At 45.5% G+C, this 57671-nt stretch carries 49 protein-coding genes and 1 tRNA gene (1 of these 50 running past the window's edge); 38 read left to right on the top strand and 12 right to left on the bottom strand.

Annotated features, from left to right (window positions below; all coding sequences use genetic code 11):
* The 3 genes from fadI to JK130_RS12080 form a co-directional block, all read left to right on the top strand.
* Positions 1-835, top strand: the 3' portion of a protein-coding gene (fadI, locus tag JK130_RS12090) for an acetyl-CoA C-acyltransferase FadI (protein WP_218354583.1). 476 nt of this gene lie to the left of the window's left edge; 835 of the gene's 1311 nt are visible here — the last part of the coding sequence; its start codon lies off the left edge, out of view; its stop codon occupies positions 833-835.
* On the top strand, positions 835-2994 hold the full coding sequence (gene fadJ / locus JK130_RS12085) for a fatty acid oxidation complex subunit alpha FadJ (RefSeq protein WP_218354582.1): 2160 nt from the start codon (positions 835-837) through the stop codon (positions 2992-2994). Before fadI ends, fadJ begins: the two co-directional genes overlap by 1 nt.
* A 177-nt stretch (positions 2995-3171) precedes the next feature.
* Entirely contained in the window at positions 3172-3387 is a 216-nt protein-coding gene (locus JK130_RS12080) for a hypothetical protein (RefSeq protein WP_218354581.1), read from the top strand.
* A 48-nt stretch (positions 3388-3435) separates the two neighbouring features.
* Here the strand turns inward: JK130_RS12080 and JK130_RS12075 are convergent, their stop codons facing one another.
* The 3 genes from JK130_RS12075 to JK130_RS12065 all read right to left on the bottom strand — a co-directional run bounded on the left by JK130_RS12075 (position 3436) and on the right by JK130_RS12065 (position 11446).
* A complete protein-coding gene (locus tag JK130_RS12075; RefSeq protein ID WP_218354580.1) occupies positions 3436-3600 on the bottom strand; it encodes a hypothetical protein in 165 nt (54 codons plus the stop codon).
* Between the two features lie 420 nt (positions 3601-4020).
* The gene (locus JK130_RS12070) at positions 4021-8517 is read right to left on the bottom strand and encodes an EAL domain-containing protein (RefSeq protein WP_218354624.1); all 4497 of its coding nucleotides are present in this window, start codon (positions 8515-8517) and stop codon (positions 4021-4023) included.
* A 181-nt stretch (positions 8518-8698) separates the two neighbouring features.
* The gene (locus JK130_RS12065) at positions 8699-11446 is read right to left on the bottom strand and encodes an insulinase family protein (protein WP_246587786.1); all 2748 of its coding nucleotides are present in this window, start codon (positions 11444-11446) and stop codon (positions 8699-8701) included.
* 170 nt (positions 11447-11616) lie between these two features.
* Between JK130_RS12065 and sixA the strand changes: the two genes are divergently transcribed.
* Both sixA and JK130_RS12055 read left to right on the top strand, forming a co-directional pair.
* Positions 11617-12117: a phosphohistidine phosphatase SixA gene (sixA, locus tag JK130_RS12060; protein ID WP_218354579.1), complete on the top strand. Its 501-nt coding sequence runs from the start codon at positions 11617-11619 to the stop codon at positions 12115-12117.
* 143 nt (positions 12118-12260) lie between these two features.
* Complete coding sequence (locus JK130_RS12055; RefSeq protein ID WP_218354578.1) at positions 12261-12446, top strand: hypothetical protein; 186 nt, start codon at positions 12261-12263, stop codon at positions 12444-12446.
* On the opposite strand, the gene JK130_RS12050 is transcribed toward JK130_RS12055, so the two are convergent.
* Positions 12443-13735, bottom strand: coding sequence for an HlyC/CorC family transporter (locus JK130_RS12050; RefSeq protein WP_218354577.1), 1293 nt, complete (start codon positions 13733-13735; stop codon positions 12443-12445). The two genes, JK130_RS12055 and JK130_RS12050, sit on opposite strands and share 4 nt — an antisense overlap.
* Positions 13736-13865: 130 nt before the next feature.
* A complete protein-coding gene (locus tag JK130_RS12045) occupies positions 13866-14660 on the bottom strand; it encodes a cytochrome C assembly family protein (RefSeq protein ID WP_218354576.1) in 795 nt (264 codons plus the stop codon).
* Positions 14661-14964: 304 nt separating this feature from the next.
* On the opposite strand from JK130_RS12045, the gene ffh reads away from it, so the two are divergent.
* From ffh to JK130_RS12020, 5 genes are all read left to right on the top strand, one after another.
* The gene (gene ffh, locus JK130_RS12040; RefSeq protein WP_218354575.1) at positions 14965-16341 is read left to right on the top strand and encodes a signal recognition particle protein; all 1377 of its coding nucleotides are present in this window, start codon (positions 14965-14967) and stop codon (positions 16339-16341) included.
* A 224-nt stretch (positions 16342-16565) separates the two neighbouring features.
* Complete coding sequence (locus JK130_RS12035; RefSeq protein WP_218354574.1) at positions 16566-20252, top strand: ATP-binding protein; 3687 nt, start codon at positions 16566-16568, stop codon at positions 20250-20252.
* Positions 20249-20884 (top strand): condensin complex protein MksE, encoded by a 636-nt coding sequence (locus JK130_RS12030; protein WP_218354573.1) that lies wholly within the window; start codon positions 20249-20251, stop codon positions 20882-20884. Before JK130_RS12035 ends, JK130_RS12030 begins: the two co-directional genes overlap by 4 nt.
* The gene (locus JK130_RS12025; protein WP_218354572.1) at positions 20881-22101 is read left to right on the top strand and encodes a phosphoenolpyruvate carboxylase; all 1221 of its coding nucleotides are present in this window, start codon (positions 20881-20883) and stop codon (positions 22099-22101) included. Before JK130_RS12030 ends, JK130_RS12025 begins: the two co-directional genes overlap by 4 nt.
* Positions 22102-22421: 320 nt before the next feature.
* Positions 22422-22832 carry a tellurite resistance TerB family protein gene (locus JK130_RS12020; RefSeq protein WP_218354571.1) on the top strand — a complete coding sequence of 137 codons (411 nt, stop codon included), beginning with the start codon at positions 22422-22424 and terminating at the stop codon, positions 22830-22832.
* Between the two features lie 539 nt (positions 22833-23371).
* Here JK130_RS12020 and JK130_RS12015 read toward each other — a convergent pair.
* The 3 genes from JK130_RS12015 to JK130_RS12005 form a co-directional block, all read right to left on the bottom strand.
* Positions 23372-26479 carry an efflux RND transporter permease subunit gene (locus JK130_RS12015; protein ID WP_218354570.1) on the bottom strand — a complete coding sequence of 1036 codons (3108 nt, stop codon included), beginning with the start codon at positions 26477-26479 and terminating at the stop codon, positions 23372-23374.
* Positions 26476-27528, bottom strand: a complete 1053-nt coding sequence (locus JK130_RS12010; RefSeq protein WP_218354569.1) for an efflux RND transporter periplasmic adaptor subunit — start codon at positions 27526-27528, stop codon at positions 26476-26478. The genes JK130_RS12015 and JK130_RS12010 overlap by 4 nt, the downstream gene beginning before the upstream one ends.
* Before the next feature lie 135 nt (positions 27529-27663).
* Positions 27664-29403 carry an ABC transporter transmembrane domain-containing protein gene (locus JK130_RS12005; RefSeq protein ID WP_218354568.1) on the bottom strand — a complete coding sequence of 580 codons (1740 nt, stop codon included), beginning with the start codon at positions 29401-29403 and terminating at the stop codon, positions 27664-27666.
* Between the two features lie 270 nt (positions 29404-29673).
* On the opposite strand from JK130_RS12005, the gene rpsP reads away from it, so the two are divergent.
* The 7 genes from rpsP (at position 29674) to tyrA (ending at position 34654) form a co-directional block, all read left to right on the top strand.
* A complete protein-coding gene (rpsP, locus tag JK130_RS12000; RefSeq protein ID WP_195809889.1) occupies positions 29674-29925 on the top strand; it encodes a 30S ribosomal protein S16 in 252 nt (83 codons plus the stop codon).
* Positions 29926-29947: 22 nt separating this feature from the next.
* Positions 29948-30469: a ribosome maturation factor RimM gene (gene rimM, locus JK130_RS11995; RefSeq protein ID WP_218354567.1), complete on the top strand. Its 522-nt coding sequence runs from the start codon at positions 29948-29950 to the stop codon at positions 30467-30469.
* A complete protein-coding gene (gene trmD, locus JK130_RS11990) occupies positions 30470-31231 on the top strand; it encodes a tRNA (guanosine(37)-N1)-methyltransferase TrmD (RefSeq protein ID WP_218354566.1) in 762 nt (253 codons plus the stop codon).
* 18 nt (positions 31232-31249) lie between these two features.
* Positions 31250-31609, top strand: coding sequence for a 50S ribosomal protein L19 (rplS, locus tag JK130_RS11985; RefSeq protein WP_218354622.1), 360 nt, complete (start codon positions 31250-31252; stop codon positions 31607-31609).
* A gap of 78 nt (positions 31610-31687) precedes the next feature.
* A complete protein-coding gene (locus JK130_RS11980) occupies positions 31688-32206 on the top strand; it encodes a maltose acetyltransferase domain-containing protein (RefSeq protein WP_218354565.1) in 519 nt (172 codons plus the stop codon).
* 196 nt (positions 32207-32402) lie between these two features.
* Positions 32403-33491 (top strand): 3-deoxy-7-phosphoheptulonate synthase, encoded by a 1089-nt coding sequence (locus JK130_RS11975; RefSeq protein ID WP_218354564.1) that lies wholly within the window; start codon positions 32403-32405, stop codon positions 33489-33491.
* A gap of 20 nt (positions 33492-33511) precedes the next feature.
* Positions 33512-34654, top strand: a complete 1143-nt coding sequence (gene tyrA / locus JK130_RS11970; RefSeq protein ID WP_218354563.1) for a bifunctional chorismate mutase/prephenate dehydrogenase — start codon at positions 33512-33514, stop codon at positions 34652-34654.
* A 121-nt stretch (positions 34655-34775) separates the two neighbouring features.
* On the opposite strand, the gene pheA is transcribed toward tyrA, so the two are convergent.
* From pheA to yciH, 3 genes are all read right to left on the bottom strand, one after another.
* Complete coding sequence (gene pheA / locus JK130_RS11965; protein WP_218354562.1) at positions 34776-35960, bottom strand: prephenate dehydratase; 1185 nt, start codon at positions 35958-35960, stop codon at positions 34776-34778.
* Between the two features lie 235 nt (positions 35961-36195).
* Positions 36196-36996: a response regulator gene (locus JK130_RS11960; protein WP_218354561.1), complete on the bottom strand. Its 801-nt coding sequence runs from the start codon at positions 36994-36996 to the stop codon at positions 36196-36198.
* A 69-nt stretch (positions 36997-37065) separates the two neighbouring features.
* Positions 37066-37389, bottom strand: a complete 324-nt coding sequence (yciH, locus tag JK130_RS11955) for a stress response translation initiation inhibitor YciH (RefSeq protein ID WP_218354560.1) — start codon at positions 37387-37389, stop codon at positions 37066-37068.
* A gap of 188 nt (positions 37390-37577) precedes the next feature.
* Here yciH and JK130_RS11950 point away from each other — a divergent pair, with 188 nt between their 5' ends.
* From JK130_RS11950 to JK130_RS11915, 8 genes are all read left to right on the top strand, one after another.
* Positions 37578-37883 carry an STAS domain-containing protein gene (locus tag JK130_RS11950; RefSeq protein WP_218354559.1) on the top strand — a complete coding sequence of 102 codons (306 nt, stop codon included), beginning with the start codon at positions 37578-37580 and terminating at the stop codon, positions 37881-37883.
* A 13-nt stretch (positions 37884-37896) separates the two neighbouring features.
* A complete protein-coding gene (locus JK130_RS11945; RefSeq protein ID WP_218354558.1) occupies positions 37897-39549 on the top strand; it encodes a SpoIIE family protein phosphatase in 1653 nt (550 codons plus the stop codon).
* A 73-nt stretch (positions 39550-39622) separates the two neighbouring features.
* Positions 39623-40063, top strand: a complete 441-nt coding sequence (locus tag JK130_RS11940; RefSeq protein ID WP_218354557.1) for a tellurite resistance TerB family protein — start codon at positions 39623-39625, stop codon at positions 40061-40063.
* A 59-nt stretch (positions 40064-40122) separates the two neighbouring features.
* Positions 40123-42279: an EAL domain-containing protein gene (locus tag JK130_RS11935; RefSeq protein WP_218354556.1), complete on the top strand. Its 2157-nt coding sequence runs from the start codon at positions 40123-40125 to the stop codon at positions 42277-42279.
* 211 nt (positions 42280-42490) lie between these two features.
* Positions 42491-42754, top strand: coding sequence for a calcium-binding protein (locus tag JK130_RS11930; protein WP_218354555.1), 264 nt, complete (start codon positions 42491-42493; stop codon positions 42752-42754).
* A 104-nt stretch (positions 42755-42858) separates the two neighbouring features.
* Positions 42859-44253, top strand: coding sequence for an ATP-binding protein (locus JK130_RS11925; RefSeq protein WP_218354554.1), 1395 nt, complete (start codon positions 42859-42861; stop codon positions 44251-44253).
* Positions 44254-44255: 2 nt separating this feature from the next.
* A complete protein-coding gene (locus tag JK130_RS11920) occupies positions 44256-44846 on the top strand; it encodes a hypothetical protein (protein WP_218354553.1) in 591 nt (196 codons plus the stop codon).
* A complete protein-coding gene (locus JK130_RS11915; protein WP_218354552.1) occupies positions 44843-46195 on the top strand; it encodes a sigma 54-interacting transcriptional regulator in 1353 nt (450 codons plus the stop codon). The genes JK130_RS11920 and JK130_RS11915 overlap by 4 nt, the downstream gene beginning before the upstream one ends.
* On the opposite strand, the gene JK130_RS11910 is transcribed toward JK130_RS11915, so the two are convergent.
* Positions 46187-47083 (bottom strand): DUF72 domain-containing protein, encoded by an 897-nt coding sequence (locus tag JK130_RS11910; protein WP_218354551.1) that lies wholly within the window; start codon positions 47081-47083, stop codon positions 46187-46189. The two genes, JK130_RS11915 and JK130_RS11910, sit on opposite strands and share 9 nt — an antisense overlap.
* A 182-nt stretch (positions 47084-47265) precedes the next feature.
* Between JK130_RS11910 and aspS the strand changes: the two genes are divergently transcribed.
* The 13 genes from aspS (at position 47266) to JK130_RS11845 (ending at position 57669) form a co-directional block, all read left to right on the top strand.
* Positions 47266-49026, top strand: coding sequence for an aspartate--tRNA ligase (gene aspS, locus JK130_RS11905; protein ID WP_218354550.1), 1761 nt, complete (start codon positions 47266-47268; stop codon positions 49024-49026).
* A gap of 4 nt (positions 49027-49030) precedes the next feature.
* Positions 49031-49471, top strand: coding sequence for a dihydroneopterin triphosphate diphosphatase (gene nudB / locus JK130_RS11900; RefSeq protein ID WP_218354549.1), 441 nt, complete (start codon positions 49031-49033; stop codon positions 49469-49471).
* Complete coding sequence (gene ruvC / locus JK130_RS11895) at positions 49471-49989, top strand: crossover junction endodeoxyribonuclease RuvC (protein WP_218354548.1); 519 nt, start codon at positions 49471-49473, stop codon at positions 49987-49989. Before nudB ends, ruvC begins: the two co-directional genes overlap by 1 nt.
* A gap of 18 nt (positions 49990-50007) precedes the next feature.
* On the top strand, positions 50008-50628 hold the full coding sequence (gene ruvA, locus JK130_RS11890) for a Holliday junction branch migration protein RuvA (RefSeq protein WP_218354547.1): 621 nt from the start codon (positions 50008-50010) through the stop codon (positions 50626-50628).
* 12 nt (positions 50629-50640) lie between these two features.
* Positions 50641-51645 (top strand): Holliday junction branch migration DNA helicase RuvB, encoded by a 1005-nt coding sequence (gene ruvB, locus JK130_RS11885; protein ID WP_218354546.1) that lies wholly within the window; start codon positions 50641-50643, stop codon positions 51643-51645.
* A gap of 540 nt (positions 51646-52185) precedes the next feature.
* Positions 52186-52584, top strand: coding sequence for a tol-pal system-associated acyl-CoA thioesterase (ybgC, locus tag JK130_RS11880; protein WP_218354545.1), 399 nt, complete (start codon positions 52186-52188; stop codon positions 52582-52584).
* On the top strand, positions 52574-53263 hold the full coding sequence (tolQ, locus tag JK130_RS11875; protein ID WP_218354544.1) for a protein TolQ: 690 nt from the start codon (positions 52574-52576) through the stop codon (positions 53261-53263). The genes ybgC and tolQ overlap by 11 nt, the downstream gene beginning before the upstream one ends.
* Before the next feature lie 20 nt (positions 53264-53283).
* A complete protein-coding gene (gene tolR, locus JK130_RS11870; protein ID WP_218354543.1) occupies positions 53284-53703 on the top strand; it encodes a protein TolR in 420 nt (139 codons plus the stop codon).
* Between the two features lie 7 nt (positions 53704-53710).
* Positions 53711-54535 carry a cell envelope integrity protein TolA gene (tolA, locus tag JK130_RS11865; RefSeq protein ID WP_218354542.1) on the top strand — a complete coding sequence of 275 codons (825 nt, stop codon included), beginning with the start codon at positions 53711-53713 and terminating at the stop codon, positions 54533-54535.
* A gap of 44 nt (positions 54536-54579) precedes the next feature.
* Positions 54580-55896 (top strand): Tol-Pal system beta propeller repeat protein TolB, encoded by a 1317-nt coding sequence (tolB, locus tag JK130_RS11860; protein ID WP_218354621.1) that lies wholly within the window; start codon positions 54580-54582, stop codon positions 55894-55896.
* A 39-nt stretch (positions 55897-55935) separates the two neighbouring features.
* The gene (gene pal / locus JK130_RS11855; RefSeq protein WP_218354541.1) at positions 55936-56502 is read left to right on the top strand and encodes a peptidoglycan-associated lipoprotein Pal; all 567 of its coding nucleotides are present in this window, start codon (positions 55936-55938) and stop codon (positions 56500-56502) included.
* Positions 56502-57296 carry a tol-pal system protein YbgF gene (gene ybgF, locus JK130_RS11850; protein ID WP_218354540.1) on the top strand — a complete coding sequence of 265 codons (795 nt, stop codon included), beginning with the start codon at positions 56502-56504 and terminating at the stop codon, positions 57294-57296. Before pal ends, ybgF begins: the two co-directional genes overlap by 1 nt.
* A 300-nt stretch (positions 57297-57596) precedes the next feature.
* Positions 57597-57669 (top strand) — tRNA-Lys (locus tag JK130_RS11845).
* The last annotated feature ends 2 nt before the right edge of the window (positions 57670-57671 follow it).

Genomic DNA, 57671 nt, shown 5'->3' with positions numbered 1-57671 from the left:
ATTAAAGCGTTTGTCATTCAAAGATCTGATGCCGGTACCCCCGGCAGTAGCAGAATATTCTACCGGACTTTCTATGGGCCAAACTGCTGAGCAAATGGCGAAAACGCATAATATTGCGCGTAAAGACCAGGACAAGCTTGCGCATCGCTCGCATAGTCTGGCTGCCCAAAGCTGGGAAGAAGGAAAGCTTGATAACGAAGTTATGACCGCCTATGCAGAACCCTATAAAGGAGCGCTGGGCCGCGATAACAACATACGGTTTGATTCTAAAGAAGAAAGCTATGCGAAACTTCGCCCCGTATTCGACAAAAAATACGGCTCGGTTACCGCCGCCAATGCAACTCCGCTAACCGACGGCGCATCAGCGGTACTGATGATGACTGAAAGTCGTGCGAAAGAACTGGGCTATACGCCTTTAGGCTTTATCAAGAGCTACGCGTTTTCAGCAATAGACGTATGGGAAGATATGCTGATGGGCCCGTCTTACGCTACGCCTATAGCGTTAGATCGCGCTGGTATGTCACTTAATGACCTTACCCTTATTGAAATGCATGAAGCGTTTGCGGCTCAAACTCTGGCGAATGTTAAAATGTTCGCCAGCGATAAGTTTGCGAAAGAGAAATTGGGCCGTGACAAAGCGACCGGCGAGATAGATATGGACAAATTTAACGTAATGGGCAGCTCTATTGCTTACGGACACCCATTTGCGGCTACCGGTACGCGAATGATTACCCAAATGCTAAATGAACTTCAGCGGCGCGGCGGTGGCACCGGCCTGGTAACAGCGTGTGCTGCTGGCGGATTAGGTGCAGCAATGATTGTGGAGACAGAATAATGACAGAACAAAACTCTAACCCGCAGACTACTGAAGATACCGTGTCCAGCGCCTTCTCATTAGAGAAAAAAGACAATGGCATTGCTATTTTGACGATGGACGTGCCTGGCGAGTCGATGAATACGCTTAAAGCGGAATTTGGCGATCAAATTAATACAATGCTTGATGACATTGAAGCAGATAAAAGCATTAAAGGCGTGGTGTTAACCAGCGGCAAAAAATCGTCTTTTGTGGCCGGCGCTGATATTTCTATGCTGAGCGAGTGCAAAACGGTAGAGGACGCTCAACGCCTTGCCAGCGGTGGACAAGAAGTTTTTAACCGCATTGAAAAGATGCGCCCCACTTTTGTCGCTGCTATTCATGGCCCGGCATTAGGCGGCGGGCTAGAGCTTGCCCTGGCGTGTCATTTCAGAGTATGTACCGACGATAGCGCGACTCAATTAGGGTTGCCAGAGGTTCAGTTAGGATTATTACCAGGTAGCGGTGGAACTCAGCGTTTACCAAGACTTATTGGTATTCAGCAAGCAATGAAAATGATGCTAACCGGCTCACCAGCTCGGGCAAAGCAAGCTAAAAAATACGGTATTGTTGATGAAGTGGTACCGCATAGCGTACTGCTTGACGTTGCTGAAAAATTCGCTTTGAAACGTAAACCTGAACGTCAGGCGCCGCAAAAAGGCATGATGAATAAACTGCTTGAGCAAAACAGCATGGGGCGCGGCATGGTCTTTAAAAAAGCCCGTGAGCAGACGTTCGCTAAAACCAAAGGTAACTATCCAGCGCCGGCTAAAATTATTGATGTCATTGAGACCGGAGCAAATGAGGGAATGGCAGCAGGTTTGCGCGCAGAAGCAAAGGCGTTCGGTGAGTTAGTTATGTCCCCCGAGTCGTTTCAGCTGCGTGAAATATTTTTTGCCACCACTCAAATGAAAAAAGAAAAAGGTGTCTCAGGCGTTTCACCCCACAAGGTGAACAAAGTGGGCGTTTTGGGCGGCGGACTAATGGGGGGCGGTATTGCCTTTGTTACTGCAAGTAAAGCAGGTGTGCCCGCTCGCATCAAAGATATTCGTCCTGAAGGTATTGCCCATGCCATGAAGTATAGCTATGACATCTTGACCGGAAAAGTCAAAAAGCGTCATATTCGTAAATCTGATATGCAAAAACAAATGTCACGATTGACAGGTACGCTTGATTATAAAGGCTATCAGGATGCAGATATGGTTATAGAAGCCGTGTTTGAAGATATTGAGCTTAAACAAAAAATGGTAGCCGATATTGAGCAACATTGTCAGGACTCAACAATTTTTGCTTCAAATACCTCTTCAATTCCTATCGGGCAAATTGCTGCAAAAGCTCAAAGACCTGAAAATGTTATTGGTCTGCATTATTTTTCACCGGTAGATAAAATGCCACTGGCTGAAGTTATTGCACATGAAAAAACCAGCGATGAAACCATTTCGACAACGGTTGAGTTTGCCCGTAAGCAAGGCAAAACCCCCGTGGTGGTTAAAGACGGTGCTGGTTTTTATGTTAACCGAATTTTAGCGCCTTACATGAATGAAGCTGCCAGTTTGTTGTTAGCGGGCGAGCCCATTGAGCATATTGATAAGTCTTTGGTAAAATTTGGCTTTCCGGTAGGTCCAATCAAATTGTTGGACGAAGTTGGTATAGATGTAGGAACAAAAATCATCCCAATTTTGGTAGAGGCTTTTGGCGACCGTTTTACAGCACCCGATGCTTTTGACAAAGTACTGGCTGACAATCGTAAGGGTAAGAAAAACCAAAAAGGTTTTTATCTTTATGAAGGTAAAAATGCCGGTAAAGAGGTAGACGAAAGTATTTACAATCTACTGGGTATTTCACCTTCATCCTCTCGCAGTGAAAAAGAAGTAGCTGAACGCTGCGTACTGATGATGCTAAACGAAGCCGCAAGGTGTTTGGATGAGAACGTAATACGCAGCGCGCGCGACGGCGATATCGGCGCAATATTCGGTATTGGCTTTCCGCCATTTTTAGGCGGGCCTTTCAGATACATGGATTCTCTGGGTATTGATACGGTTGTCGAGAAGCTTGAACGCTATGCCGACAAGGTTTCAGACAAGTTTGCGCCGTGCGATCTTTTAAAACGTATGAACGTTGAAAATCAAACCTTTTATTAATTCATAGCGTTGCAGTTTTAAAGCCGGTAGGGGCAAGCCTCTTATCGGCTTTTTTGTGCCTGGGTATTTTTACGCACACTGCATATTATGAAGAATAGATTGGATCGATTGATATTTGAGCTGTATAATATGCCACCGATTTTGGCTTCAATAACATTATAGACAGGGGCGAGTGTAATGATAATGTTGGTATGGCCAATAGCGCTATTAACCGCGGCAATATTTTTTGGTGGGTATTTTTATGTCGAAGCAACCAAAGCTGGCATGAAAAAAGAACGTTGGGCGTTAGCAGGTTTGGCCCTGGGGCCTATGTTATTTCCCCTGTTTTCTTTTCACCGTTATATTCAGATGAAACGCGATACAGGGTTAAATAATATCTGGATGGCTGCCTGATAAGGCGAGGGCGGAAGAGGCTAAACTGAAGCCTCTTCCGAAATATATTTACCACTTAACGCCGCAAATTTTGCCGCAGTTTGAAGGGCGTACTGCCTGAGTTTGTGTTGATGATTCAACTTTCTTTTCTAGTGGACGAACACTTTCCTGTGTATTAACTGATGCCTGAGCGCTGGTCGATAGTACAAGTGCAACTGCGTATGCTTTCAACATGGTTTTTTTCCTTGTGTATTTATTTGGTTTTATTTTTTTATATAACCGTTAAAGTTATGTGCGGTTATATAAAAGATAAAGCGAATACCGTGCCAGAATGAAAGGGTAAAATAAAACGTTTGTATTTCAGTTACTTACACCCAGTTGTCAAGATTCTGTCAGTTGACATAGCCGAATTAAAACTCACCCTATATCACTAGTAAAATAGTGTCACTTTTTTGACGGGTTACCAATAAAGGTGCAGGTTCTGAAGATAAGAGAGCGCTTTTTACCAGGGTTATGAAAATAGAAAATCATAATAGTGGCGAGTAGTGGGTAAAATACAAACATAAAAGGCGTAAAACGCAGTATAAAAGTAGTGTTTAATATCAGCGAACAATAAAAATCACACTACCTTTTTAATACATAGCACTGGGGAGGCTAGGAAGGGTTATTGTGGCTTATCAGGTGGTGAAGCTGCTGGTTCTGGCGTAACAACGTTTCGAAACGCTCTGCATTAATAGGGCGGCTATACAAAAAGCCTTGTAGCATTTCGCATTCGTAGCGGCGAAGTATGGTTAACTGGCTTTCTTTTTCAACGCCCTCGGCTACCACTTTAAGTCCCAGATTATGCGCAATATTGATAATAGCCGCGGCCATGTGCCTATCGACACTGCTTTTATCAATATCATCAATAAAGGCTTTATCAATTTTGAGCGTGTTTAACGGAAAACGTTTTAAATACGCTAACGAGGAATAGCCGGTGCCAAAATCGTCCAGCGCCAGATGTATGCCTTTTTCGCGAAGACGTTCCATCATGCGTAACCCTTCGTCAGGGTTTTCCATAAGCGTACCTTCGGTAATTTCACACTCCAGATGTAACGGCGACAGTCCTACTTCTTTAAGTATGCGAATAATACGGTCATCTAAGTCGGGTAATTCAAATTGTTTGGCTGATATATTTACCGCCACCCGGCCACTAAAGATGCCTTCGCTAACCCAGCGTTTGGTGTCGGTTAATGCCTTGCGCAGTACCTGCTCGCCAATTTCGATGATTTGGCCTGTCTGCTCTGCCAGCGGTATAAATTGCCCCGGGCTAACAATGCCTTTATGGGGGTGTTCAAAGCGAACTAACGCCTCCATGCTTACAAGTTTGCCTGAATTTATATCAACCTTGGGCTGATAAAAAACGCTGAACAAATCATCTTTAATTCCCTGGCGAATCAGGTTTTCAATTTGTAGCTGGCGAACAGCATTCTGATTCATCTCGCCGCTGAAGAACTTATAGCTATTCCCGCCATTATTTTTAGCAAAATACATAGCGGTATCGGCATTTTTAAGCATTTCCTGCGAACTGCTACCATCTTCAGGATAAAACGCAATACCAATACTGGCACCTAATACAAATTCTTGTTTGTTAATAATAAACGGGCGTGCAAGAGTGTCCAGTAAGCCCTGGGCGTAATGAGTAATAGTATGAATATCAGATTTATCTTCAAGCAAAATACTAAACTCATCGCCACCTAACCTATAACAGGTCGCCGTTTTGCCGGTGGTGCGCAAAATACGTTTAGCAATCTGTTTTATCAGAACATCCCCTGTTTGATGGCCCAAAGAGTCGTTAATCTTCTTAAAGTTGTCCATGTCTAAACACAGCAATGCATGTTTTTCAGTACGCCGTACCAGATTTTGATGACTTGCCTGAAAAAACGAACGGTTAGGCAGGTCGGTTAGTGGGTCGGTATTGGCTAACTTCAGCAATTCTTTTTCAGTATTCTTGCGCGACGTAATATCTGAAAATACCCCTACAAAATGGCTGATTCTGCCTTCTTCATTGTGAACAGCATCAAGGTTTAGCTCCATTTCAAACTTTTCACCATTAATGCGGGCCGATTCTACTTCGCCAAACCAGTTGCCTTTTGCCCGTAGAGTTTTTTTAATCTCTTCGGTAAAGGGTTCGGGATACTGATGAAAATACAAATACGAAGCAAGCGCCTGGTCACGGGTTTCGCCGGTGTACTGGCAATACGCATTATTAACAGAAATAAATTTAAAGTTGGTATCGGTTATAAACACCCCTTCAGAAATATTTTCAATAGAGCGTTTAAATAGATTCAGCTGTTCTTCGGCTTCTTTAAGATGATGAATATTCTTTAAAGTACCTGTCATCCTGACGGGTTGGTCATTGTGATCGCGGGTAACTACCTTGCCCCGGTCTAAAATCCATATCCATTGATTATTGAAGGTTTTAGCCCGATAAGTCAGTTCATAGTATTCGGTTTTATTACCCAGATGCGCTTTTAATGCTTCTTGTACTCTTAACAGGTCGTTAGGGTGAATATTGGCATCGTAAGCGGTAGAGGTACGAATATTGTCCTGAGGAAAATCCAGCGTACCCCAGGTATTCGACCTATATACCTGGCCTTTGTACACATCCCAGTCCCATAGTTCATCGCCGCTGCTCCATAATGTCAGCTTTAAACGTTCTTCAGATTCACGGATAGCTAACTGGGTTTGTTTACGTGACTGATATTGTTTGAACATTAACAGTAAAATACTCACAAAAATCAGTGCGTAAAGTGCGAGAGCACCGGTATGAAGCCAGGGGGGGCGGCCTACCCTAATATCCAGTGTTGATGTGTCAGACCAACTTTTACCAGCTTCTTTTGCCTGCACTTCGAAGGTATAACTGCCAAACGGAATATTGTTAAACTGCGCATTACGGCCACCTTCAGAGTCCATCCAGTTACCATCGGCGCCCTGAAGACGATAGCGGTATACAACCAAATCAGGAAATAATGGATTAACAAGCTCAAACATAATACTGAAGCGAGATTCATCGTATTCAAGTTCAATATTACTATGCTTGGCGCTTATTATTTTTTGTTCTAATCCGCTTTTACCATCGGTATTGTACCCAAATATTTTAGTGGTCAAAATTATTGGTTTTTGGGTAGGGCGTTCTGACGACGACCTGATTTCTGGCCGGTTGAGCTTGATACGGTTAAAGCCTGTGCTTCCTGCAAAAACAATATGTTCATTTGATGTTTTCAAAGCAACCCCTTCGTTGAAGCTATTATAGCCCAACTGCCCTAAATCAAATGATTCAACTTTTTTAGATGTTGATAGGTCGTAGCCATATATACTGTTATTAGTTGCTACCCACAAAATTTCTTGATGGGGTATCGCCGACATAGGCCCATTACGCTCACCGTCAATAATTTTTTGGTTAACAATCTCTAGACTGACTTTATTTATTTGTAATAAAGTATTTTTACTGGTTAAAGCCCAGTAAGAGTCGCGCCAGGGAAAAATAGTTACCGTTCTGAATTCACTGGGATTCTCAAGGATAATAGTCTTAATTTTTTTTGCTGTATCAGGGTTATAAATAAATAACGACTTTGGATTTGTTATCCACAATCTACCTAATTTATCCTTATGTTGAATCGCTGAAGCTACATCTATGCCCGGTATAATATATTTTTCAATTATTGAAACAGAAGTAGTTGAGGTGAGGAAGTCATTTAAAAGCGCAGAATCTATAGAAAATACAACATTTTTTTCTTCTACTAGCCAAATTTTGTTATCGCTTTTAAAAATTGAGTCAACGAATACACCTTCTAAAAAATGTGCTACCTGAGTGAATGTACTTTTTTCTCGCCGAAAAACTTTAATACCGTTTGATGTAGCAATCCAGAAGTAACCTTTATCATCAATTACTAAATCCCAAAAGGTTTCCTCTCGGTCGGTTAAGTAGTAGGAAATTTTTCCGGATTCAAAGCTAAAGCGGCCTAGACCTTCGCTTTGAGTAACAAACCATAGTATATCGTCTTTATCCTGCTTAATACCCCAGATAGAGTTGCCATCTTTTTTCTCTTGAAAACTCTTCTTGTTTGAGTACACACGGGTATGGCTCTCTTCTGAATTGTATTTAAATAAGCCTTGATAAGATCCAATCCAGATATTGTTATTGCTGTCTCTATGATAGGTAAGTAAATAGCGCTGAGATAAACCAGTAAGCCCTGCTGTATCAGGGCCGATAGATAAAAACTTTTCTGTGTTCAGGTCGTAAATGTCTAGACTAATATCAGTACCTATCCAAAGCTGCTCTTTGTTTTTAAACGCGAAGAAAACAAAAGGAGCTTCTTCAGAGAAACCTTTTTTATCGTATAGTTCCTGAGTAGTTCCATTGGCCTGAATTTCTATCAAACCAGTTTCAGTGGCAATCCAATACATGCCTTCAATCACATTAATATGATTAATTACTTTAGCGGAAATATAGATAGACCACGGATTTGCCTCTAATGCAGAATAGAGAGTCTCTGTTGTTTTATCAAAAATAAATAAACCTGCATCTATAGTACCTATCCAGATACGGTTTTTTTCATTGTAAAGAGACATAATTTCTGAGCTGATATTTAAGTTTTCGTTGTACCTAACCAAAGATGCTGTTTGCTCATCCCACCGGTAAAGACTATTGCCTGCAGATACAATCATACCTTCTTCGGCGGTACCGATAATTTTCCCGATTGGACCTAGAGGGTTTGTGGGATCTTGGGAAGAAACTGTATGAAACTGATCAGTCTTCTTGTCAAAACGAGTTAGCCCATCCGGAGTGCCTACCCATAAAACGCTGTTTGAGTCTACAAACAGAGCAGTAATTTTAGCTGAAGGAATAGAGAATGGGTCGCTTTCTGATGGCAAATATTGCTTTATGTCGTACCCAGAATAGCGGTTTAGCCCGTTTAGCGTAGCTACCCAGATATACCCGTCATGATCTTCGGCAATGTCCAGAATGGTTAAGTCTGATAATCCATCGCGTAGGGTAAGTTCTTTAAAATAAATATCTGTTATCGAAACCGCGTGGCTTGGTATAGAAACCAGGCTTCCACACAGGATCATCAGACATAATGTCAAACGAGCGATGGTCGAGCGCACCAAAAAAACACCTTTATATGGCTTGAAGCCTTATCGTTATTAGTTAATGTTATTATTATCGGCTGTGACTCAAAGAACCGAAGTAATAATATGCCGAATTCGATCAGGCTCTACAAGATATTTTTATGGGAATACAACGACTAGCACAAAGATTGAACAATTAGTTGTAGTTTATAACCCTTTAGTTAAAACAGGGGGTGAGTGCTTTAAATTCTGCGATATCGTCAACGCGTTTAGCCTGTTCATCAGCTAATTCACCAAATTGGCCGTTTGCAAACAGGACCAGTTCACCAAACAATTTGCGGTCGGCGAGTTTGCGCGCGTAAGTTCGTATTTCGTCAAAGGTCAGCTCTGCCACGCATTCAGCCAGCTGGCTGTTACGGTTAAACTCATAATCTGATGTGCCCAGGCTAATCCATAGGCGCTGAGATTTCATCGATAAAGACAAATCGCGTTCATCAAGCTGCTTTAATAAGTTCTGTTGAATGGTAGTCCAGTATTCCTCGTAACTATCGATGTTCTGCGCTTGCTCGAACAAAAAGTTCGTTATTTCGGTTAAAATATGGTTTGCAGAATAGTTGGGACTTTGAATATAAAATGCCATGCCAGGATGATGATTGTGGGGAACGTAGCCGGTGCCAACTACATACCCTAATTGCTTTTGCGTGCGCAGCGCACTGAAAAAGGGTGCAGCCAGTATTTGTTCCAGGACCAGACACATGGCAGTGTCTTCTAATCCTGCGCTAGGCGCTTGTAAATAAAGCACCACAGCACTGTCGTCGTGTTCACACGGAACCTGGTGGTGTAACGTGGTGCCAATGGGCAACTTTGAAACCTGTCGCGGCAAGGCTATGCCAGTGGCGTTGGGATTAAGCTCAACCACCTTATCTGCAAAGCTTTTAGCGTCAGAGCCTGACCAGTTTCCATGCATAAAGGTTTCAAGATAATAATTGTCGAGTGCGCGTCGTGAATATTGCAACATATCTTCATAGCGACACTTTTCTAATGCCTTTATTAAATCCACAGGCGCCTGAGTATTACGCTGAATAAGCACACTGAGTCGCGAAAACAAACGGTTTGTCGGCTTATTAAGCAAAGCATTTTGCAATCCTTGTAACTGCATGGCTTTTCGCTGTTCAAATTGCGCCTGGGTGGGTATCTCAGACTGAATGGCTTCAAGCAATTGAGTTGCCAGCAACGTTTGTTGATTGGTAAATCCTCGGGTGTGTAAGCTGAAGCCAGCCTGATGGCCATACAAACGATAATGCAAGCCGGCAATTTCAGCCCGATAATACTTTGCCTGCAGGTTATCGTTCAGACACGCCAGCCAAATTCGCTTAGCTGCGACTGCCTCTAAAGACTCGGTAAAGGCTTTGGTGTCAAAAGAAAAATAGATATCACCTTTGGGGCTGTGAAACTGCTGATCCTGAGCAAACCAACAGGTTACCCCCGTGCTTTTAATTAATGCAGTAGGCCTTTCATAACCAGCCTCATGCAGTGTAAGCGAATACTCACTTCCCATATAAGGGTTTGCAGGGGGCAAAAATATCTCATCTATAACCGCTGGTCTATTAAGCAGTTTAAGTAAGTCTTCATCTAATTTGCTGACGCTGTATTTCGCATCATAATATTGACACTGACGGTCAGTCGATAAGCCTTTGGCAATAAGCTTCACCCGTAAATTATCCGGCGTGAAGTATGTTAAAGCCTGTTCTAGTGAAGGTCTGTCGAAGCAGTCGATAGTATTTCTGAACTGACGTATTTGGTCGTCCTTAAATACAAACATCTGTTGGGCATAATCACATGCCACCGGCATTAGTTTAGGATTTTCTTCGTACTGGTAGGCGAGGCTGTGTAAACGGGCTTTTTCCTGAAAACGCCATGGTTCGTTAAGCGAATTACGAATAATTTCAATATAAGCGAACAAAGCTTCTAAAACCTCATGATGCTGTGTCAGTCCGCTGTCAGTAAGTTGTAAGTTAACATTAAAGTCTTTGTAGTCGTCGCCTTCAATACCACTGCCGGCAATAAGGTTGGTTACCCAGTTTTTAGACTTCAGATAAGCCAGTAATGACCCTTCGCCTTCATCACCGAGCAAATGACTAATATAATTTAAAGGCTTTACTTCAATATTATTGTGTAAAGCGGGCATAGGAAAGGTAACAATCATGCGTCGCGCTGATTGCAGGGGCTCAATATTTATTTGAATACCTTTTTGCTGATCAAGGTAAAGCGGTGGCCAGGATGCCGGGGCCGGTTTGCCAGCGGGTAGGTCTTCAAACATTTGTGTTAATGCGGCAAAAAGATCTTCGGTGGGCACCGCAGAAAATACGCACAAAGCCATATTGCTGGCACAATAATATTGTTGGTGATGAGCGTGTAACAATTCTTTTAAAGACGTAATGTCACGCTGTCCGAATATTTGGGCGTTTCCTACAGAAAATTTACTAAAAGGATGGGCCTGATTGCAGGTTTCTTTGTGGATTTGGTATAGCCTGCGTAAATCATCTTTGCGTTTAAACTGGAATTCGGCTTCGATAGACTGAATTTCTTTTTCAAGCACATCTGGCTTCAGAAGCGGGCTTTGCAACATATCGGCGAAGGCCGGTAACAGCGTTGGCAGTACTTCATTCGGGCAATTAAAATGATAATTGGCATACTCGGTTCCCGTCCAGGCGTTAAGAGTGCCACCATAGTGCTCTATCAGATTGTTTATCTGATTGGGCTCGGGCAATCGTGCCGAGCCTAAAAACAACCCGTGTTCAAGTAAATGCGCTAAACCATGACAGTGGTCGGGGTCATAAAAATGGCCCGCCTTTACAGCCATAGATACGTAGCTTACGGCACTGTCCTCAATCGGGCAGTGCATAATTTTAAGGCCATTTGGTAACGTTGCAAACTGAGATTGCGTGAAATTAAGCGTGGTCAAAATGCCCTCGGGTTATTAGGTTTAGCTGCATTTTAAGGAATCAACACACTTCACTAATTCCAAGACTTAACCATTAGTATGAGATACTAAAGAATACTTACATATCTCTAGGCTATAAATATGGGTTCTGCTATCGTTAAAGAGCAGTACCTCATCTTATTAGTAATGTTATGTCACGTCAAAGCAGCGATTCGATTTATCTATTTGTAATGCGCCACGGAGAGGCCGAAAACTTGCGTCGCGATGACAAGTCGCGAAGCCTCACCGATTTTGGTTGTACACAGGCCGTTCATACCTCTCGATGGCTGGCCAAATACACGGCCGATCATGCGATTGATCTGGCTTTGGTTTCCCCTTATCAGCGAACCCGCCAAACCTTTGATATGATGACCGCCGATAATAAGTTCAGTGAAATGCAACTTTGTAGTGATATTGTTCCAGAGGGCGATACGCAGCAGGCGCACGATCTACTTGATGTGTTGTTGTCACAAACACGTAAAATACCGGTAAAAAATGTGCTGGTAGTCAGTCATATGCCATTTGTAAGCTATTTTGTGGATGAGCTATGCCGCACCCAACGAACGGCGTTATTTGCCACCGGCTCAGTTGCCGTTATTCGTTACTCACTTAGTCGTCAGTATGGCGAATTGCTAGAGCACTTTCAGGGCTAAAGGCATTCATAATGTGGCAAAACATAGTGATGCCACAAGTTATTCTTAAGTAAAGTTGGTTTTGTCCGATATAGTTAATACTTGAGAGACAACGGTTACTACTTTTTGCGGTGAAAGGGGGACCGTTCTAATGAGCAATGGTCATGATCCCAAAATCCATTCCAGAACTGTTACAGCGTTCGCTAGAAAGTCATATTGAAGATGCAGATTTGCGTAACGATGCTGAATTGCAACAGCTTATGGGCAAACTTTCAAACTTGTCACAAAAAGTGGCGGCAGCCAAAGCCCAGGCGCTGGCACGCCGGGCTCAGTCTAAAGCGAAAGATTAATCGTCGTTGGACACTTTTTGAAACGCAAAATACTCAGGCATTATTCTAACCGTCTTGATCATATTTTCAGTGATATCGACAATTTCGATGGGGTAACCGGCCAGTCGAACACTCACCCGGTTTTCCGGAATTTCTTCCAGATACTCTAAAATCAGTCCGTTTAAAGTTTTGGGTCCTTCAGTAGGTAAGTTCCACTCCATTTCCCGATTTAGATCCCGAATATTCGCGCTGCCATCGACCAATACGCTCCCATCTTGTTGCAGATGCGCTTCTTTGCTGTGATCTGGCACCATGCTGGTCGTAAAGTCGCCAATGATTTCTTCTAAAATATCTTCAAGGGTAACCAAACCCATGATGTCACCATATTCATCCACCACAAGTGCGATACGCTCTTTTTCTGCCTGAAACTTGTACATCAGGGTATGCAAAGGCGTGGACTCGGGGGTGTAATACACCTCACGTACTGCGCGCAGCAAGCTGCTTTTTGTAAATTGGTCCCGAGAAAGCAAACGAAGCGCATCACGTACATGTACAAATCCAACCGCATCATCAATACGGTCACGATATAAAAGCACCCGTGTATGCTGCGAACTGGTCAGTTGTTTCTGAATTTTTTTCCAGTCGTCGTTGATATCAATGGCAAATATCTCAGCGCGCGGCACCATAATATCTTCGGCGGTAACACTTTCCAGGTCCAAAATACTTACCAGCATATCCTGGTGCTTTTTAGGGATCATAGCGCCGGCTTCATACACCACTGTGCGAAGTTCTTCGCGGCTTAAAGAGTCGTCGCTGCCCGTCGTGGGATTAATTTTCAGCATATATAATATGCCATTTGTAATGCTGTTAATTAGCGCCACAAACGGATACATCACGGTTAACAATGGCAGCAAAATTAACGAGCTGGGAAACGCAACTTTCTCTGGGTACAACGCAGCCAGCGTTTTAGGCGTAACTTCAGCAAAAATTAATAAAATCAGGGTTAAACCAAAGGTGGTTGCGAAAAAACCCCAATAGTCACCAAATAAGCGGGTGCAAATTATAGTGGCTATCGAAGAGGCAGCAATATTGACCAGATTATTGCCGATAAGGATTAAACCAATAAGCCTGTCAGGCCGGTCTAGTAGTTTCTGAACCCGTATAGCAGAAGTATTACCTTCTTTTTGCAGATGTTTAAGCCGATAACGGTTTATCGACATCATGCCGGTTTCAGAACTTGAGAAATAAGCAGAGAACAAAATGAGCACCGCAAGGATAATTCCTAACGTGCCGGTTGATATGGCGTCCAACTATGGGTTTCCTATACCTTGATGATTTTTCAATAGTGTTTTGTGTAACCAACAAAATTCATGAGTACACAACGTTACCGTATTTTTGACGGTTTGTGATGAATTCTGGCTAAAAAAAATTTAACCCGGGTTACAGCAGTACCTCCCGAACAAAACGGCTGCCAAAGTAGGCAAGGGTAAGCAATACTATGCCTACAATGTTCATAACAATTAACTGTCGGCTTCGCCAGCCTTTCAGCTTTTGGCCTGTCAGTATGAAAATATACAGGATTAGCGCCAGGATAGATAACACAGTTTTATGAGCGTACTGTAGGCTGAACATGTCTTCTAAAAAAATAAACCCGCTTAGCAGCGAGATAATCAGTAGTCCTGTTCCTATTTGCAGAAGCCTGAACATCAGTCCTTCGACTAAGGTCAGAGGGGGCAGGGCAGAATGTAGCAAAGAGGCCCCTTTTTGTTTTAGCCGAAAAGTAATATAAGAAACTTGTAATGCATATAAAAATGCAATAACCAGCGTTCCGTAGGCAAATAACGATAAGGTAATATGAATAACCAAACCCGGGTGAAGCTCAATGTGCATAATGTGATTAACCGGGATCAGCCACGACGCAAGCACCGTTAATGCAGAGAAAGTAAACACGACCGGCAACATGATACGATTCGGCAGTACCCTGGCCGAGGCCAGTAAAGCGGCCGTAATCAGCCAGGCCACCAGCGACAGCACGTTGGTAATGCTCATGTTCTGACCCGGCGCCACCATAATGGTATTAATTAAAAATACAATATGAGCGATACACCCTACACCCGCGCATCCTGTAGCAATGCCTCGGTTTGAGTTTTCATTAGGATGAATAAAACGGCGCACAAATAAGGTGGCTGCCGTAACATAAAGTATCACCGCCAAAGGCGCAAAAAGCGAGGTCATGAATTGTCCTGTTGAGCCTGCATTTAGAAACGAACTACCTGATAATGGTTGGCTTTGCCACGTAAGTGACCAAACCGCAAAAAGGTATTGTTACGGTAAGTATTGATAAAATACAACTGTACGCTTGATTTTTGGTAATAGGTATCACCATATTGTTCACTTAAAGTTTATCAGACCGTCCGACGAAAGCCCGACGTTATAGTATTTTTGTCCGTAAGACAAAATCTTCATCATCTGATGGTACGTTCATTATCTAATTTTCGTTATACTAGACTTATTAACCAAACAAAGAAGACTCCTGTGTATGTTTGAGAATTTATCCGAACGCCTTGGCCAGACCCTCAAAAATGTGAGCGGCCGGGGCCGCCTGACTGAAGACAACATCAAAGATACCCTGCGCGAAGTGCGTATGGCATTACTTGAGGCCGATGTTGCCTTACCTGTGGTCAAAGAATTTGTTGCGCAGGTAAAAGCTCGTGCAGTCGGTACTGAGGTGTCTAAAAGCCTGAAGCCGGGTCAGGTTTTCATCAAAATTGTACAATCTGAACTTGAAGCCGTTATGGGCGAGGCAAATGAAAAGCTGAACCTGGCAACGCAACCCCCCGCGGTAATATTGATGGCGGGTTTACAGGGGGCAGGTAAAACCACCAGTGTGGGTAAGCTGGCTAAATACCTCAGCGAACGCGAAAAGAAAAAAGTAATGGTGGTGAGCGCCGATATCTATCGTCCTGCCGCGATTAAACAGCTAGAAACACTGGCCGAAGAAGTTAATGCAGGCTTTCACCCCTCAACGGTATTACAAAAGCCAGTAGATATTGTTGAAAGTGCTATTGATGCGGCCCGTAAGCAATTTTACGATGTGCTGCTTGTCGATACCGCCGGTCGTTTGCATGTTGATGCTGACATGATGGACGAGATAAAAGCACTGCACGCATCGGTGAAGCCCATCGAAACCTTGTTTGTGGTTGACGCCATGACCGGTCAGGATGCGGCCAATACCGCGAAAGCCTTCAACGATGCATTGCCATTGACCGGGGTTATATTAACCAAAGCTGATGGTGATGCCCGTGGTGGTGCCGCCTTATCGGTTCGTAAAATTACCGGTAAACCCATTAAATTTTTGGGTATGGGCGAAAAAGTGGATGCACTGGAACCTTTTTATCCTGAACGCGTCGCTTCGCGCATCTTGGGTATGGGCGATGTCCTGAGCCTGATTGAAGAAGTTGAGCGCAAAGTCGACAAAGACAAAGCGCAAAAGCTGGCCAAAAAAGTACAAAAGGGTAAGGGCTTTGATCTGCAAGACTTTAAAGAGCAGCTTGAGCAGATGAAAAACATGGGTGGCATGATGGGCATGATGGATAAAATGCCTGGTATGGGCGGCATGATGGACAAAATAAAAGATCAGGCCAACGATAAGCAGTTTAACCAAATGGAAGCCATCATTAGTTCCATGACCCCTGGTGAACGCGCGCGACCAGACATAATCAAAGGATCGCGCAAACGTCGCATTGCCGCCGGGTCAGGTACCCAAATTCAGGATGTAAACCGACTGCTGAAGCAATTTACTCAAATGCAGAAAATGATGAAAAAAATGTCTGGGGGCGGCATGAAAAAAATGATGCGCCAGATGAAAGGCATGATGCCTCCGGGCGGCGCAGGGGGTATGTTTCCACCCAGATAAACAGGCTTACATTAGAAGCAGCAGTGACAGCTTTTAATTCAAAATATTTAAAAAATGCCGGACTTCACGCCGGCATTTTTGTCTGTAAATCTCAGATCATAGTGTTAACAATACTACTTTCTTACGCTGTTTTTTGGCAAAATACCGCCCCAGCTAAGACAAGGACGTAATACACACAATCGCTCCTTTAATTATCCTTTCCTCTAATAACAACAAAGGTTTTTATGGCTGGTTTAAAACGCATTATTCTTATTGATACCCATTTACCCGGTATTGTTGAGCTGAAGCTCGAAGGCCATACCAATATCTGTGGTACCAATGCTTCGGGAAAAACCACCTTACAGCGACTGATCCCGGTTTTTTATGGGGAATATCCTAGCCGGGTTGTACCTGCTACCCGCGATAGCTTTGAACGCTGGTATTTGCCAAGAACCTCCAGTTTTATTATTTACGAGTATAGCCGGGCTGATGAACAATTGTGCCAGGCGGTACTTAGCTCGTCGGGGAATGGCGTTAACTATCGTTTTATCGGTAAAGCGTTTGCAATTGATGACTATTTAACCACCAAAAATAGTGGGAAATTTATCAGTATCAGCAGCGTCGAAATTGCCCGAAACATGAAGCGCAATGACGTACAGGTTAGCAGCCAGCTCAATACCAAAGATTTCAGGGCGATACTGCAAAACGATCACAGCGTTCTTAATCAAAGCAGCAATGCCCGCGAGTTATTGGTTTATTCGCGAATATTCAGTTTGTGCGCTCAACAGCACCATATTCGGCATATGGAAAAACTGGCTAAAGCGGTGCATTCAAAAGAAGGCAAGATGGAAACCATCAAAGCCATGATTGCCGCTATTTTAGAAGAAGACGGTGTACAACCTCCTTCCTCAGGCTTAAGCAGGCAACGTGTTGATGACTGGATTCGTGAGTGTCAGCTTATTAAGCAATTTGAGCGCATACGTCCCGAATTTGTTCGATTGGAACAAGCTAACTTAGCGTTAAACGAAGCAGAAGTTACATTAAGTGAATTATTGGTTTGCCATGAAGCTGACAAACAGCAGCTTGATACACAGATAGACGAAACCTCACAGGCAATTAAAGACAACGAATTTAATCGTAAACAAAGCGAACGTGAATGGCACAGCCAACGTGATGCTTTAAACCAGACCGTCTCTGGCGCGCGCGCGGATGTTGAGAAATACAGCAGTGAGTTAGAATCAGTAGAAAAAGAATACGACTATTGGCAAAACCAGAATATTGACCAGTTAAAAGAAGACGTTGCCAGCCTTGCACAGTGGCAAAATCAGCTCGCTACAGTAAGTAGCCGCTACGCACTTCTTACCGAGCAGCATCAGGATGTCGAGTCCGCCTATTCGCGCCAGGTTGCGGAGTCTGGCGAACGGTTGGCCCATGCGTTAGAGCAACTGGCGCAAAACCGGCAAGATATTGCTGATAATTATGCCAAACAGCAACACTTAGAAAGTGAAGGTTTGCATCAGCTAAAACAACGTTACGCCGAGCAATTGCAACAGCTAAACAACGATACCCAGCAGCAGCTTAATGCGCTTAAATTAGCGGAAGCTGAATTAAACGCTACCATCGCTCATACCGGTTTTAACGAAAATGAACAGTCGCAGCTAGATATGTTGGATGCCGCCATTAAACAGGCTTCACAAAACGAAGATGCGGCGCGTAGTGAATATCGACAAGCACAACAAGCGCACCAGAAGTCAGTACAGCAGCGCACAAATGAAGACAATCACCTTGAGAAGCTTCGCCAGCATTATTCTGACCATGAAAAAGAGGTGACCCGTTTACAACAGTTATTGTATCCGGGTGAAGGGTCGTTGCTGGAATATTTACGTAAAAATGTGGATGAGTGGGAAACCTCAATTGGTAAAATTATTCAGCCAGAGTTACTAAAGCGCACTGATTTGCATCCCCAAAACAGCGATGATAGCCGCAGTATTTTTGGCATCAGATTAGACACAGATATTATTGAAACGCCTGAGTACGCGAACAACGAGCAGCAATTACAACAAAAGTTAAAAACTGCTCAGGAACACCTATCGAGCCTTCGTCAGCAGCAAGATGAACAAGAAAACAAACTGAGGCTGGCAAGCGAACACGTGCGAGAGTGCGAATTGGCGTTGAGCCAGTACGACAACGCAGTTCGTAGTGCTCAGGCTGGTCGCCAGCGAGCTCAGCAAGATCGTGACTCGCTGCACAGTGAATACCAGCAGGCGGTGAGCCAGCGCCGGATAAAAATTAACGCCCAACTACAAACAAATACTCAGGCTCAGCAAAAAGTCAGCAATCAGTACCAGCAAGATAAAGACAAAATTTTGCATGAGCAAGGCGAAGCACAAACCGAGCACCGTTTCCATTGGCAGCAACTTTTGGGCGACATCAAAACCCAGCTTGAGCATATTGATTCAGAAACCCGGCAGACTAAAGCATTGGCCGGTACCGAGCGTAAAGAGCTTGAGGTTTGGCTTGAAAATGAGCTAAATCAGCGTGGCGTTGATGTTGATGAAATAGGTCAGCTGAAAAAACAACAAAAAAGCCTTGCCAGCAAAATTCAAAAGACCGAGAGCCAACGTTATCAGGTTACCGATTACGAGCGCTGGTATCAAAACACCTTTGTAGGTCAAAAGATTAGCTGGCAAAACTCCTTAAGTGAAGCCAGACACATTCTGGCCGAAACCGAGCGGGCTTTGGCCTCGCAGCTTGCCGCATTTCGGCAACAGCGTGAACAGGCTCAGGAACACCATAGCAAGCTGCAAGGCCAGCTTGATGTTGCTTCAGAACATCTTGAAAAAATACGCGGAATATTAAAAATACTAAAACGAATGTCATTGCAAAGTATAAAGCCAGATGACACAGTCAGCCAGGATGATATCAGCATTGGTCAGCGAATCGCTCAGTCGCAAAGGGTTATGCAGGAACATGAAAAACTAACCCTGGATGTAAAAAATTATGTTGAACATTTTGACCAGCTTATTGCCGCGCAGGCGGGTACCGGGTTATCAGATACCTGGGAGCGAGCCCGCGAAGAATGCACAGCGACTAACGCTCAGGGTATCAAAGCGGTTGATCACAGACGCATGGTCAGACATTTGGCGCAGTTGATTAATGTTATGGTGCCGCAAAAGCGGCAGGGATTAAAAGAACAGGGCCGAATTTTTGGCGCTGATTTAACTCAATATTATTATGTGCTTGCTGACATCGACAAGCGCATTGTCAGCCAAAGCCGCCGCATAACCCAGGAAGTTGATAGTGAATTGTTTCTGGACGGGGTGTCAGACTCGGCCGTTAAGATACGCTCACGTATCAGCGAGCTGGAGTTTTGGCCTGAATTGCAACAGTTTCGCGACTATTATGATACCTGGATTAAAGAAGGCTCGGCCGAGCTTCCCAGCGAGGAATATGCTCATAGTATGCGCAAGGTGTTAGATATTCTGGGGCGCGCAGCACTGGGTGGCGGTATCAGTAAACTGCTGGATATTGAGCTGCATCTGCGTGAAGGGAACAGCGACCTGGTTATTCGTACGGATCGTCAGCTAAATGAGTCATCAAGTCACGGCATGGCCTACATGATATTGTGCAAATTTTTGCTGGCCTTTACCCGCTTATTACGCGGCGACGAAAATACAATTGTACACTGGCCCATTGATGAGCTGGGCACCTTACACCAAAGCAATGTTAAAAAAATCTTTGATGCGTGTCATAACAACAATATCAGTGTAGTAGGCGCCTTTCCAAACCCAGAGTCAGACGTACTCAGTTTGTTTGAAAACCGTTATCTGATAGACAAAGTCAGTCGCCAGCTGCAAGTGGTTCAACCCAATACCAATGCCATCGCACATCGTATCGCTCAGCAGCGTCAAAAACAGGAGACATCGTTATGATGAACGAAGCCGGTCGGGTCCTGAGTTTGCTACTGGAAGGCAAATTTATTTGTCAGGTTACCGATGAAGAGGCATGGCGATACCTTAAACGTCGCGACAATGTTCAGACCCTTGAACCGCATCTTGCTTTACTTAACCGTAGTTTGGCCACCACCGCCGATGGTGAGGTATTTTTTTGCGCCTACACTACGCTGGGCGACGCAGAACGAAAAGTGTTACAGCAGCAGTTTCAGGACATTGCATCGAATTTAATTCCTCTGGTTGAGTGGCTGATGCTGATTCAGCAAGCCAGTGAGTCAGATATACCGCTGACAATAGGCGGGGCATTACGTCTGAGCGAATTGCAATCGGTTATTGAAGATACGCCCGCTTATGCTGAACAACTGGAAAAAATTTCACGCTACCGGTTGTTTAACTCGACCAGCGTCAATCTTGATGGTCAGCTAAAGCAGGTGTTTAAAAGACTGACCGATTTGGGATACTTGCACAAACCTAATAGCGAAAAACAAATCTACCTTGCTACCGGCAAAATTGAGCACCTGTACGAAATAATAAGATTTATCGACGAAACAGAATCTTTGTCATTAGCCGAACAGGCTGATGCGGCCATATCGCAAGGTAACTTGCTATGAGCCAGGCATTAATTCAGGCCAGCGGGCGACTGTTTAATGCGTTGAGCCGTCATCATGAGCTTATTATGCAGGTGTATCTTAATGGGCAGGTAGATGAAACCCAGTCCAGCACGAAAGTCCTTGAGCAACTGATTCAGTTGGGCATACTCTGGCGACCTGATGCTCATAGTCCATTGCGGTTAAAAAGCGCTGTTCGAAACCTGCTTGAAAGCAGTTTACAAGACGAGCGAAACCGAACCATAGATGCCAATATTGGCGCCGCACTTGCCAGTCTGAAAACGTTGGTGGGGCACTACAAAGAAGCGATGCACTATAACCGCTACAGTGAAGCCCAGTCGCATATGAGTACGCTAACCGAACATGTTTATCAGCTGACAGAGTCGCTGGGAAACAGTGTACGTATTATGTTTAGTCGAATTAACAACGAATTTGGGTATGTGGTGTCGGTCGATGCAAAAATACGCGAAAACGAACTCGCCCAAAGTCAGGTCTCCGACTTATTACAGCAGTTAGAGTGTTTTCAGTTTGACCAGTTAAGTGAATTAGCCGGTAGTCAGCGCGAATTGCGTCATTTACTTGTGGTCGCCCTTCAACAAAGTTTTTCCAGGGCGGCTCAGGAGCTCTCTGTTGCGCAAGCCCGGTTACTTGACCTGTTAGGGCGCTTCAGAGAATTCAAAGGCCGTACCCGATTGCTAAAAGGGTTTTTATTGCACTGTGAACACCATCCCGATTTCACCGTAAATGAATACCCGGCGTTGTCCCAGGTACCCACTTTGTTTAATCAGGCGGCGGCAATGCTCAATCCCGCTGCTGCTGACGTGAATTATGTCCATCATGAAGCTGACTATCATCAGATGGCTACTCAACTGACTCATTTAGGCAACCGGCCCAAAGCCGAAACAAGCGAGACCGTAAATAACGAGCTGGAAGTTACTGAGCAATCTACCGTAGCGCTTATAAAGGGTGAAATTCAGCACGCGGTAGAATGCTACTTTTGTGAGGTTATTGACTCGGGACAAGCATGCTCGGCACTTGACTACTATCAACACCAAAACTTTGATTTTGACGCCGAAGTTTGGATTTATCAGGTTATTGGCGGCTATCAGGCACTCGATGAAACCGATAAATTATTCTTTGCGCTCGATACACAAGGCCAGGCTCACACTACCTTTACCGGAAACTATTACATTCACGATGTGACATTGGGTTTACGGTAATATACGCTTTCATGCTGCAGGTTAATTGCATTTAAAGCGGTTTAAAAATGTTAAATTTGCACCATAAAAAATTGTTCACAAAATATTAACAATTCACTTCTGCTCATTTATACTAGGTACTGAAATCAACCCGAATTCGGGTGATGTTCTGATAGCTTTACAGTGTTACATACAGGTAAAAAGTGACCCGGTGTTCGTCATGAACCTTTCATTAGCACCCTGCGTAACAGGCTTGTTATTAAAAACCGGTAGTTGCTTAAACCTCAGGCAGCACGGGAGTTTCATCTATAATTCGTCTTTGCAGGCGAGCGGAGCATTCAATGCAGTTATCTAATCAGCAAATATTCAATCAGGCAATTATCAGATTATCCGTATTGCTATACCAGGTAGACAACAAAGTTACCTTGACCGAACAAGATTACTTAGAGGAATTACTAAGCTCGTTAGACTGGCAAAGTCCAATTTGTCGTGAGGCATTTTTTAATGATGTGGTGTACCAGACCCGTTTGGCTTTAGATACAGGAACGAGTATAGATTATTTACGTTCGTTTAAAGATGATTTGCTATTTAACGCAGAACTGGCGATGGAAGTCGCTATAGCTATGACCGGAATCGATGGCGACAGAAGCGATGAAGAAACCGAAATTCTTTCCTTGTTGAGTCATAAAATGTTGGCCAGAGCATTAGTTTACAATACCCCCAGGCCCACAGAAGCCCGTCAGATAAACTAGTCTTTACTTTTCTTTGAAGGGCCACCGCTTAGGGTGGCTTTTCTTCATATTTTAGCGCCATCCGCTTGCGCTTTTTAATGATGAATTTAGTCACCGTGCTTGTTACGAGCAGAACATCGAAAGCTTTGTCCGCATATCAGCGACGCAATCATTTTCTCTGAGTTTTTTCTGACCAACCATTAAGCACTAACCAGCGCTTGTGTTGTTGGGAATACTCACATTCAACGCGGGGCTGACTCAGTTACGGATGTATCTCGCGTCTTAGTTGGTACTGAATATTTAATAGGTGATAAACCACAGGGTTTTGCTCGTGATAATATGGGGATCAGGGTCTCACATGAGCTAGGTGTAGCTATTGATGCCGGGAGATAACAAAGTGGATGTCTCTGGGTCCGCGGTTTTATTTATGTTCGTCTTTATTTTGGCTGGTTTGGTGGGCGGTAACAAGATGAGAAAACACGCGACAGCGTAGGCTAACTAATCGATTTCTAACAAAAAAGGCATCATTTGATGCCTTTTTCTATTTTACAATATCTTGGTTACAGCGATTGCTGATGAGCCTGATCAAGCTCGCTTTCCAGACGCTTACTTTCATCAGCACGGGGCTTGGTGAAGCGCGCTAACCCTAAATATAAGACCGGGGTTAGATAAAGGGTAAATACTACGGCGATACCTAATCCGCCAAATACAACCCAACCTATGGCGTTACGCGACTCTGCACCTGCACCGGTTGACAAAATAAGAGGAAGACCGCCTAAAATTGTCGACACTAACGTCATCATAATAGGGCGAAGACGTACTTTTCCTGCTTCCACAATGGCGTCGTAGACATTGTAACCCTGGTCGCGAAGCTGATCGGCAAACTCAATCAACAGAATGGCGTTTTTAGCTAATAAACCAATTAACATCACCAAACCAATTTGTGAATACACATTAATTGTGGTGTTGGTCAGGTACAGGGCGTAAATGGCCGCCGCAATACCAAAGGGTACGGTCAGCATTACCACCACGGCACTGTTTATACTTTCAAACTGTGCTGCCAATACCAGCAGTACAATGATGAAGGCCAATACGTAGGTCAGGGCAATTTGTTGTGACGTTTCTTCAAAGGTTTGTGCCTCACCCAGGAAAATCAGACCTATTCCATCTGGGAGTGTATCTTGCAGACCCCGGATTTTTTCAACGATTTCATTAATAGGCATATCTTCTGGTAATTCCATTTCCAGCTCTATCGCCCGACGTTGAGCCTGACGTTCTAATTCTGCCGCTACACCTTCTTCGCTAATATAGGCAATACTAGATAAAGGAACTAACGCGCCGCTGTCTGACTTTACGTACAAATTAGTTAAATCGGCCGGATTACTGGTATTGCGTTCGCTGGATTGCAACATAATTGGAATAGCCTGATCGCCGACGTTTAAATCGGCAATATCGTCACCATTTACCGCCACGCGCAGTGTGCTGGCGATATCAGATAATGGCACACCCAACTCTTCGGCTCTGCGCCGGTCTATATTAATGCGCATTTGCGGCTGTGTAGGTTCATAACCTATTCTTGGCGCGCCCAGCTCAGGTAAGGTTTCTTCAATCTCACGGGCAAAACCTTTCGCTGCCTCATATATTTGTTCGTAATTGCCGCCGGTTAAAGCCAGTTCAAGTCCGCCTCCCTGGCCGCGCAGGTTCAGGCTGTTGCCGCCAAAAGCATTACCGGGTGCCCCCGGAATAGCCTGCAATTTGGGACGAATATCATCAACCACGTCCTGAAGCGATTGATCCCGGTCATCCCAGTGTTGAAGCGGGGCGGTAATAAATACGATATTGGGATCCCACGAGCCAACCACCGTATAAACCGAGTCAATAGTGCCGTTTTCGACATACGGCATTAACACCTCTTCCATCTTTTCAGCCTGACGGTTCATAAAGTTCATGCCCGCGCCATCCGGCCCTCGTGCAAAAATACGAATCGTTCCGCGATCTTCACTCGGTAATAATTCACTGTCGATTTGACCCGCAGTAAACCAGGCACCCAGGCCGGCTAAAATACTTAAGAAAACAACAATCCAGCCATGGCGTAAAGACCACTTTAAAGAACGCTGATAGCCTCGAAGCCCTGCGTAGCCGGCTCGTCCCAGAGTGCGCTGAAACAGTCCATTCGAAGGATTATTTTTTAACGGCAATCTGGCCGTAAGGGCGGGCACTAACGACAGCGCTACAAAAGAAGAAATAATGACTGCGCCAGCTAAAATACCGCCAAATTCACGAAACAGACGGCCGGCCGTAGAGGGTAAAAATGCAATGGGAATAAATACTGATGCTAACACGGCGGTGGTCGCCACTACCGCAAAGAAAACCTCACGAGAACCTACCACCGCAGCAGCCCGTGCGCCAAGCCCTAAGCTACGGCGTCGCTGAATATTTTCAGAGACAACAATTGCATCATCGACAATCATGCCGGTAGCTAATACCAGCGCCAACAACGTAAGAATATTGATTGAAAAACCGAGCGCCCAAACTACCGCCAGCGCGCCCGCAAGCGAGACGGGGATAGACAATGCCGGGACTATCGTGGCGCGCCACGAGCCGATAAAGATTAATAAAGTGAAAATAACCAATAAAATCGTCAGACTTAGTGACTGTACCACTTCGCCTACTGAGTCCCGGATAAATTCTGCATCATCTGAGGTCAATACAATATCCATATCGGTAAAGCGCTCATTCATCTGCGTTACCATGGTGCGCACTTCATCAGATATTTCGATAGTATTAGAACTGGCCTGACGAATAACCCCCAAACCAATAACCGGTTTACCATCAAGACGCACCATACTGGTGGTGTCGGCGGGACCAAAATAAACACTGGCAACGTCGCTGATACGAACATCGCCTTGCAATACAATTGCTGCCACATCTTCGGCGGTCACCGATGTTGCGTCAGCGCGCACAATCAGTGACTGGTCTTTTGACTGAATGCTACCGGCAGGAACATCAAAAGGGGCCAGCCGTAAGGCTGCCGCCACATCGGTCATCGACAACCCAAAACTGGTTAAGCGTAAAGGGTCTACCGAGACGCGTAATGTACGTTCTCGATTACCACTAAGCTGAACATCAGCAACCCCGGGAATACTTAAAAACAAGGGGGCCAGATCGGTATCTACCCGTTCGGTAAGAGTTTCCATATCAAGGGTATTAGATGAAACTGCCAGGCTTACCACTGCCTGTGCATCGCTGTCGGCGCGGATTATGGCTACTTGCTCAACGTCTTCGGGTAACTGGCGTTGCACCCGGCTGACAGACTCTCTGGTTTCATTAGCCGCATCTTCCAAATTTACGCCAGGCCGAAACTCAACCCGAATACGTGCTGAATTCTCTTCGCTTTGAGCATAAATATTTTTAACTCCGCCCACCCGTGCGACCGCACCTTCTAAACGGCTGGTTAATTCAGCATCAACCGTTTCAGGGGACGCCCCAGGTAACTGAGCAGTGACAGTAATGGTAGGTGTATCAACATCGGGCAGCTCGCGAACTTCAAGACCATTAAGAGCCGCAAAGCCAGCAATAATAATCAGCAGGTTAAGAACGACAATCAACACCGGACGGCGAATAGCCGTAGACGGTAAGTCATTCGCCTGGGTGGTCAGCTTGCTCATTGGGGCGATCTCCGGGCCAGTTCAGTGGTTACTTCCTGGCCATCGCGCAAACGTTGCACGCCTTCAGAAATAAGCAAATCGCCTTCGCTTAAATCTCCTGAAACTAAGATGGTGCCCCGTAAACGCTGATGCACTTTAACATCGACGCGTTTGGCTTTACCTTCATTCGAAATCCACACATAGGCGCCGTTAGCGCCCCACAGCAATGCCGCTTCGGGAATCGCTGCATAGCGGTTACCATTTATTGACAAGTTAACCCGAAAGCTCATACCCGGACGGTATTTATCATTACTGTTGTCAAGCATAGCCCGGGCACGCATGGTGCGATCGGTTTCGTTGATGCGCGAATCAATTTCGGCAATTTGAGCTGAAATTTTCTGGTCACGATCGGTCCATGGTTGAAGCGTAACAGAAGGCTCATTCATAATTATTGGAAGCGCCGCTTCCGGAGCCCGAAAATTAACATACAATTTTGTGCGATCATCTAAAGTGGTGATGGCCGTTTGGGTTGTGATCCGGTCACCTTCTTCAATATCAGTTAATCCAACAATACCGTCAAAAGGAGCTTCAACAGTACGATCGTCCAGGTTGGCCTGTGCTTCGTCTAGAGCGACTTTGGCTAAGTCGCGGTCAGTTTGAGCGATATCTAGCTCACTTTGTGATACCGCGCCTTGCTGTAAGGTATCTTGTAATCTGTCTAAGCTTCTTTGAGCATCCTCAAGTTGTAACTTAGCGCGGCGCAAGGCAACCTGTTGTCTTCTGTCGTCAAGGCGAATCAACACTTTTCCCTGTTCTACATGTTGGCCAGGCACAAAGTTAATCTCGACAACTTCATCGCCTACAGCAGGATACAGCGTGACTGAGCGAACTGCTTCGGCGGTACCGACAGCTTCAATATTGCGGGTGGCATGTTCAAACGAAACTTTTTCAAGTACGACTAATTTAGCCTGATTATCACCAAAATATTGCGCCTGAGCGAGCGGACATAATATAGCGAAAAATAAAGCCAGAAAGGGTTTCTGACCATGCTTAATTAATTTTGTGAACATTGGATTTCCATTTGCTAAAAATATCGAACCCGCGCCGACAGTGAATAGATGTTAAAACGTGATTCACTGCAAGATGGTTCGAAGGTTGCTTATCGTTAATGTTTTTGCAACGCTTTATATAGCACCATAAAGGGTCTAGCTAAGCAATTGCAGTTCGGCGTATTCCCGATACAGGGTATCGCTTTTCATTAACTGATTATGATTGCCCTGAGCCGCAATACGGCCTTTATCCAGTACAATGATACGATCGGCATGCTGAACGGTGGCCAGTCTGTGCGCTATGACTATTGTGGTGCGTCCTTGCATAAGTGAAGATAATGCCTGCTGAACCATTTTTTCTGAACGTGCATCTAACGCGCTGGTGGCCTCATCCAACAGTAATACAGGCCGGTCGGCTAAAATGGCTCTGGCAATGGCAATACGCTGGCGTTGACCGCCGGACAACCGCACGCCGCGTTCCCCTAATTGTGTTTGATAGCCGGTTTCGAGCTCTTCGATAAAATCATGGGCAAAGGCGTTTTTAGCGGCCGCGATAACGTCTTCATCGGTGGCATTTTCGCGGCCATAACGAATATTTTCCATCACCGTGGTGGCAAACACTACCGACTCTTGACTCACTATCGCAATTTGGTCGCGTAAGTCGTGCAGCTTCAGATCTTTGATTAGGTGCTGGTCTAATTGTATTGCGCCTTTATTTATATCGTAAAAGCGCAATAAAAGTTGAAATAACGTGGTTTTACCTGCGCCACTGGCACCTACCAGAGCCACTTTTTCGCCCGCTTCAATATGCAAAGAAAAATCTTCAAACAGTAACGCAGAATCAGGGTAGCCAAAACTGAGATTTTGAATGGTTATTGAGGGCGCGGATATAAGGTGGGGAAGGGCAACGTCACCATCAGCAATATCGGCCGGCGAGGCCAGTAGTTCAAGCAATCGTTCAGAAGCGCCTACGCCGCGCTGAACTTCACCGATAACTTCACTGATAGTGGCTACGCTACCGCCAGCCATTATCGCGTAAAATAAAAAGGCCGACAGTTCGCCGGCCGAAATGGCGCCTGAAAACACTTGTCGTGCGCCCACCCAGGCAATCAGCAATATGGCAGTTAAACTCAGTACCATGATTAAGCCAATTAACAGTGAACGATAATGAATTCGCCAGCGGGCAACCTCAAAGGCATCGCCCACGCGCTTATCGAATTGTTTCGATTCGCTGGTTTGAGCATTAAATGCCTGAACGGTAGCAATCTCGTGCAGGCTTTGGTCAATATGAGCCCCTAAGTCAGCAATTTTATCCTGGCTGAGTCGTGCATAACGCCGCACTTTTGGCGCAAATACTTTTATTGGCACCAACACCATAGGTACGGCCAGTAAAACACATGCGGTTAATAATGGGCTGGTGGTGCCCATCAATATCAGGGCACCGATAAACGTCACGGCCGAACGTAACGCCATGGATAAACTCATGCCTACCACGGTTTGTAAGATAGCGGTGTCGCTGGTAAAGCGCGAAATAACCTCGCCTGTGCGAACTTTTGAAAAAAACGACGGGGATAAGCCTAACAAGTGGTGATAAAGCTGCATGCGTATATCGGCGCTAATACGCTCGCCAAGCCAGGTCATCAGGTAAAAGCGGCAATAGGTGGCGAGGCTGGCCACAATACAAATGACTAAGACCGCCAGCGCGGCTTTATTTAAAACTTGCGGGTGGTCGCCGATAAAGCCGTTGTCTATGGCATATTTTACACCCTGGCCCAGCGCCAGCCAGGCGCCTGAAGCAAAAAACAGCGCGATAACCGCTCCGACTACATGCCAACGATACGCCGACAAATGACCGGCCAGCCAGCGCAGTACTTCACGGGTATTTACCTTAGACAAAACATGTGATGATGACAGACCATCCTCCTAAGCACGGTGGCATTGTTAAAACGCAGAACAACCAGGGGTTGTCGTTATATCGCGGTCAATGCAGCTCATCATATACTACTGATGTGATTTATCTCGATTTAATTGATTTTAAGCCGGTGTTTCGCTTGCATTTGATTTGCATACCCGTATAATTCTGCGGCCTTCCAGCCTAGTTGAAATATCAGCGAAAGTCACAGGAAGGGAAGTTAACGGTAACGCTACAACGAGTTTGAGGCACCCATGGTTACTATTCGTTTACAGCGTGGCGGCGCGAAAAAGCGTCCATTTTATCAAGTTGTCGTGGCTGAAAGCAGCCGTGCACGAGACGGTCGTTTCATCGAAAACGTCGGTTTCTTCAACCCAACTGCACAAGGTCAGGCAGAGCGTCTTCGCTTAGATCTTGACCGTGTAGAATACTGGGTTGGTGTTGGCGCGAGCTTATCAGAGCGCGTTAACAGCTTGGTAAAAGAAGCAAAAAAATCAGCAGCGTAAGCTGCAATACTGGTAGGTATAAATGAGTCAAGCGTCTGACAATTTGGTTATTGGCAAAATCGGCGCGCCACATGGCGTTAAAGGTTGGGTTAAAATCAACACTTATACTAATGTACCAGAAGGTATTTTTGAGTATTCACCCTGGATATTGGGTGAAGAAAAGGAGTACCGAGTAGACCAGTGGCGACCGCACGGTAAAGTATTGGTAGCAAAACTTGTAGATATCGAGACTCGTGACGATGCCGAGCGCATCAAGAATCTGGATATCCGCATTACTGCTGACCAGTTACCTGAACTTGAAGACGGTGAATTTTACTGGCGTGAGCTTACCGGCATGCAGGTTGTAACAACGCAAGGTTACGATTTGGGTGTGGTAAAAGATGTGTTTAATACCGGTGCGAACGACGTGGTACAAGTCAAAGCAAACGCGAAAGATGCATTTGGTCAAAAAGAAAGATTACTGCCGTTTGTTCTCGACGAAGTCGTACAAACAGTGGATAAAGAAGGTCGGGTCATTACTGTAGACTGGGATCCGGGGTTTTAAGTGACCGCGGATAAATGGTTTGGCATTGTCAGCCTTTTTCCCGATATGTTTGCGCCATTTACCCAACAAGGGGTTATTGGACGAGCAGTTAAATCGGGAACCCTGGAGGTTGAAATATTTAACCCCAGAACCTACACCCATGATCGCCATCGTACCGTAGATGATCGCCCTTATGGCGGTGGTCCCGGCATGCTAATGATGGTCAAGCCTTTAACAGACGCAATTACGGCAGCAAAGCAGGCTGGCGGAGAAAACAGCAAGGTTATCTACTTATCTCCACAGGGTAAGAAACTTGATCAGGCCGGGGTCACCCGGTTAGCGCAGAATGACCGCATGATATTGATTTGTGGTCGCTATGAAGGAATCGACGAGCGGGTAATCGAAAGCCATGTTGACGAAGAAGTCTCTATTGGTGATTACGTGCTAAGCGGCGGTGAATTGCCCGCTATGGTCTTAATGGACTCAGTAGCGCGGTTAGTTCCTGGCGTGTTGGGGCATAAAGCTTCAGCAATTGAAGATTCTTTTACCGACGGGTTATTTGATTGTCCGCACTATACGCGGCCTGAAGTACTTGAAGGTCGATCAGTTCCTTCTGTGTTGTTAAGTGGAGATCATGAAAAAATACGGCAGTGGCGACAAAAGCAAGCGCTGGGAAGAACCTGGCAGCGTCGCCCTGAATTGTTAAATCACCTAGCTCTGACTGAGGAGCAGCAGCGTCTACTTGAAGAATTCAAGTCGCAGTTGCAGCGAGATGACAGTTAACTAGGACGAGAGGATATGATGAGCAAAGTCAGTCAAGATATCATCAAGAAAATTGAGCAAGCACAGCTCAAATCTGATGTTCCTGCGTTTAGCCCAGGTGACACAGTTATAGTTAAAGTGCGCGTTACTGAAGGTGACAAAGAGCGTCTACAGGCATATGAAGGCGTTGTTATCGGTAAGCGTAACCGTGGACTTCACTCGTCTTTTACCGTTCGTAAAATTTCAAGCGGCGAAGGCGTAGAGCGTGTTTTCCAAACACACAGCCCGGCAATATCTTCTATTGAAGTGAAACGCCGTGGTGCGGTTCGTCGTGCTAAGCTTTATTATCTTCGTGAGCGTTCAGGTAAATCTGCACGTATCAAAGAAAAGCTTAACTAAGATTACTAATCCTTGCGTTATTGTTAACTTTTCGAAAAGCCCGCAGATTGCGGGCTTTTTTTATGTCTGGAGAAAGCTATGACTCAGTCGCTGTATAGCAGTCAGATTTGGCAACAAATGATAGCCGGGCGGCCCTATCAAACCCAGGCCAAGCCGTTAAAACGAGCGCGGCTGCAAGCCAAAGACTATTGCGACAGACTTAATGGTTCATCGGTTGCCAGTGAGCGCCGACGGTGGTGTGAGCTATTATTGCCAAATGCCACTGTTGCCAGCATAGGAAACGGCTTTTATTGCGACTATGGGGTAAATATTAGTTCGCAAGCTAATTTGCAGATAGGTAATAATGTTGTGATGTTAGACGCCGGGCTTATTTTGTTGGGACAAAATGTCGTGCTTGGTGAGGGAGTGGTTATTGCCGCGATGCATCATATGCACTATGAGACCCGCCGGCGCGCAGGCTGGCAATACACGCAGCCGGTTAATATAGGAAACAATGTGATTATTGAGTCGGGTGCAACAATATTGCCTGGTGCTCATATTTCAGACAACGTTACTATTAAAGCAAACCAGGTAGTTACAGCCCGGTATCCGGCATAAATGCTATCTGTCAGTTAAATTACCGCTTTTAGCAAATGAAGGTTGCGCCTTTAACTATATATTGATAAAAAGTCAATCAGCTTAACTTAATAGTGAAAATGCGGGTGTAACTAATAGTTTGCACTCGAAGGGAGTGGTGAGGCGATGAAAGTCGACCTACACTTTGTAGTCAGATTTCAAATAGTAGAGTAGTAAGATGCAAGATACAGTAAACAATATTCATATCAGCACCCAAGATGTGTTGGTAACACCTGACGCATTAAGTCAGGAACTGCCGGTGTCAGAAAAAGCGTCAAATGGCATCTCTGCTGCAAGACAAACTATTTCAGATATTATCCACGGTGAAGATCATCGGCTGCTGGTTATTTGTGGACCGTGTTCAATTCACGATATTGACGCGGCAAAAGATTATGCTCTGCGACTCAAAGAGCTGCACGAGTCGTGCAAAGACAGCCTGTTTGTTGTAATGCGGGTATACTTTGAGAAACCACGAACTACAACAGGCTGGAAAGGACTAATCAACGACCCGCACTTAGACGGCACGTTTGATATTGAAACCGGCCTTCGAAGCGCCCGTGAGCTGCTTATCTGGCTGGCTGAGTTAGGACTGCCGGTGGCCACTGAAGCGCTTGATCCCATTAGTCCTCAATACCTTGCCGAATTGTTTAGCTGGAGTGCCATTGGCGCGCGTACCTCAGAATCACAAACTCACCGCGAAATGGCCAGCGGTTTATCTATGCCTGTCGGATTTAAAAATGGGACAGACGGCAGTTTGGATATTGCGATAAACGCATTGAAGTCGGCGGCCACCGGCCATCGGTTTATGGGTATAAATCCTCAGGGTCAGGTCAGCATTATCGGTACTAAAGGCAACCCCGACGGTCACATAATTTTACGCGGCGGCAAACAACCGAATTACGACTCGGTCTGTGTGGCAGAGTGTGAAGTTGAGCTGGATGAAGCAAATCTAACTGCCGGATTAATGGTAGATTGCAGCCACGCAAACTCCAGTAAAGATTACCGACGTCAAACCGCGGTCGCCAAAAATGTGGTGAATCAGATTTTAGAAGGTAATCAGTCAATTATTGGCGTTATGTTAGAAAGTCATATAAATGAAGGCAACCAAAAGGCCGACGATAAAACGGTCGACGAGCTAAAGTATGGGGTATCTATTACCGATGGCTGTATCGATTGGCAAACCACTGAAGATTTGATCACGCAAATGCGCGATCGTCTGATTACCGTATTGCCTATGCGTCGTGATAAGCGCATCCAGGTTGCGTAAAAAGAGAGTATTAAACGCTTATGTCTGATTTGTCGAGTCGCTTAGGTGAACTACGTCAGGAAATTGATCAACTAGACTCACAGTTAGTCGAATTACTGGCTAAACGCGCAAAGGTCACCACTGAAGTGGGTCAGATAAAAGCGGAAACCGGCATGCCGGTGTATGTGCCCGAGCGTGAAAAAAACCTCATCGCTTCGCGGCGCAAACAAGCCGGGTCGGCCGGGGTTTCGCCTGATTTAGTTGAAGATTTACTGCGGCGCATTATGCGTGAGTCCTATCATACTCAAAATAACCGCTATCTTTGTATTAACCCAAATGCAGGTAACGTGGTGGTTATTGGCGGGCGGGGCGCATTGGGACGTGTTTTTGTTAATCTATTTCAAAAAAGTGGGTATCAGGTCAGTGTGGTTGAACAGGACGACTGGGACACTGGCAACGCTGAAACAGTGTTAAGCAGTGCTAAGCTTGTGGTGGTTGCGGTACCTATTAACCTGACCGAACAGGTTATCGGCCAATTAACCATGTTGTCAGACGACTGTGTATTGGCGGATATCACCAGCATCAAAGACAAACCCCTACAGGCCATGATGAGGGTTCATAACGGCCCGGTGGTGGGTTTACACCCTATGTTTGGCCCAGATGCGCCAGGCATGATCAAACAGGTGGTGGTGGTGTGTGAGGGGCGTATGCCCTCTGCGTATCAATGGTTAATAGAACAGATGAACACCTGGGGTGCTACCGTGCACCTTAGTGATGCTAAAGAACACGATGAAGCCATGGCCTATATTCAGGTGATGCGCCACTTTAATACCTTTGTGTATGGGGTGCACCTGCGAGGCGAAAAACCTGATCTTGAAAAATTAACTCAGTTTTCATCGCCAATTTACCGGCTTGAGCTGGCAATGGTGGGCCGGTTGTTTGCCCAAGCTCCCAATCTGTACGCCGATATTATCTTTAACAACCCTGATAACTTTACGTTGCTTCGCCGTTTTCATAAGCGCTTTGGGGATGCATTGTCGGTACTGGAGGCAGGGGACAAACCGGCCTTTACCCGTCAGTTTGCGGAAGTAGGTAACTGGTTTGGCGAATACGCCAAACGTTGTCTGACCGACAGCAAACAGTTGTTATTAAAAGCTGATGACAGTCACCTGTTACGCAAATAGGCATTAATTTGCCAGCGCTCACACCACAAAAACACCCGTGGGCGGGCGTTAAGCGCAACGCCGTATTAACAAAAAGCCGAATGTAGATTCGGCTTTTTTAATGGTTTTTAAGGCGGGTAACTTAAGGTTGCGTGAGCGCGTTGGCCGCGGCCACTTTAGTGGGGCTAATCTCCTCGCTGGGGTAACAGCCTAATACCTTAATATAGCGTGCAATGCTACGTAACGCCTCAAGCGCCTTTTGAACCGGCCCGTCCTGAACATTGCCCTGAACATCAATGTAGAACATTTCTTCCCATGGGTTTCCATAAATAGGTCGGGATTCCAGTTTAGTCATATTAATGTTGTTTTCACGCAATACCATAAGGGCGTCGACCAAGGCGCCCGGCTTTTGTACTGTTGATATAACCAAAGTGGTTTTTGCCGGAACCTGCAACGGAACTACAACCGGTGTCCGTGCCACCACAATAAAGCGACTGTGATTCTCTTTTTGGTTTGCCAGGTTTGATTTAATGGCAGATAGCCCATACAAGCCGCCTCCGGCTTCACTGCCAATGGCAGCCACATCGTCACGCTGAAGTTCGCTTACCATCAACATGGCTGACGAAGTGCTATCAACGGTTTTTACCTCAACATTGCCCAGTTCAGCCAAAAAATGACTACACTGGGTAAATACTTGAGGATGCGCATACAGCGTTTTTATATTATCAAGGGTGGTGTTGGTGGCGACCAGTAACGAATGGCGAATGGGATGAATCAGCTCGCCAATAATGCTCAGCTCAGTATGTTGCAGCTGGTCATACACTTCGTTAATGCTACCCGATGTACTGTTTTCGATAGGAAGAACAGCATAATCAGCTTCGGTTTGCTCAACTTTTTGAACAATTTCGGCAAAGCTCTGGCAGCCAATTTCTAATAATTCGCCGGGACGTCTGGAGAAATATTTTTGGGTAGCAAGATAAGAATACGAGCCTTTGTCGCCCAGAAAAGCTACGCGATTTAAAGGCAATGTTGCGCCTGGGTTAGCACGCGCTGCAAGTAAAGCCTGCTGATTGAGCACCGAGTCTTCAATAACAACATGAAAAACCTGGGTGACATAATGAGGGTCCAGGCCAACTTGCTGTCCTTCCTTTATCAGCCTGACTAATAATTGTTCTTCGCGCTTAATATCCCGCACCGGAATATGGTGAGAAATTTTGGTTTCTGCCACTTCCTGAGTCAGCTGGCGGCGTTCTGCCAGTAGCTGCAACAGTTGGCTATCTAGCTCAGTAATACGTTGTCGAATAGTGTCCAGTGCTGATGTTGACATGGTAAGTTCCGTTCAATAGCAAAAAAAAACCTCCCGATGCGGGAGGTTTTTAAACACAGAGCATTCTCCCTATATACAGGCAAAAAAGCGAATAAAGAAAAGAAAGCTGCGAGTGTAAATTTGTTTCATGCTAAGACTGTATAAACCCTGCGAGTACGTGTCAATCCTTTTTTACAGTATCGGATTTTTTATTTCTTAATTGTTTGTATTTATTTTATACATACTATGCTAGCATTCATTCACCCAGTAGAGCGGCTAACATTGCCCGAACCTCGGTAGGCTCAAAAGGCTTGTCACACAGGGCGTTAACACCGGTTTGTTGAATATTTAGCATATGCATACTATCGGAAGCTTCCGAGGTCACCATAATTATCGGAATATGCGAGGTTTCCGGGTTAAACCGGATAAATTCAGACAATTCTCTGCCATCCATTTCGGGCATATTGTAATCGGTGACGACCAAATCAAAGGTGTCATCTTTTATCAGGGTCAGGGCGGTGGCGCCGTTTTCAGCTTCCACAATTTTTTCAAGCCCCATGCCTTCAAGTACACGGCGTATATGATTGCGAGCTAAACGACTATCGTCGACCAACAACACTCTGACTTCCTGTACATCAAACAGCTCCAGTTCAAGCTCGTCATGATTTATCAAGTCTAAACTGGCATTCAGGGCGCGCGACAAATGTATCGGCTCAAACGGCTTTGGAAGAATAGCCGCCACACCGGCCTGTTTTAGTTCTTCAAGTTTGTTCAGGCGATTTTCTGAAGACACCAGCATAAAAGGAATACTTTCAAAGCCAGGATTTTCCTTAATGAAGGTGAGTAATTCTGAGGCTGTACCATCTTCAAAATACATTGAGCTTATGATCAAATCAGCCCCATGAGCCCGAATGGCCCCCCTGGCTTCGGCAAGATTGGCGACAGAATCAATTTCCTTTACTTTTTCTTTTAACAACAATGTTGTTATGATTTTTCGCTGTGTATCGGAAGGTTCTACCAACACAATATGTAAGTCACTAATAGACAGTTTTTCCATTAACTCTATCTCACTTTTTTATCGGTTATTCTTTATAGAGTGTAGCTGACTTTTTCGCCTCTACGACATTTAGCTGCCTGCCAGTTTGACGGTAAATCCTTGTATCTCAAGTAAGCTTTTTAATTTGGCACGATCGTCAGTCTGAACTTCAATAGTGCCTTCTTTCACCGCGCCCCCACATCCACATTTCTTTTTTAGCTCTGTGCACAGGGTTTTAAGTGCTTTGGGGTCCATGTTTAATCCGGTAACTATCGAGACCCCCTTGCCTTTACGACCTTTGGTTTCACGCTTGATTCTTACCACACCGTCGTTTGAGGTCGAACGCGTACTCTGCTGTTTGGTGTCTTTAATTTTTCCAGTGTCGGTACTGTATACCAGTTTCGCGTCTTGCATATATTGCCCTTTAGCCTAATTTTGTATCGTAAAATAGCAGTGTTTTTCCACTATGGTAGAAAATATTCGGGCAAATTTATAGCACAGTGACAGGCCGCTGCTATATTTACCTTCACAGACCAGACAATGGGTTAAGGTGAACGCTTTCTTGCTGTCGGTTGTTCACCTATATCTGCAGGAGACTCTTCATGGGATTAAGCACAGCGACCCACAGGGCCGATTCGCACCTGATAATTGCATTAGACGAAAAGTTTGATTTTGCCACCGTTCACGACTTCAAAGAGGCCTATACCGATATACCGTCTGAGGTAAAAGTAATTGAAGTAGACCTGTCTAACACCGAGTATATGGATAGCTCAGCGCTGGGAATGTTACTTAATATGCAAAAAAACTTAAGCGGTCGTGAAATTGAATTCAGAATTAGCCACTGCCGGCCGCAGGTAGCGCGAATCCTCAAAATCTCACGTTTTGATAAAAAGTTTATAATCAGTTAACGCCGGCCCATTTATGCGCATACTTATTGTTGACGACGAGCCGATAAACCGGCTTTTAATTCGAAATATGCTTGAAAAAGAAGGCTATAATGATTGTCATGAGGCCCAGGACGGTGCACAGGCATTGTTCATGGCCCAGCAGATAGAACCTGATTTAGTATTACTGGATGTGGTTATGCCTGGCCTCAGTGGGTTGGATGTGGCCCCCAAATTAAAAGCACAGTCAAACAACAACTACCTACCCATTATTTTTATTACCTCATTAGAAGACCGCGAAAGTTTGGTTCGGTGTCTGGAGGTGGGCGGCGACGATTTTGTCGCCAAGCCTTTCGACCGCTTAGTACTGGCGGCGAAAATTCGCGTTCATGGTCGTATTCGCAGTTTAACCCAGTGTATTGAAGATCAAAATCTTGCGCTATTGCAGCACCAGCAAGTTATGGCACAGGAACATGACATTGTTGAACATATTTTCAAAAATGCGGTGCGGCACACACCCGAAATGGCGGCCCGATTTGATTATAAACTCACTCCGGTAGCCCAATTCAACGGCGATGTGTTTTTAACCGAGCGCAGCCCGGCAGGCGGTGTGTACTATCTTATTGGAGATTTTACCGGGCATGGTCTGGCGTCGGCTATTGGGGTGCTGCCGGTGGCCAGGGCTTTTCATATAATGGCCATTAAAGGGCTGGGCGTGGCTGAAATCGCCCGTACTTTAAACACGACGTTATTACAGTTACTGCCAGGCAGTATGTTTTTTGCGGCAATTATTGGCGAGATAGATATAAACGGCTGCCACCATCATATCTGGCACGGCGGAATGCCTCAGTTAATGCTGAAGCGCACCAGTGATGGTAGCGTAGAGACGTATTGCCCCGCCCATATGGCCTTGGGAATTCTTGAGCCCGAAGAATTTGAAAGTGATTGTTATACCCTTAACTGCCAACCGGGAGATGAAGTTTTATTATATACCGACGGACTCATTGAAATTTGTAATTCTAAAGGCCAGATGCTCAATGAAGAAGGCATAAGACAATGGTTTCAAAAGCCAGGCATCACGGCTGATCAGCTATATCGGCAAGCCCACGAGTACATGGGCGCCGACAACCCGCTTGATGACATAACCGTGGTGGTTTATACCTGTGCCTCTTTTGAGGCGCTTCCGAAAATTCAGCACAAACCGGCATTACCGTTAGAGATCTCGATGAAGTTGACAGGTGCCCAGTTGCAAGACACCGGTATTGTGACGCGTTTTGTTGATACGGTATGCGTCGACTCGGCTATGGCAGGCATTCGCAGTGATATGTTTACTGTACTAAGTGAGCTGTTTAATAATGCATTAGAGCATGGCTTATTGCAGCTTGACTCGCAGCTAAAAGCCACCGAAGACGGCTTTTTAGCGTATTACAATCTTCGCCAATCGCGGCTGAGCGGCCTTGATAATGCCCACATTGCCATTGACTACTGTTACTTACCCCAGTCCGCAAAAGCCATAATAAGCGTGACTGATTCTGGGCACGGTTTTGACCAGGCAGACCTTGCACAACGTAGCGACAGCGATGGTTACGGTCGCGGATTATGTCTGGTAAAGGGTATATGCGGTGATATTCAGTTTTCGCTGGGTGGGCGCAAAGCAACAGCGGTGTTGTCTTTACCCTGGGCACATTAAACTATGACAAACAGAACAAACCTTTATCTGTTGTGGTCGTAGTGATGTAAACGACTAAAATAGGCTTAAGTGTATGTTGAAAAAAGTTTTTGATTTATTTGACCAGTCGAGTGATGAAACCGAAGCCTCACGAGACTCTGTAGAGCTGGCCACCGCCGCCCTGTTCAGTGAAATTGTTCATGCTGACAACACAATTGATGAGCGCGAAAAAGAGGCGTATCGGGAGGTTCTCAAGCGCCACTTTACACTTGATCAACAGGCGCTGGACTCTTTAGCTGAAGAGGGGCATGAAACCGCGGATGATTCGGTGGGGTTAGTGCACTTTACTCAAATCATCAATAAAAAATGCAGCGATGAGCAAAAGAAGAATATCTTAACCAGCCTATGGGAACTTGCCTACGCTGATGATAATCTTGCACCAATGGAAGAGCATACTATCCGGCGCATTGCTGATTTGTTGTATATTCCGCATAGCCAGTTTATTAAAACCAAGCTTTCAGTATCTGACGAGTAGCGCAGTCTTCTGCCGTAACCGATAAATACCCGTTAGCCAGGGCCCAGGGTAGTACCACATTGTTTAAATCTATAAAAACCCCCATTGCCATCATGTTGATTGTTGCAGTATTAGTCATTGTGTCAATGGTTACCTGGGCTACAGTAACAAAGCTTGAACAGCAGCATACAAAAACGGTTAAAAATGATTTAACCACACTGGCGCGAAATCTGTCTGACGAATTAACAGATGTTTTGGGCAAATCCAGCAATAACGCAGCACGGGTCACTCATTCTGAAGATACTCCCGCGTTAACCACCACAGCACCGGAGCTGTTGGCGTTGTCACCCAATTTACTGTCAAACATTCAACCGATTATGAAACGGGTTTCAGCCTATCAGAATATTGTTGAAGCCCGGCTTTACAGTACTAATAAAAAGCTATTGCACCGTCAGGTCGCAACTGCAGGTTATAATCAGGGGCTATCACAGAACGACGACTTAGTATTGTTACTTGAGTCGCCTTCAGGCACTTATCGGGTGGGTCAGCATCTGATTGCCAGTCGCCGTATTCTTGAAGATGGGGTGACCTACGGTTACCTTATGCTGATTAACGATATTAATTCGACAATTTCACAAAATCGCCAGGCTATTTTATGGCGCATTTTACCGCTGTTAGTCATTGCGCTACTGATAACAACTTTTTTAGGGATGCTGTGGCTTAACAGGTTGTTGAATCCGCTTACCAGTTTATCCCGGTTTACCCATCAGCTTAGCCAGTCAAAAGACTATACACAGCGTTTTGAGACAAAGGCAAAAGGCGAGGTGGCTCGCTTAGGTCAAAACTTTAATATGTTGCTTGATACTATTGAAGCCGAGCTAACCATTAATGATGAACAAAATCAGACACTGTTAGAGCAACAGCAAACGATGGCGCGGTTAGCGAATTATGACAGCCTTACCGGTTTGCCAAACCGACAGTTTGTGGTCGACAACTTACGTTTAGAACTAGCTCGGGCCCGGCGCCAAAGCAAAGACCTGGCGCTTATGTTTTTCGATCTGGACGGCTTCAAAGGGATCAATGATTCTTTGGGGCACGAAACCGGCGATCTGATTCTTATTGAAGTGGCCGATCGGGTTGCCAATATGCTCAGAGAAAGCGATTTAGTGGCGCGCCTGGGCGGTGACGAATTTATTATTGTTCCAGACCGGGACGTGACTGATGCCAGTCTGGAAAACCTGGCCCATCGGGTTATTGGTGCTTTTGAAGAGCCTTTTCATTTTCGCGGACTGGCGTTAACGGTCGGAGTGAGCATCGGTATTGCCAGAGCCTCTGAAGCAAATTTTGAACTAAGCCAGCTTATGAGCAATGCCGATTTAGCAATGTACCGCTCAAAAGCCCGTGGCAGGGGTATTTCGACCATTTTCACTAACGAAATGATAGAAACCCACAAACGCAAGCTGTTGATTGCCAACAGCATAGACAATGCCTTAATAAACAACGAATTTGTGCTTTTCTATCAACCTAAAATAGCCTCAGGCGGGCAGGTAGTCGGACTTGAGGCATTAATGCGCTGGCAGCATCCGGAGTTTGGGCTTCTTTCGCCCGGCGAGTTCATTCCGGTGGCAGAACAAAGCGGGAAAATTTCAGCACTTACCCGTTGGGTTATTGAACAGGTCAGTAGCGATCTGCCGTTAATGCAGTCTGTTATTCCGCACAAATTTCGGGTCGCGATTAATTTATCTGCACATGATTTACGACACACCAGATTATTTGACGTAATTCACACTATTTTCACCGAGCAGCAGGTCAACCCTGAATATATTGAATTTGAGGTTACAGAGTCGGCGTACCTGGAAAATTTTATTTCTGCAGATAAATTTTTCAAGCGTTTAAGCAACATGGGCTGTGCGATAGCACTGGATGATTTTGGTACAGGCTATTCCTCCCTGAGCTATCTTACGCAAATCTCTATCGACACACTAAAGATAGACCGTCAGTTTGTACGCGACATCAGCACCTGCCACCGAAGCCGTTTGGTTACCGGCTCTATCATCGATTTAGCCAAACGTTTGTCATTAACGGTTTGTGCTGAAGGGGTAGAAGAGTTGAATCAGTGGGACTATTTGCTCGACCATGGGTGCGATCATGTGCAAGGGTATTTATTCAGCAAACCCGTGCCACTGGAAAAAATAGCGTTACTGCCGAATCACTTTGCATTCCATTCAACGCCTTAGACTCTGCTTTAACCCTAAAGCGAGGTTGTATGTGTTGGTTAAAAGTAACACTGTTCTTCGTTTAAACTATTATAGGCACGATAATTTTACCTAAAATCATGATAGGTATACAATATTTAAATGTGGCATAATAATGGCTAGTTTTGTGAGGTAAACATCATTTAGTAAACAGAGATTACCATATTCTGTTTATTTAGTTTGGGAGCTGCACATGAAACGCTTTGAAAAAGTCTTTTTAATTTTAGTCACTGTTATCGCGATACAGTCAGTTGCGGTTGCAAACGCCAATGCTAGCGAGTCGACCATTGCTCAGCTTGATGCTGATTTTGACGGTGAAATTTCGCTTAAAGAAGCGGTAACCGATACTGAGTTATTGCGTAAATTTGGCCGGTTAGACAACAACAAAGACGGTAAACTTAGTGAGCAAGAGCTTGCGGTTGATGACTTTGTCGCTAAAGCCACGGCGCAGCCGTAATTTTAATAGGTATATAATGCAATAAGGGACACAGAGTCTCGGTCTTGCCAGCATTTTAGGGGTATGCCATTCTGATTGGCCGTTTTTCTTTCAGTGAGCATGTAGTGCGACTCGGTTCCTTACGACAATTAACTCTCGCCAGTTTTGTGCTGGCGTTGGTGCCACTTATTGCCCTGTTGTGGCAGAGCCAGAACGATCTGGTAAAAGTGGGCAAAATGACCCACGTAGAAACACGTTATGTCGTTGACGTGGTAGGGCTTATGCAGCAACTCGATGGTGCGGCTATTGACCTGGAGCGGGCTCTACGCCAATACGCCATCATTAGAAATGAAACCGTTGCCGAACTTTCTGATAATGCCATTATTCAGTTTGTCGAAGCACTTAAAGAATTGTGTTCCAGTCTTCCTGCCAGTAATACCTGCGATACCATTAAAAAAGATGTTACCAAGCTAAAAACCTTTCGCAATATCGAAGATAGCGTGGTGCTTAATGCCTATCTTAATTCCATGAACAGTCATATGTCGCTGATGCGCAAAGACGTGGATTCTGCGATTCAGCAACGATTAGAAGTACAAACAAACGACTTAAATGCGATGCAGGCTAAACAAGCCTGGTCAACGGCCATGTTGGTTAGTGTGTCGTTGCTGTTGATTCTTTTGGGCAGTCAGCTCATTGTTAATCCGGTTAAAAAGCTTAAGCAGATTATTCGTATACTCGCGCAGGAACAAGGCACATTGCCGCCGTTGTCTACCCGGGCCCCAACCGAGCTTATTGGTGTTGAAAAAGACCTACATTGGTTGGCCGATCGCTTACAACAACTTGAACATATACGCACAGCATTATTACGTCATGCCGCCCACGAATTAAAAACCCCTTTGGCCAGTATTAAAGAAGGGTGTAGTTTGTTGTCAGAAAATGTGGTGGGTCACCTCAACACCCAACAGACCGAAGTTTTAGCCTTATTGACATCAAGTACTCAGCGACTCAATACTTTGATTGAAAAACTGTTAGACTACAATTTGTTATTGCAACAAGCCCAACCTACCTTTACAAATGTGGACCCCAGCCAGATAGTAAAAGAGTGTCTTGAAGACTACGCTCTGGCGCTACAGGAACGCGAAGTCACTGTAGATATTCGGGTGAACCAGATTTGTGTGGATGAAGAATTGTATCGCCGAATTTTAGATAACCTGATTTCTAATGCGGTGGCGCACGGAGCGGTAGGCCGGCCGATAAACTTGGCTATTTATGAGAACAATAAACACATTACGTTAGATGTAGCAAATCGTGGAAAGCGTATAACACCTGAAACCGTACAACGGTTGTTTGAACCCTTTACCCGAGGCGACGATCCGCGAAACGATAATGTGATAGGTACAGGACTGGGATTATCGATTGTCTCTGATTGTGCAAAATTAATGCACGGCGACGTGGAAGTTGCTGACGTTGATTATGCAGATGTTTGTTTCAGAGTGACTATCCCGCTAGAGGAAAAATAACAATGAAAAAATTGCTCGTTCTGTCATTGATAGCAGTTCTGACAGGCTGTGCGGCAATATTGCCTAAACCGGTAAGCGAACCTGCGGACTCCGTACCGCAACCCATTACAGTCATTCATGCCAGCGATGATTTGTGCCTGGTGTCTGAAGATACGGCTGAATTTGAGCATCAGTGTGACCTGATACACTGGGCCAACTTATGGATAAAAGCAGATGCCACCGCCTGGCCCAAACGCAAGGCTGCCATCGATAAGCTGAGTGACTCGCTGCCCGATACTATTGAAAAAATAATTTTATCATTGCCGGTTGATACGCCGTATCAGGCCCGGTTACGCGCGCAGCACTGGATAAAAACCATCAGCCCAAAGCTGTCTGGCGCTATACAACCTTTGATAAAAACAGTAGTAGATGCACCCAATAATGAAATGCTTGAGCTAGAGTCGGCGTTGGTTATTTTAAATAAAGTTAATGCCGAACAAGCCCAGGCAAGTGATGCATTGCAAAAAGAGTTAGAATCTCAGCAGAAAAAATTAGCTGAACTTTTGCAAATAGAAGCAACTATGATGGACAAAAACAGGAGCAGCCAGCAATGAGTGAAGTAGGTAAAGGTCATCCGCAGTTATTGCTGGTAGATGATGATAAAAGTTTATTACGGCTTCTGACCATTCGATTAGAAGGTGAAGGCTATCAGGTTACCGCGGTAGAAGACGGCAACTCAGCGCTAAAAAAAGTACGCAGCGAAGAGTTTGATGTGGTGCTAAGCGATTTACGCATGCCCGGCTTAGACGGCTTAAGTCTGTTTGAAGAAATCATGGGAATTCGTCAGGACATCCCGGTCATTTTAATGACCGCCCATGGCACCATTTCAGATGCGGTAGCAGCCACTCAGCGTGGTGTTTTTGGCTTTTTACCCAAGCCGGTCGATCATGAAGAACTGCGTGCTCTGCTGAAAAAAGCATTGAGTCATTCTCAAGCTTCACAGCCTGGCGAATGGTGTTCGGCCATCATCACCCGTTCACCTGAAATGACCAATGTACTGGACCAGGCTTATCGAATTGCCCAACGTGAGGTTAGCGTATTGATTACCGGCGCCAGTGGTACCGGTAAAGAGTTGCTGGCCAATGCGATTCACAAAGCCAGTACCCGTGACAATATGCCCTTTGTGGCAATAAACTGCGGAGCATTGCCTGAAAACCTACTTGAGTCTGAATTGTTTGGTCATGCTAAAGGCGCGTTTACCGGAGCGGTACAGGCTGCACCAGGGCTATTTCGAGAAGCCGATGGGGGCACGCTGTTTTTAGATGAAATTGGCGATATGCCCATGACCTTGCAGGTAAAGCTTTTACGGGCCTTGCAAGAGCGGCAGATTCGACCGGTAGGCAGTAGCAAACAGATTGATATCGATGTTCGGGTGATTTCGGCCACTCATAAAGATTTGCACAAAGAAATGGAAGAGGGCACCTTTCGCGAAGATTTGTATTACCGGCTAAATGTAGTGAATCTGAAGCTGCCCTCTCTTAAAGAACGCAGCGAAGACATCCCCTTGCTAGCGCGTACGCTATTGCAACAAAGCGGTCAGCGACATAATGTCAACGTCACACAGTTTTCTGATGACGCCATGCAGCTTATGGTGAAATCTGACTGGCAGGGTAATGTACGTCAGCTGGTTAACGTGGTTGAACAGTGCGTAGCATTGACGCAAACCCCGGTCATTCCGTTGCATCTGGTTGAACAGGCGCTTTCAGCAACAAAGCAAAGCTGGCCAACACTGACCGAAGCGCGCGACTCATTTGAACAGCAATATTTATACAAGTTGCTTAAAATGACCGACGGTAATGTGACCCGGGCCGCCGAACTGGCCGGACGCAACCGTACTGACATGCACAAACTTATGAAAAAGCACGAATTAGATGCTGCTGATTTTCGACATACTTTAGAATAGCGTGTCTTGCTGGGCCGTGTTGGTAACAGGCGGGCTCAAAGGTGTTTCTGGATAGCACCGGTTGTGTAATTCAACAAATTGTTGCGCCAGCCATGGCGCATCTTTGTTATCCGGTCGATGCAAAAACAAATAAGGGCTTTTGCCTTCTTGCCGCCACTGCTGACATTTATGCACCCATGGTTCAAGCATTTGCTGATTTGTCTGCTCATCATCCCCACCCACAAACCGCACCACCGGTGAATCAGCGGTGGCAATCACATTAACCGGAACTCTTGGCTTTTTGGTACGTACTTCGGCCACCATTGCATTTTGAGCGGGGCCGGAAAACAACGCCCGGGTATCCATGATAATGCGGTTTGCCTGATACCGCATAAGTAATTGGTTAAGAGCCACTTCGGCTTCGCCTTTTGCAAAAAAGTCAGGGTGTCGAACTTCTACCGCCAGAGTAAATTCATTGTTTAAATAATTAAGCATTTTTTCAAGCTGGGGTAGCGCCGCAGGAGAAAACTGCGCAGGTAACTGAATCAACAGCATGCCGAGTTGTTTTTTTAACTGGCGCATCAACACTCGTTGCTCATTTAATCTGGCTTGGTTTGCGCCTAATATTCCTTGATGAGTAATGTCTTGATGTAGTTTGAACGTAAAACGAAAATCTTGAGGAACCGCAGCTTGCCATTTAGACAGGGTTTGAGCTGAGGGCAGCGCATAAAAAGTGGTATTACCCTCTATAGTATTAAAGTAACGTGCGTAAAACTGCAGGTTTTGCTGACGAGCCGCGGGGTTACAAAACCACTGACTTGCCCAGCTTTGATGTTGCCATACAGGCAGTCCAATATGTAAAGGCGCTATTGAACGATAATCTGTTGCACTGAATGTTGTTTTTGGCATTGGGGTTTTTTACGCATTTGTTTATACTATGCGGCCTTATTTTGTCACAAAGCCAGCAATTGCCACGCGTTTTTTTGCCCTGCTATTGTCTCAGACTGTGTTTTACACAAATAAAGACTGAATTAGCAGGAAGAGTGTCAGGCAGTATCGGTAACTAAAAGAACTTTCAGGGGTCATCGACCATGCGCACAGATTACTGTGGGAATATTGATTCATCATACATCGGACAGGAAATAACTCTGTGCGGTTGGGTAAACAAGCGTCGCGACTTCGGCGGTGTGATTTTTATCGACCTTCGCGACCGCGAAGGTATAGTGCAGGTGGTATTTGACCCTGACCTACCTGACGTATTAGAAGAAGCCAACAAGCTTCGCAACGAATTTTGCGTAAAACTCACTGGTAAAGTACGGGCGCGCCCCGAGGGTCAGAAAAACGACACCATGCGTACCGGCGAAATTGAAATTTTTGGCACAGGTTTGCATATTTACAGCAAGGCTAATGCCCTACCGCTTGACTGGAATCAGGAAAACTCTGAAGAACAGCGTCTGCGCTACCGCTACCTTGATCTGCGCCGACCGTTGATGAGCAATCGACTTAAATTTCGCGCTCAGGTAACCGCAGCAGTTCGCCGTTATCTTGAAGACGATGGCTTTTTAGATATTGAAACCCCTATTTTAACCAAAGCGACACCTGAAGGCGCGCGCGATTACCTGGTTCCAAGCCGGACTCACAAAGGTGAGTTTTTTGCCTTGCCGCAATCGCCGCAGTTATTTAAACAATTGCTCATGATGTCGGGCATGGACCGCTATTACCAGATTGTTAAATGCTTTCGCGATGAAGATTTGCGCGCCGACCGCCAGCCTGAATTTACACAGATAGATTTAGAAACGACATTTTTAGACGCTGACGGTGTGATGTCTATTACCGAAGGTCTGATTCGTAACTTGTTTAACAAAATGCTGAATGTTGAATTGGGCGATTTTCCCCGCATGACCTATGCCGAGGCTATGCAGCGTTATGGTTCTGACAAGCCCGATTTGCGTAACCCTCTTGAGCTAGTTGATGTTGCAGACTTGTTGGGTTCAGTGGAATTTAAGGTATTCAGTGGTCCGGCAAATGATCCTAAAGGCCGGGTATCGGTTATCCGCGTTCCGGGTGGCGCCAGTTTGTCTCGTAAACAACTGGATGAGTACACTAAATTTGTTGGTATTTATGGTGCAAAAGGTCTTGCCTGGTTAAAAGTAAACAGCTTAGGCGGTGGTCAAGAAGGCTTACAGTCGCCGGTGCTTAAGTTTTTAAGCGAAGATATCACCGATGCTGTGTTACAGCGTACTGGCGCTCAGGAAGGCGACATATTGCTGTTTGGCGCCGATACCGCCAATGTGGTTACCGAAGCAATGGGCGCGTTGCGGTTAAAGCTGGGCGAAGATCTCAGCTTACTTGAAGGTGAGTGGCGACCTTTGTGGGTGGTTGACTTCCCAATGTTTGAAGAAATAGATGGCCAGTATCACGCGCTGCATCATCCATTTACGGCCCCGCGCGATGTAGACGCTAAGCAGTTAAAAGAAAACCCCGCAGAAGCCTTATCTGATGCCTACGACATGGTATTAAACGGCGTTGAATTAGGCGGCGGTTCGGTGCGTATTCATGACGAACAAATGCAGTCGACGGTATTTAACATTCTGGGTATTGGCGAACAGGAAGCCCAGAGCAAATTCGGCTTTTTACTTGATGCGTTGCAATTTGGCGCGCCGCCCCATGCCGGCTTGGCATTTGGTTTAGATAGGCTGGTAATGCTAATGACCGGCGCGACGTCTATTCGCGATGTTATGGCTTTTCCAAAAACTACCACCGCAGCGTGTCCGTTAACGTCGGCGCCCAGTCCGGCGAACGAGCAACAGCTTGCCGACCTGGCGATTGGTGTCGTTAAGAAAAATACCTGATTACATGGGTTATAAACAACCTGAGTCTGTGCTGGTGGTGCTTTATGATGAGCACCACCGCATTTTATTGTTGCAACGCAATGACGACGCCAGCTTTTGGCAATCGGTAACCGGCACCATTGAAGCAGGAGAACACCCTGAACAAACAGCCTATCGGGAAGTGCGTGAAGAAATTGGCTTACAGCTACACCCTGAACATCATCGCGTAATCAACTGTCATCAAACAAACCGCTTTAAAATTCGTTCACAGTGGTTGCACCGCTATCCGCCCGGAACGCTCTATAACACTGAGCATGTTTTTACAGCGCAAATTCCTGCCACAACGCCTATTGTGCTAACCGAACACTCAGCCTATGAATGGCTTGATAAACCCGCCGCAATGGCGCGAATTTGGTCGCCCAGTAACCGCGACGCAGTCGATACATTTGTCTCTGGAGTCAATTAATGATTATACTGGGTATAGATCCAGGTTCTCGTATTACCGGATATGGGTTAATTGCCCGAAAACACGGCAAATTAGTGTATGTTGCCAGTGGCTGTATCAGGCTGAAAACCGATGCATTACCTGAACGGTTATCCCAAATATTTACCAGTGTAGGCGAAGTCATTAGTCAGTATGCCCCCCAGCAATTTGCGATAGAACAAGTGTTTATGGCAAAAAATCCAGACTCAGCATTAAAACTCGGTCAGGCCCGGGGCGCGGCTATTGTGGCTGCAACTCAAAGCAACTTACCCGTTGCGGAGTACTCGGCCCGCCAAATAAAGCAGGCGGTAGTGGGAAAGGGCGGCGCTGACAAAATCCAGGTACAGCATATGGTAAAGCAGCTACTTTCATTGCCAGGTACGCCTCAGGCTGATGCAGCCGATGCGTTAGCAGTGGCATTGTGTCATGCGCATACCGAGCAAAGTTTGATAAAACTGGCCGGACAAGCAAGTAAAACCGTTCGTCGACGGTTGCGATAATAAAGAGCAGAATAATAGATGATAGGTCGAATCAGAGGAATTCTGGTGGAAAAACACCCGCCAGAAATAGTGATAGATGTGGTTGGCGTAGGGTATGAAATTCAAATGCCCATGACCAGTTTTTATCAGTTGCCCGCACTAAACGAAGAAGTGGTCGTGTATACGCACTTTGTTGTGCGCGAAGACGCCCAGCTTTTATTTGGCTTCGCCGATAAAATGGAACGCGCATTGTTTCGCGAACTAATTAAAGCCAACGGTGTGGGGCCAAAGCTGGCATTAACCATATTATCGGGTATGTCGGCGGGTCAGTTTTTGGTATGTGTGCAAAATGAAGACATATCGTCGTTAGTGGCCATGCCCGGCATTGGTAAAAAAACCGCTGAAAGACTGGTGGTAGAGCTGCGCGACCGATTAGCAAAGTTTGGCAAAATACAAGATACAAACCTACCCGACTTACCCATGGAAAGCACCAATGGCTCAAGCGTTGTGCCTATTAATGATGTGCGTGAAGATGCCGCAAGTGCATTGGTAGCATTAGGGTATAAACCTGCTCAGGCCAGCAAAATGGTGAGTGGTGTATACAAACCCGAGATGGACAGTGAAGCTTTGATTCGCGAAGCGCTGCGAGCGGCAATATAAGAGTTTATTACCATGATTGAAGCCGATCGGCTAATTGGCGCAGACGCCACCAACGAAGATGAAGTTATTGACCGGGCGATACGGCCTAAAATGCTTAGCGACTACACGGGCCAGCCTCATGTCTGCGAGCAAATGGAAATTTTTATCCAGGCTGCCCGAAACAGACAAGACGCACTGGATCATTTGCTTATTTTTGGCCCGCCAGGCCTGGGTAAAACCACATTGGCAAATATCGTCGCAAACGAAATGGATGTCAGTATTAAAACAACCTCAGGCCCGGTACTGGAAAAAGCCGGGGACCTGGCCGCGCTGCTCACCAATCTTGAGCGTAACGATGTACTGTTTATTGACGAGATACACCGTTTAAGCCCGGTTGTTGAAGAGATTTTGTATCCGGCGATGGAAGATTATCAATTGGATATTATGATAGGAGAGGGGCCCGCTGCTCGTTCTATCAAGCTTGATCTTCCACCTTTTACACTAATAGGCGCCACCACCAGGGCTGGCTCGCTAACCTCACCCCTTCGTGACCGATTTGGTATTGTTCAGCGTTTAGAATTTTATTCAGTAAAAGATTTGACCACCATTGTGGCCCGTAGCGCCGATTTTTTGAATCTGAAAATGGATCAGCAAGGCGCATTAGAAGTTGCAAAACGCTCGCGCGGTACGCCGCGTATTGCTAACCGGTTATTACGTCGTGTGCGCGATTATGCAGAAATAAAAGCTAACGGGGATGTAACTGAAGAGGTGGCGGCCCGTGCCTTAGACATGCTGGATGTCGACAAGCAAGGTTTTGACTATATGGATCGTAAACTATTGCTGGCGATCATTGAAAAATTTGATGGCGGACCCGTAGGGTTAGACAACTTAGCAGCGGCCATCGGTGAAGAAAAAGAAACCATTGAAGATGTTATCGAACCTTTTTTGATTCAGCAGGGTTTTTTACAACGCACCCCCAGAGGCCGGATTGTTCAGCAGCGTGCGTATTTGCATTTTGGCTTTAAGCCCGACCAATAATATTTTAGTGCCTGCAGTGCGTAGCGGTAGATTAGCGTGTCACTCCCTTTTCGCACACCCAGTCTTATCTCGCTTCGGGTAAATGGGCTGCTGACGTGTATGGTCTCTTTATTATTGAAATTATCCATAAGGGGTAACTCTCACCGGCGGGGCTCCTGGTAGGTAATCGCCAGCCAGGCAATTTTCAGGCAAAAAAAAGCCCGCTCAAAAGAACGGGCAAAACAACAAGTGTTGAAGGAAATAAATCCAGGGAACTCATGCCTAACAGGAGAAACTCTCGAACATTCCGAAAAAAATCGTAATGCCTGTGTGACAGATGACGCGCATTATAAAGTAGAAAAAAATTCTCTCAATTGAGTAAAATTATTATTCCGAATTAGAAATTCTAATGCGTTAATATTGTGTTGATAATTGGCTTATATAACGTTAAAAGTGTTGCTTATAAAGGGATTGGGATTACAAGGCTTGGCAATTTTGTCCCCGTTAAAATTATTTCCAAATACATAAAAGATTAATTATATTGAGGTGTGAGGCATAACTATGCACAAGTGGTCTGTTCGAATTTATTACGAAGATACGGATGCCGGAGGAATAGTTTACTACGCGAACTACCTGAAATTTGCAGAACGTGCCCGAACCGAATGGTTACGCGAATTAGGTTATGACCAGGATGTCTTGTTGGAACAAAACCTGGGTTTTGTCGTCAAACGCGTTGAGATGCATAACTATGCGCCTGCACGTTTCAATCAGCTGTTGAGTATTGAATCACAGATTGTAGAATTGAAAGGTGCCAGTATGGTGTTTCAACAAAAAATTTATAATCAAAGTAGCGAACTACTGGTTGCTGCTGATATTCAGGTTGTGTGCGTGGACCAGCTTAAAATGAAAGCTAGAAAAATGCCGCGCACTTTATTAGGGGATTTAACGCGTGGAATCTGATTTAACCTTTATCGGGCTATTTCTACAAGCCAGCTTTGTTGTGCAGTTGGTTATGCTATTGCTACTTGCGGTGTCGGTGGCGTCATGGACATTTATTTTTCAACGTACTAAAGCGCTGAAATCGGCGCAGACCGAACTGCGAAATTTTGAAGACAAATTTTGGTCGGGTGCAGACCTGAACCGTCTGTATCAGGAATTATCAGCGCGCTCTAATCTAGGCGGAATATCTGGTATCTTTTGCTCAGGGTTTAAAGAGTTTGTGCGCTTGCGTAAAGGCAATACAGCGGCAAATGGAATTGTTGATGGCACGTACCGTGCTATGCGAGTCACTATGTCTCGTGAAGTAGAAGAATTAGAAAGCCGATTACCTTTTTTAGCGACCGCAGGCTCGATTAGCCCGTATATAGGTTTATTTGGTACGGTTTGGGGCATTATGAACGCGTTCATCGCGTTGGGCGAGGTTCAGCAGGCTACGTTAGCCATGGTGGCTCCCGGCATCGCCGAGGCCCTTATTGCTACCGCAATTGGTTTATTTGCGGCCATTCCGGCGGTTATTGCGTATAACCGTTTTAGTCACAAAGTTGAGAAACTAGAAAACAATTACGCGAACTTCATGGAAGAATTTTCGGCTATTTTACAACGGCAGGCCATTGCGGCTCAGCAGCATCAAACGCCTTAGCGCGGTTACAGGAGCCAGTTATGTATACCCGTAAACGCCGTCGTCCGGTTTCTGAGATTAATGTGGTGCCTTATATCGATGTGATGCTGGTGTTGCTGATTATTTTTATGGTGACTTCACCTCTGGTATCACAAGGCGTTAAAGTAGATTTGCCCAAAGCCAGCGCCGAGCCTATTGACCAACAAGATATTCCACCTTTGATTGCTTCGGTAGATGTTGAAGGCAGTTACTATCTGAATTTGGGAGATGACGAAGAGCAGCCTGTGGCTGCTGCAGATTTAGGTGCTCTGGTGCAGGCACAGCTGCAAAAGCAACCCGACACGCCGGTGGTGGTAAAAGGGGATGGCCAGGTGGCGTACGACAAAGTTATTCGGTTAATGGTGCTGCTGCAAAATGCGGGTGTGCCCTCGGTAGGTCTGATGACCGACCCCAAAGAGTAACCAGCTTATGCGCAAACCCCAATTGTTGGCTAAGCTTACTAATTCAGATGAAAAAGTTGCGATTGCAAAATCTATCGGTGTGCACTTTGCTATTGCTTTAGTGTTACTGATTAGCGTCAGTTTTTCGCCTGATCCGTTGCCTGCACCGGCGCCATCGCAACCCGTTATCAAAGCCACATTTATTGATGCCCAGGCAATAGCCGACAAACAAAAAGCCCAGGCAGAAGCACAAGCTAAAGTTGCCGCACGCGAAGAAGAAAAACGTCAGGCGGCAAAAGCGGCAAATCAAGCTGAAGCTGACCGTCAACGCCGGATTAATGCAGAAAAAGCGAAACAGCGCGCTGAACAAAAAAAAGCCGAACAAAAGCGGCAGGCTGAAGCTAACCGTCAAAAAGAGTTAAAGCGTGTGGCGGCGCAACAAGCCCGTGAACGCAAAGAGCGTGAAGCGCGTGAAAAAGCGGAACGCAAAGCTGCTCAGGAACAAGCCGCCATGGATAAATTACAGCAAGAGCAAGCCGAGGCCGAACGAGCCGCTCAGCAACAGCGACGCCAACGACAGGTATTATCAGAAACCGATCGATACCGCGCTTTAATCAAGCAAAAAATTATGCAGGGGCTGCTTAACGATTCGTCGTATAAAGGCAAAAAATGCAGATTAAACATTAGACTGGCAACAACAGGCTTTGTGGTACAGGTAAGAACATTAAGCGGTGATGCGGCGCTTTGTCGGGCCTCAGAGGCCGCGGTAAGACGACCCGACAAATTACCTATGTCGCAAAACCAGGACGTTTACCAACAACTTAAAGACATTAACCTAACGGTGGAATTGTAGTGATAAAGAAAAAAATCGGAATATGGTTCAGTGCCACATTGCTGATGTTTAGTACGTTAGCACAGGCTTCGCTTGAAATTGTCATTACCGAAGGTGTTGATGGAGCCCGGCCTATTGGCGTGGTGCCCTTTACGTTTAAAGGTACAGGCTCTATGCCAGAAGATTTGGCCGCGGTAGTGCGCGCCGATCTTATGCGTAGTGGTAAGTTCAACCCGACGGCCCCGGATGCTATGCCGCAATACCCTGATACCGATGCAAATATTAACTACTCGGCCTGGGCCTCAGCGGGAGTCGACACGGTACTGGTAGGCACGGTAGAGCAGCAGCCCAATAACAAATACAAAGTCAGTTACGAGCTGGTCGATGTGTTGCGTGGACAAGCTACCGGTGGAAAATCAAAAGCGATGAGTCAGGGCAAATTGGTTGCGGCTAACGACCACCTTATCGATAAACGTCAGGCAGTCATAAATCCGCAGGACTTTCGCCAGTATGCTCACCGTATTTCCGATGTGGTGTATGAAAAGCTGACCGGTACACGGGGCGCCTTTTTAACCCGTATTGCTTACGTTAAAGTACGCGATCGTGACGCCAATGCCCGCCCTTACGAGCTGGCTATTGCCGACTACGATGGTAAAAATGAAACCCGGTTGTTGTCATCACCTGAACCCCTGATGTCGCCTAGTTGGTCACCTGATGGTGAAGAACTGGCTTATGTCAGTTTTGAAAATAAACGTCCTCAAATTTTTATTCAGGATATTTATACCCGCAAGCGCGAAGCCATCACCGATTTTCCGGGCATAAATGGGAGTCCGGTGTTCTCGCCCGACGGCAAACAATTGGCTATGGTACTGTCTAAAGATGGCAATCCAGAAATTTATGTCATGGAACTTGCTTCTAAAAAACTGCGCCGGATAACCCGCAACCGGGCAATTGATACCGAGCCTTCGTGGCTACCCGATGGTAAGAGTCTGATATTTAGCTCAGAACGGGGTGGTAAACCTCAGATTTATCGCGTAAATTTGGCTTCAGGTAAAGTCAGACGTCAAACTTTTGAAGGCGAGCAGAATCTCGGCGCAACGATTTCTCCTTCTGGCGACGAAATGGTATTAGTTAACCAAACCAAGGGTGACTATCGCATTGCCCGACAGGGTTTAAATGATGGTGCAATTCAGGTGCTGACAAAGACTTATCTGGACGAGTCACCCAGTATTGCGCCGAACGGAAGTATGATAATTTACAGCACTTTGCACAATGGAACTCAGGTATTATCCTTAGTGTCATTGGATGGTCGCTTTAAAGCAAGGTTACCAGCCACGAACGGTCAGGTTAAGTCACCGAGTTGGTCACCCTTTTTGTTTTAAATAAAACATTTGGTAATGAAAACTATAAGGAATAAGTGGATGCAATTTAATAAAGTAATGAAAAGCTTCGTTATCGCCTTACCCGTGGTGACAATGATGGCATGTTCGTCAGGTCCTAGTGAAGAAGAGTTAGCGGCCGAACGTAACCGTGTTGCTCAGGAACAAGCTGAAGCAGAGCGTCAGTCTCGTCAAAATGAAGAAGCCCGTGTTGAAGCCGAAGCGGCTCAGCGTATGAACCGTCAACAAGAGATGGTTCAGGAACAGCTTGAGTCACTTAAAAACGAACAAACGGTTTATTTTGATTTTGACCGGGCGACGATTAAATCTGAATTTCAGGAGATCCTGAACAAGCATGCTGAGTTTTTGGTTCAGAACCCTGACCAAAATGTTGTAATTGAAGGCCATACCGATAGCCGTGGTACGCCAGAATACAACATTGCTTTGGGCGAACGTCGTGGCCAGGCCGTTGAAACGTATTTGATGAACGCTGGTGTAAGCAGCGATCAGGTCTCTACCGTTTCTTATGGTGAAGAAAAACCGGCAGTAATGGGTTCAACTGAATACGCCCAGGCGCAAAATCGTCGCGGTGTGGTTGTATATCAGTAATGGCTGGTTATTTACGTAAACATGCATTAACAGGCGTCGCGTTAAGCGTCGCCTGTGTGATATCAAATGCATCTTTCGCGCAGGCCCCGGTTTACGATGTTAACAATCCTCAAGGCAGTAATTTAGAAAAGCGGATTGTTGTGCTTGAGCGTATGGTTGATAGCCGTACGCAAATGCAGCATCGTTTGCAGCAGCAACTTAATGCTATGCAAGGCGAAATTGATGATCTACGGGGTTCGGTCGAGGTTCATACTAACCAGTTAGAAAAAGTACTAGAGCGCCAGCGTGAACTTTATCTGGAAATTGATAAACGAGTCTCGTCGTTAAAGCAGTCGGTGGGTCAGCAAACTCCGGCATCTGGTTCACAGGTATCAACACTAGCCCAAGAGACCAGGCAGGAGAGTACCAGTACACCTTCGCTTAGCGAAGATGACGCCTACGATAATGCCGTAAATCTTATATTAGAATCACGCGAATATGACAAAGCGATACCCGCGTTTCGCGAGTTTATCAACGATTACCCGAAAAGCCAGTATGCAGCCAACGCCCACTATTGGTTAGGGCAATTGTTGTTCAATAAACAAAATTGGCAAGAAGCAAAAACTCAGTTTAGTGAAGTTGCCAATCAGTTTAAAAAATCGAGCAAGCGAGCAGAGTCTTTGTTGAAACTAGGTGTTATTGAACAACGCTTAGGAAACAACGGTCAGGCCCGTGAATACCTTAATCAGGTTATTTCACAATATCCTAACTCTTCTGCAAGAAAACTTGCTGAGTCGCGTTTGAGTTCGTTGTAGGTAAAGTGCCTCTGAGTATCAGAGGCTTTTTGATGATAAGCCTGTTTTTTATCATCGAATAGTAATAATGCGGCGTATATTTAGGTAAATCGTTGATACTATTTTAATAGTGCATACGCCAAAGTAGAGATTCTCAACGTATTGAAGTGCAGAAAGTTTGTGCTTTTTGTTGTGAATTTGAGCGTTTAATCGCAGTTTTTTTAAAAAATTAGAATTAAACGCAATTTAGGGTTGCACGCCCACAAGAAATGGGTAATATATGCCGCCGTTGCCCCAGACAGGCAACAACAGAAAAGAAATGGGTCGTTAGCTCAGTTGGTAGAGCAGTTGACTTTTAATCAATTGGTCGCTGGTTCGAATCCAGCACGACCCACC

Source organism: Alteromonas lipotrueiana, assembly GCF_019249245.1.
Lineage (GTDB): Bacteria > Pseudomonadota > Gammaproteobacteria > Enterobacterales > Alteromonadaceae > Alteromonas > Alteromonas lipotrueiana.
The sequence above is the reverse complement of the archived record's forward strand: the minus strand, read 5'-3'. Positions and strand labels throughout refer to the sequence as shown.

Bases quoted from the DNA above. Each gene is read 5' to 3' on its own strand.
- ybgC (WP_218354545.1), top strand. From the start codon at position 52,186: ATGCACAAGTGGTCTGTTCGAATTTATTACGAAGATACGGATGCCGGA.
- JK130_RS12055 (WP_218354578.1), top strand. From the start codon at position 12,261: ATGATCCCAAAATCCATTCCAGAACTGTTACAGCGTTCGCTAGAAAGT.
- JK130_RS11920 (WP_218354553.1), top strand. From the start codon at position 44,256: ATGAAAAAATTGCTCGTTCTGTCATTGATAGCAGTTCTGACAGGCTGT.
- tolB (WP_218354621.1), top strand. From the start codon at position 54,580: ATGTTTAGTACGTTAGCACAGGCTTCGCTTGAAATTGTCATTACCGAA.
- JK130_RS11915 (WP_218354552.1), top strand. From the start codon at position 44,843: ATGAGTGAAGTAGGTAAAGGTCATCCGCAGTTATTGCTGGTAGATGAT.
- ffh (WP_218354575.1), top strand. From the start codon at position 14,965: ATGTTTGAGAATTTATCCGAACGCCTTGGCCAGACCCTCAAAAATGTG.
- JK130_RS11950 (WP_218354559.1), top strand. From the start codon at position 37,578: ATGGGATTAAGCACAGCGACCCACAGGGCCGATTCGCACCTGATAATT.
- JK130_RS11975 (WP_218354564.1), top strand. From the start codon at position 32,403: ATGCAAGATACAGTAAACAATATTCATATCAGCACCCAAGATGTGTTG.
- pal (WP_218354541.1), top strand. From the start codon at position 55,936: ATGCAATTTAATAAAGTAATGAAAAGCTTCGTTATCGCCTTACCCGTG.
- fadJ (WP_218354582.1), top strand. From the start codon at position 835: ATGACAGAACAAAACTCTAACCCGCAGACTACTGAAGATACCGTGTCC.
- tolR (WP_218354543.1), top strand. From the start codon at position 53,284: ATGTATACCCGTAAACGCCGTCGTCCGGTTTCTGAGATTAATGTGGTG.
- JK130_RS11960 (WP_218354561.1), bottom strand. From the start codon at position 36,996: ATGGAAAAACTGTCTATTAGTGACTTACATATTGTGTTGGTAGAACCT.
- rplS (WP_218354622.1), top strand. From the start codon at position 31,250: ATGAGCAAAGTCAGTCAAGATATCATCAAGAAAATTGAGCAAGCACAG.
- ruvC (WP_218354548.1), top strand. From the start codon at position 49,471: ATGATTATACTGGGTATAGATCCAGGTTCTCGTATTACCGGATATGGG.
- JK130_RS12030 (WP_218354573.1), top strand. From the start codon at position 20,249: ATGATGAACGAAGCCGGTCGGGTCCTGAGTTTGCTACTGGAAGGCAAA.
- JK130_RS12015 (WP_218354570.1), bottom strand. From the start codon at position 26,479: ATGAGCAAGCTGACCACCCAGGCGAATGACTTACCGTCTACGGCTATT.
- JK130_RS12075 (WP_218354580.1), bottom strand. From the start codon at position 3,600: ATGTTGAAAGCATACGCAGTTGCACTTGTACTATCGACCAGCGCTCAG.
- sixA (WP_218354579.1), top strand. From the start codon at position 11,617: ATGTCACGTCAAAGCAGCGATTCGATTTATCTATTTGTAATGCGCCAC.
- ruvA (WP_218354547.1), top strand. From the start codon at position 50,008: ATGATAGGTCGAATCAGAGGAATTCTGGTGGAAAAACACCCGCCAGAA.
- JK130_RS12045 (WP_218354576.1), bottom strand. From the start codon at position 14,660: ATGACCTCGCTTTTTGCGCCTTTGGCGGTGATACTTTATGTTACGGCA.
- JK130_RS11930 (WP_218354555.1), top strand. From the start codon at position 42,491: ATGAAACGCTTTGAAAAAGTCTTTTTAATTTTAGTCACTGTTATCGCG.
- pheA (WP_218354562.1), bottom strand. From the start codon at position 35,960: ATGTCAACATCAGCACTGGACACTATTCGACAACGTATTACTGAGCTA.
- tyrA (WP_218354563.1), top strand. From the start codon at position 33,512: ATGTCTGATTTGTCGAGTCGCTTAGGTGAACTACGTCAGGAAATTGAT.
- JK130_RS12025 (WP_218354572.1), top strand. From the start codon at position 20,881: ATGAGCCAGGCATTAATTCAGGCCAGCGGGCGACTGTTTAATGCGTTG.
- aspS (WP_218354550.1), top strand. From the start codon at position 47,266: ATGCGCACAGATTACTGTGGGAATATTGATTCATCATACATCGGACAG.
- ruvB (WP_218354546.1), top strand. From the start codon at position 50,641: ATGATTGAAGCCGATCGGCTAATTGGCGCAGACGCCACCAACGAAGAT.
- rimM (WP_218354567.1), top strand. From the start codon at position 29,948: ATGAGTCAAGCGTCTGACAATTTGGTTATTGGCAAAATCGGCGCGCCA.
- tolA (WP_218354542.1), top strand. From the start codon at position 53,711: ATGCGCAAACCCCAATTGTTGGCTAAGCTTACTAATTCAGATGAAAAA.
- JK130_RS12010 (WP_218354569.1), bottom strand. From the start codon at position 27,528: ATGTTCACAAAATTAATTAAGCATGGTCAGAAACCCTTTCTGGCTTTA.
- JK130_RS12035 (WP_218354574.1), top strand. From the start codon at position 16,566: ATGGCTGGTTTAAAACGCATTATTCTTATTGATACCCATTTACCCGGT.
- JK130_RS11910 (WP_218354551.1), bottom strand. From the start codon at position 47,083: ATGCCAAAAACAACATTCAGTGCAACAGATTATCGTTCAATAGCGCCT.
- nudB (WP_218354549.1), top strand. From the start codon at position 49,031: ATGGGTTATAAACAACCTGAGTCTGTGCTGGTGGTGCTTTATGATGAG.
- ybgF (WP_218354540.1), top strand. From the start codon at position 56,502: ATGGCTGGTTATTTACGTAAACATGCATTAACAGGCGTCGCGTTAAGC.
- yciH (WP_218354560.1), bottom strand. From the start codon at position 37,389: ATGCAAGACGCGAAACTGGTATACAGTACCGACACTGGAAAAATTAAA.
- JK130_RS11980 (WP_218354565.1), top strand. From the start codon at position 31,688: ATGACTCAGTCGCTGTATAGCAGTCAGATTTGGCAACAAATGATAGCC.
- rpsP (WP_195809889.1), top strand. From the start codon at position 29,674: ATGGTTACTATTCGTTTACAGCGTGGCGGCGCGAAAAAGCGTCCATTT.
- JK130_RS12020 (WP_218354571.1), top strand. From the start codon at position 22,422: ATGCAGTTATCTAATCAGCAAATATTCAATCAGGCAATTATCAGATTA.
- JK130_RS12080 (WP_218354581.1), top strand. From the start codon at position 3,172: ATGATAATGTTGGTATGGCCAATAGCGCTATTAACCGCGGCAATATTT.
- JK130_RS11945 (WP_218354558.1), top strand. From the start codon at position 37,897: ATGCGCATACTTATTGTTGACGACGAGCCGATAAACCGGCTTTTAATT.
- JK130_RS11940 (WP_218354557.1), top strand. From the start codon at position 39,623: ATGTTGAAAAAAGTTTTTGATTTATTTGACCAGTCGAGTGATGAAACC.